Origin of the sequence: Burkholderia sp. 9120 (assembly GCF_000745015.1) — a bacterium.
GTDB lineage: Bacteria > Pseudomonadota > Gammaproteobacteria > Burkholderiales > Burkholderiaceae > Paraburkholderia.
Genome location: NZ_JQNA01000002.1, coordinates 2,124,227 through 2,180,967 on the forward strand (window position 1 = coordinate 2,124,227; position 56,741 = coordinate 2,180,967).

Sequence of the window (56,741 nt, forward strand, 5' to 3'; positions counted from 1 at the left end):
CCAGCGGAAGCGCTGCAGCGTGGGGTGATTACCGCGTCGGCGGGCAATCATGCGCAGGGTGTGGCGCTGTCGGCGGCACGCATGGGCGTGAAGGCGATCATCGTGGTGCCGGTGACCACGCCGCAACTGAAGGTCGACGCAGTGCGCTCGCATGGCGGCCCGACCGTCGAGATCGTGCAGTTCGGCGAGTCGTACAGCGACGCCTATGGCCACGCGGTGAAGTTGCAGGAAGAGCGCGGCTTGACCTTCGTGCATCCGTTCGACGATCCGTATGTGATCGCTGGACAGGGTACCGTCGCGATGGAAATTCTCAGCCAGCACCAGGGCCCGATTCACGCGATCTTCGTGCCGATCGGCGGCGGTGGACTCGCGGCGGGCGTCGCTGCGTATGTCAAATCGGTGCGCCCGGAGATCAAGGTGATCGGCGTGCAGACCGACGATTCGTGCGCCATGGCCGTTTCGCTGAAAGCGGGTGAACGCGTCACGCTGAGCGAAGTGGGTCTGTTCTCGGACGGCACCGCGGTGAAGCTGGTGGGCGAAGAAACCTTCCGCCTGTGCAGCGAATATCTCGACGACGTGCTGCTCGTGAACACCGACGCCCTCTGCGCCGCAATCAAGGATGTGTTCCAGGACACACGCAGCGTGCTCGAACCCGCAGGCTCGCTCGCGGTAGCCGGCGCGAAACAATATGCCGAGCGCGAAGGCATCGAGAATCAGACGCTGATCGCGATCACGTCGGGCGCGAACATGAACTTCGATCGCATGCGCTTCGTCGCCGAGCGCGCCGAAGTCGGTGAAGCACGCGAAGCGGTTTTTGCGGTGACGATCCCGGAAGAGCGCGGCAGCTTCCGGCGCTTCTGCGAACTGGTCGGCACCCGCAGCGTCACCGAATTCAACTACCGGATTGCGGATGCGAATTCCGCGCACATTTTCGTTGGCGTGCAGATCCGCAATCGCAGCGAATCGGCGCAGATCGCGGGCGCATTCGAGGCGCACGGCTTCGCGACTGTGGATTTGACCTTCGATGAACTCTCAAAGCAGCACATCCGCTACATGGTCGGCGGCCGCTCGCCGCTCGCGCACAACGAACGTCTGTTCCGTTTCGAGTTTCCCGAACGGCCGGGCGCGCTGATGAAATTCCTGTCATCGATGGCGCCGAACTGGAATATCAGCCTGTTCCATTACCGAAATCAGGGCGCGGACTACAGCTCGATCCTGGTCGGTATTCAGGTGCCCGACAGCGAGAACCCCACGTTCGACCAGTTTCTCGCCACGCTGGGTTATCCGAACTGGGAAGAGACGCACAACCCGGTGTACCGCTTATTCCTCGCCTGACCTTTTAGGACCGAAACACGCAGATGGCTCTTACGCTTGTCGACAAACTGGTAGTGGCCATTTCTTCGCGCGCGCTGTTCGACTTCGAGGAAGAGAACCGCGTGTACGAGGACGGCGACCTTCAGCAGTATGAAGCGCTGCAGCGCGACCGGCTGACCGTGCCCGCCAAACCCGGCGTGGCGTTTCCGCTGATTCGCAAGCTGCTAGCGTTGAACGCGGGCGGGCATCGCGTGGAAGTAGTGATTTTGTCGCGCAGCGATCCGATCAGCGGATTGCGTGCGTTTCACTCGTGCCGCGAACATGGCCTTGCGATCGAGCGCGGCGTTTTTACTCGCGGGCGGGCGCCGTTCGGCTATCTGAAGCCGTTGAACGCGTCGCTGTTTCTGTCCGCGAATCAGGACGACGTGCGTGACGCGCTGGCCGCCGGATTCCCTGCCGCGCGCGTGTTGCCCGAATCGGCGAAAATGGCGAGCAAGTATCCGGACGAAATCCGCATTGCCTTCGACGGCGACGCGGTGCTGTTTTCCGATGAAGCCGAGCGCGTGTTCCAGAAAGACGGCCTGAAGGCATTCCTCGGTCATGAGATTCACAACAAGGATCTGCCGCTCGCGGACGGTCCGTTGAAGCCGTTGCTCGAAGCACTGCACCGGCTGCAAAAACTCGCGGATGAAGCTGCACCGATGCATATTCGTACGGCATTGGTGACGGCGCGCTCGGCGCCTGCGCATGAGCGCGCGATCCGCACTTTAATGGCGTGGAACATCGAAATCGACGAAGCGATGTTTCTCGGCGGCCTCGACAAGAGCGCATTTTTGCGCGAATTCGAGCCGGACTTTTTCTTCGACGACCAAATTGGCCATTGCGAATCGGCCCGCGTCGTGACGGCGACGGGGCACGTGCTGAGTGGCATCGTGAACGCATCATGACACCCGAACAATCACCGCTGGGCAAGGCTTCCACTTACACCGAACAGTACGACGCTTCGTTGCTGTTTCCGATTGCGCGCAAGAATGCGCGCGAGGCGATCGGCATTGGCGCGCAGTTGCCGTTTTTCGGCACGGACATCTGGAACGCGTATGAGTTGTCGTGGCTGAATGCGCGCGGCAAGCCGCAGATCGCGGTGGCGACGTTCTTCGTGCCGGCGGATTCGCCGAATATCGTCGAGTCGAAGTCGTTCAAGCTGTATCTCGGCTCATTTGCGCAGACGGCGTTTGAGTCGATGGAGGTGGTGCGCGACACGATCAAGCGGGACGTGTCTGCTTCGTGCGGGGCGACTGTGTCGGTGCATCTGACGGCGCCGTATGAGTTCGGCAAGTTGCAGATGGAGGAGTTTGAGGGGTTGTCGCTGGATCGGTTGGATCTGGATACCGATATTTATCAACCGGATGCTTCGTTACTGAGTGCCGCGCTCGATGAAGCGCCGGTTGAGGAGACGGTGTTTTCCAATCTGCTGAAGTCGAATTGTCCGGTGACTGGGCAACCGGATTGGGGCACGGTGCAGATCCATTATGTCGGGCCGCAGATCGATCATGCGGGGTTGTTGCGGTACATCATTTCTTATCGGAATCACACTGGGTTTCATGAGCAGTGTGTTGAGCGGATTTTTATTGATGTGCTGAAGGCTTGCAAGCCGGTCAAGCTCGCGGTGTATGCGCGCTACACGCGGCGCGGTGGGCTGGATATTAATCCGTTTCGCACCAACTATAATTTGCCGATGCCGGATAATATGCGGTTGGCGCGGCAATAAAATTCTGATTTTTTGTTTTGTCTGTTCTGTGGTTTGGGTGTGGTTTTTTGGTTGTTGGCCTTTCCTTGCATTCTTGGTGGTCTATTAGCATTGTCCCGTACAGGGGCAACGCGAATAGACCACTACCAAATCAAGGAAAGGCCAACAACCCAAACCAAAACACAGCGAAACCAAACCCAATCAAGCCGCAGGCTTCTTATAAGCCACGCAATCCACTTCAACCCGACAATCAATCACCATCGAAGAAACCACACAAGCCCGCGCCGGCGGATTATCCCCAAAATACTCGCGAAAAACCTTATTAAACGAAGCAAAATCCCGCGGATCATCCAGCCAAACGCCACAGCGGACCACATCCTCCGCCCCATACCCGGCTTCCTTCAAAATCGCGAACACATTCTGAATCGCCTTGTGCGATTGCTCGACGATCCCGCCGTTGATCACTTCGCCATTCTCCATCGGAGTCTGTCCGGAAACGAACAACCAGCCATCCGCTTCAACCGCGCGAGCAAACGGCATATGTTGACCACCCGTTCCCTTCCCGCCTTCAACGCCATAACGCTTCATCATCACACTCCTTAAAAAGTCCGGCACGCAGCGCAAACACGACCACCTGCCACATCAATCAGAAAATCAGAAAAACCAAAAAATCGGAAAAAACAAACCGCTCAAAACGCGCCCTGCGCATCGCCCTTCGACGCCGCGCCGCGCGCCACGAAATGACCCGCCCGTTCCCCCGTCACTTCGCCATCGCGATACGTCAGCACGCCATTCACCCAAACCGCGTCGATCCCGTCCGCCGCCTGCTGCGGCTTTTCAAACGTCGCCGCGTCGCGCACCTTCGCGGGATCGAACAACACCAGATCCGCGTGATAGCCGATATGCACCTCGCCCCGCTCCGCCAACCCAAACCGGCGCGCGGACAGACCCGTCATCTTGCGCACCGCCTCTTCAAGCGGCAGCAAACCGGCGTCGCGCGCGTAATGCCCGAGCACACGCGGAAACGCTCCCCACAAGCGCGGATGCGGCAGCGGATCGTTCGGCAATCCGTCCGAGCCGACCATCGTCGCGGGATGCGAGAGAATGCGCCGCACGTCGTCCTCGGACATGTTGTGATACACCGCACCCGCCGGCTGCAAGCGCTTGCCCGCCTCCTGCTGCGTAACGCCCCACTCCGCCGCGATTTCCTTGACGAGCTTGCCCGCCATCTCCGGATGCGGTTCCGACCACGTAATCGTGATGTCGATATCGCCCGTTACCTGCTTCACATCCAGCGTCGACGAGCTGCGGTTGTATGGATAACAATCGCAACCGATCGGCTGCAAACGCCGCGCGCCTTCGAGCGACTTCAGCACTTCCTCGCTGCGCCCCCAGTTCGACGGCCCCGCGCACTTCAAATGCGAAATCACCACCGGCACATGCGCGTGACGACCCACCCGGTACGCTTCGTCCATCGCGTCGAGAATCGCGTCGAACTCGGTGCGCATGTGCGTCGTGTACAGCGCGCCGGCGGCGGCGAGCGGTTCGGCCAACGCCATCACCTCTTCGGTCGGCGCCGAAAACGCCGAGCCATATGCGAGCCCTGAACTCAGACCCAGCGCGCCATTCGCCAACGCCTCTTCGAGCTGCGCGCGCATGCCGTCGATTTCCCCGGCCGTCGCCGCGCGATCGAGCCGGTCCATCTGATTGCTGCGCAACGCCGTGTGCCCGATCAACGCGCCGACATTCACCGCCGGGCGCGCCGCGTTCACAGCGTCGACGTAAGCGGCGAACGTCGGATACTGGAACGCGTCGCGCTCGCCGAGCAGATTCATCGGATCCGGCGGGTCGCCCTTCAACGCCACCGGCGACGCGCTGATCCCGCAATTGCCGACGATCACCGTCGTCACGCCCTGCGTGATCTTCGGCAGCATTTGCGGCGAGCGGATCACGTGCGTGTCGTCGTGCGTGTGAACGTCGATGAAACCCGGCGCCAGCGCGCGCCCGTTCGCCTCGACCACGTCTTCGGCCAGCCAGTTCGACAGATTGCCGATCGCGACGATGCGCCCGTCGCGAACCGCGACATCGCGCTCCACCGGCGGCGCGCCGGTGCCGTCATACAGTTGCGCGCCGACGATCAGCGTGTCCGCGGCTTCGGGATGCGAGTGCATGGATCAGTCTCCTAACGGTTGTCGATCGCCGCCGCCGCGATGCGCGTCGAGCGCGTGCTTCATGCGGCGCAGCAATTCGCGGCTCTCGTCGCCCTGACTGACGGCGAGTTCGGTAACGAGCACATCGAGCGCCATCATCATCGCGTAGCGCGACGACGACGGCTTGTAAATGAAATCGGTTTCAAAAGCGACGATCGGGATCACCCAGTCGGCGAGTCTGGCGAGCGGCGAGGCCGGCGCGGTCAACGCGATCACGCTCGCGCCGTAGCTGCGCGCGATTTTGCAGTTCTCGACCATCTCGGGCACACGCCCGGTAGTGGACAGCGCAATCACCACGCACTCGCGCGACACCGTGCTCGCGACCATGCGCTGCAACAAGCCGTCCTGATAGGTCGCAACGGGCCGGCCGAGCCGCACGAGACGAAAGCGCATTTCGTCGGCGAGCGCGGTCGAGCCGCCGCCCATGCCGAACACGTAGATCATCCGTGCGGCACGCAACGCGGCGGCAGCGTCGCTAAACGGCGCCTGCCGCAACAATTGATGGTTATGCGCGAGCGCGTTCTGCAATTCGTCGAAGATGCGGGTGGCGATCGGCTCGGGCGCGTCGCTCGCGCCGCCAGGCTGCAGGAAGCGCTGTCCGACGGCGGCCGCCTGCGCGAGCCGCAGTTTCAGTTCCCGCACGTCGCGGCAGCCCACTGCCTTGGCAAAGCGCGTGACGGTCGCGACGCTCACCTCGGCCTGCTGCGCAAGCGCACCGATGCTGGCGCGCGACGCGCCCGTCAGATCGTCGAGAATCAGCGCGGCGACCTTGCGCTCGGCCGAACGCAGTTCCGGCGCGCATTCGGCGATGCGCGCAACGATATCGAAGGTCAACGGCTCGGCGGTTGAGTTCATTGCAGACTGTGGGATGACGCCCGAAGGCTGACAAAAAGCCTTCGTCGGATTGTGAGGCGAACCGTGGTACTAAATAACATTTCTTCGATCATCGTACTTTCGGTAACATGCTAAAGTCAACTTTGATTCAATTTAACTGGACGATGGAGCAGGGAGACATGAAAGTTACAAACTATCAGGGCGCGACGATTGATCCTTATAGCAAGGGCTTGGGCATGGTTCCGGGCGCCAGCATCCAACTCACGGACACGGCACGCCTCGAGTGGAATCTGTTGAATGAAGACGTGAGCCTGCCGGCTGCCGTGCTGTATGCGGATCGCGTGGAACACAATCTGAAATGGATGCAGGCGTTCGTCGCGGAATATGGCGTCAAGCTCGCGCCGCACGGCAAGACCACCATGGCGCCGCAACTGTTTCGACGTCAGCTCGACACCGGCGCGTGGGGCATCACGCTCGCCACCGCGCACCAGGTGCGCGCGGCGTATCACGGCGGCGTGTCGCGCATTCTGATGGCCAATCAACTGGTGGGCCGCCGCAACATGATGATGGTCGCGGAGTTGCTGAGCGATCCGGATTTCGAATTCTTCTGCCTCGTCGATTCGGTCGAAGGCGTCGAGCAGTTGGGCGAGTTCTTCACGTCGGTTCATAAGCAGTTGCAGGTGCTGCTCGAACTTGGCGTGCCGGGCGGCCGCACCGGCGTGCGCGACGAAGCGCAGCGCAACGCGGTGCTTGACGCGATCGCGCGTTATCCGGACGTGCTGAAGCTCGCCGGCGTCGAGTTGTATGAGGGCGTGCTGAAGGAAGAACAGGAAGTGCGCGAGTTCCTGCAAAGCGCCGTGGCCGTTACGCGCACGCTGGTCGACGAAGGCCGCTTCGCGCGCACACCCGCGGTGTTGTCGGGCGCAGGATCAGCGTGGTACGACGTGGTCGCGGAAGAATTCGTGAAGGCGTCGGAAGACGGCAAGGTCGAGGTCGTGTTGCGTCCCGGCTGTTACCTCACGCATGACGTCGGCGTTTATCGCAAAGCGCAGACCGACATCTTCGCGCGTAATCCGGTCGCGAAGAAAATGGGCGAAGGCTTGCTGCCCGCGCTGCAATTGTGGGCGTATGTGCAGTCGATTCCCGAGCCGGATCGCGCCATCATCGGTCTCGGCAAGCGCGACTCCGCGTTCGACGCGGGCATGCCGGAACCGGCGCGCCACTACCGTCCGGGCAACGAAGCCCCGCGCGATGTCGCGGCGAGCGAAGGCTGGGAGATTTTCGGTTTGATGGATCAGCACGCGTATCTGCGGATTCCCGCCGGCGCCGATCTGAAAGTGGGCGACATGATCGCGTTCGACATTTCGCATCCGTGCCTGACGTTCGACAAGTGGCGTCAGGTGCTGGTGGTCGATCCGGCGTATCGCGTGACTGAAGTGATCGAAACGTTCTTCTGATTGTGTTCTGAACGGCGCGCTTTGCGAGGCATGTGAAGCGCGCCGATGATGTCTTAACGCGACGCTGCGCTGTTCGCCGCTTCTGCTGATTGCGTAGCGCTCGCGTCAACGGCGTTAGCGGCGTTAGCGTTACCTGTTGCGACGACTTCCCCGATCCTCGCCTCGAGCATCTTCAACGCGCCAGACAGCGCGCCCAAAACGTCGTCCGGCAGCGCCGCCATCGTGTCGTGCACGAAGGCCTTGCGGCGCGGCAAACTGGCTTCCGTCGCCGCCTGCCCCGCTTCGGTCAGGCGCACGTTGGTCACGCGGTTGTCGCGCGTGTCCATGCTGCGCGCGATCCAGCCCAACGCTTCGAGCGTTTTCAACTGCCGCGTCAACGCGCCCGGATCCACCCGCAAGCGCTCCACCAGCCGCTTCTGCGACGATTCGCCGGCCTGGTCATGCAGCGCAAGCAGAATGCGCCAGCGCGGCAGCGGATGACCGACCTGCGCCTCGAACGCCGACATGAACGCCCGATAGGTGCGGCCGAATTGCTGCATGACGGCGACGTGATCCTGTTCTTCCATATCTTCAGTAAACCGGTAAGTCTAAAAAAATCAATCCGCGTGAATCACCGGCTCCAGCTTGCGCTGAAGCTTGACCGGCGGCACACGGCGGCTTTGCCACACCGACACCACGGCGATGATCGCCGCCATCGCGAGCCCCAGATGAATCGCGGCGACCAGCGCCTCACGCGCGCTTTCCAGCAGCATGGCGCCGTTGTGGCCCGCGTGCGTCAACTGGCTGAGCAAGGTGGTTTGCGCGTCGCGATTGATCAGAATCTGCGGATCGCCAAGATCGCTGAACCATTGCGACGCGTGATCGTTTTCCAGCGCGCTGCGCACGCCGCTCGCGTACATATGGCTGACCAGCGTGCCGGTGAGCGCCGTGCCAAGCATGCCGCCGATCATCCGCAGCGACTGCAGCAGCGCGGTGGCGATACCGAGGTGTTCGCGGCCGGCCGTCTGCTGCGCGAAGATCGTCAGGTTCGGCATCACGAAACCGAGACCCAGCCCGCCGATCACCATGAACGTCATCAGCAGCCATTGCGGCATGGCGCGCGTCGCGACGACCACGCCGAGACAGGCAAGCGCGAGAAGCGCAAAGCCGATGTACAGCATCAGATTCGGATTGCGCACGCGCGACACGATGCGCCCGTTCGCGATACTGCCGATCGTGATGAACACCACCAGCGGCGTGATGACGAGCCCCGCTTCTTTCGGCGACATGCCGAAACCGCCCTGGAACAGCAACGGCGCGTAGAACAGCAGCGAGAACATCGAGAAACCGCCCAGCACGGCAAGCGTGAAGAGCGCGGCCAGACTGCGGTTGCGGAACATGTCGACGGGCAGGATCGCTGTCGGGCAGCGCTTTTCCCACTGCCACAGCGCGTAGGCCGAGGCGACGCTCAACGCGAGCAGCGCCAGCGCGCTCAACGTGACGCCATGCTTCGGCAGTAACTCGACGAACAATTGCAGCGAGCCAAGCGCCACCGCGATCAGCACGGCGCCGGGCCAATCGAGCCGCATCTTGCCTTTATGCTCGACGTGCCGGAGGTGCGGCAGAAAGCGCCAGACGAAAAACAGCGACAGCAGCCCGACGGGCAGATTCACGTAGAAGACCGAACGCCAGCCGTAGTACTGCGTGAGGAAGCCGCCGAGCGACGGCCCCACCGCGTTAGCGATACCGAATGCCGAGCTCATCAGCACCTGCCAGCGCAAACGCACCACGGAATCGGGAAACAGATCGGGAATGCACGCGAAAGCGGTGCCGACCAGCATGCCGCCGCCAATGCCCTGTAGCCCACGCGCGAGCACGAGGAACATCATGCTGTTGGCGGCACCACACAGTACGGAGGCGCCCGTGAACACCACGATCGAGGCGATCACGAACGGCTTGCGTCCGTAATAATCGCCGAGACGGCCGAAGATCGGCACGGTAATCACCGAGGTCAGCAGATACGACGTGGCGACCCACGCGTAGAGTTCGAACCCTTTGAGTTCCGAGACGATGGTGGGCAGCGCGGTGCCGACCACGGTCTGATCGAGCGCCACGAGCATCGTGACGAAGGAGATGCCGAGCATCGCCAGAAGCGATTCACGGAACGGTAAAACTTGCCCACTCGAGTGGTGGGCCGCGGTATGGACAGCCATTTTTGATAGAGCAACAGTTGACTCGTCAAATGATTGGGAATCATACCACCAGCTCGTGCTCTAAATGGGACGTGTCGCCACGGTTTACCGTAGCGACAATCGACTGAAGAATGAATCCAACATGACGCCAGGGAGGCACATGGAGCCGAGTTCGCTCGCAGCACAATCCTTATCGGATGAAGATCTGAACGCGCTGCGGCGCGCGAAACACGAGCTGGAGAGCCCCGCGCTGGCGATGAAACTGGCCAGCATCGTCGGCTCGCCGCTCGAAAAGCTGATGTCGCGCATGCCGGCCTTCGCCAACGAAAAGGTCACCGATGCAACGGAGCTGGCGTTGCGCAAATGCCTGTCGATCGCGTTGCGCACGCTCGGGCGGCGGGACGCGACGCCGCTGATCGTGCCCGACCGGCCGAGCAACCTGCTGCACAAGTTCGCCGTGGCGACCACCGGCGCGGCCGGCGGCGCGTTCGGGCTGTTCGCGCTGCCGGTCGAGTTGCCGGTCACGACCACGCTGATGTTCCGCTCGATCTGCGACATCGCGCGTAGCGAGGGCGAGGATCTAAGCTCGATCGACACGCAGTTGCAGTGCCTGACGGTGCTCGGCATGGGTGGCACGTCCACCGCCGACGACGACGCCGACTTCGGCTACTTCATCATGCGCGGCGCGCTGGCGCAGGCGGTGTCGAAGGCGTCGTCGGAAATCGCCACCAAGGGATTCACCGCGCACGGCTCGGCGGCCTTGCTGCGCCTGCTCAATACGATTGCCGCGCGCTTTTCGGTGCAGGTCAGCGAACAGATCGCCGCGAAATCGATTCCCGCGATCGGCGCGGTGCTCGGCGCCATGGTCAATACGGTGTTCATCGACCATTTCCAGCAGGTCGCGCACGGGCACTTCACCGTGCGGCGGCTGGAGCGGCAGTACGGTCAGGAAACCATCGAAGCCGCTTATCAAACCATCGACATCGCACTCGACGGCTGATTCGCACCTGCGGCGCGACTCGTCACGCGCCGCACGAAAGCGGCCGAACGGTCGAGCGCACGATTGGCTTCGGGAATGAACGGCGCGAAGATCGGCCAGACGTGCGGCATCTTGTTCCACACCTCGAATTCACAGTCGACGCCCGCCGCGCGCGCGTTATCGGCTACGCGCTGCGAATCGTCGAGCAACACCTCGGTGCTGCCGGCCATCATGAAGAGAGGCGGCAAGCCGTGCAGGTCGGCATAGACCGGCGACGCATGCGGGTGGGTAGCGTGTGTCTCGCCGAGATAGAGTTGCGCGGCCGGCGCGATCGCCTGGCCGCTGAACATCGGGTCGAGGCCGTCGTTGCTGCGAATGCTGGCGCCGGTCGCGGCCAGATCGGTCCATGGCGAGAACAACAGGCCACCTGCCGGCATCGGATCGCCCGCGTCGCGTAACGCCACCAGCGTGGCCAGCGCGAGGCCGCCGCCGGCTGAGTCGCCGGCAATCACGATCGACTCGGGCGCGATGCCATCCGCGAGCAATTGACGATAGGCCGCGGTGGCGTCGTCGAGTGCGGCGGGAAAGCGATGTTCGGGAGCGAGTCGATAGTCGAGCGAAAACACCGCCGCGTTGGCCCGCGTCGCGAGGCCGAATACGATCGAGCGATGTGTTTTCGGTGAACAGAAGTAGTAGCCGCCGCCATGGCAGAAGAGCACGGTGGGGCTGATGTGGGCTGCGTGCGGCTCGCCGGCGGGCTCGAGCCATTCGCCGCGCAAGGGCGTGTCGTCCGCCCCGTACAACTCACGCAGATGCCAGCCGCGCGGCACGCGCGGCGACCAGGCCCGCTTCGCGGTCAGCGCACGCGCTTTTTCGACATTGATGCCCGGTTTGAGGGTTTCCGGACGAAACTGCCTGCGCAGGTACCAGGTTGCGAGTGCACTTTGCCAGCTCATGGGGGACACACTCCTTCTTTTGCGTCCCGCCATGGTACGTGCGTTCGATACGGCGCCGGTGGACGGGGCCTTCTAATCCCAAAAACGCGCGATCCATCCACCGGCCAAGCTTTCCGACTAATTTAATTCGCCGGTAAAACCTGCCCGCGAATCTCGCCCGTCGGGTTCTGCGCGGTATGAACATTGAAGTACCACTGCCCCGCCATCAGATCCGTCACCTGTTGCTCGCTCAGCGCCGCCGATCCTTTGATCGGGCTCGCGAGCGCGTCTTTGTCGATCGGCACCTGCACCTTGGCGTTCTGTCCGACCGGCGCGGGGCCGTGGAAATGCGCGGCGGTAGCCGGGCCGCTCAGGCCTTCGTAGGTGACTGTCCACTGCAGGGATTTGGTCGACGTGTCGAACGTGGCGTTCAGCATGCCGTGTCCGTGACTCACACGCGGAGGCACTTCGCTTGAAGGCTCGAGATCCGCCTTCAGCGCTACCGTATCGGCGAAGGCAGCGCCCGACGCCAATGCCCACAACACCACAGCCAGATTCAATTTTCGCAGCGTAATCATGGTCTTCTCCGGACTTGATGCACCGCCGCACCGACGGTTCGGCTGCGTGCGGAGCCACCACATACTAGTGCAATTTCCCTGCAGGCGTTTGCGTTAGACGGCGTGTACTCGCGGTAGACCGCTTTCTGTTGCATGCGGTCGATACAGCCATGCGGTTCACGCTGCCCGCTTCAACCTGGCGCGCGGTGTGGACTTCGTAGTTGTGCGTAGCTATCGCTGCACGCCGACTTTTTTGTGAAGTGAATTTCGATCTGGAGCCTGACTGATATGCTCCGGCGACATGTCTGATTGAGCGACCAACGGCCGCAATTGACGCGTCGACTACGCCGATTCATTCGCCGAACCCGCCGCCGACAGAACAGCTATCAACGCTTTCTTCGATTTCTTCAAACAGTTAATTGCGCTTTTTGTAGTGAATGAATCGCGTCATCCCGGCTATGCTTCCGGTTGCGAGAAGTGACTCCTTCATCGAGGGATGTCTCCAAATCTTTAACGCGGCTTCGGCCGCGTTTTTTTTCGTCTATTTTTCCCGCTCGTTTCCGGATTCTGCTGGATTCGCGCGGGCAATTGCATGGGCCGACGAGGCGATCGCCGCTGCACCGCGCGGCAAATCTCAAGCGAGCAACGCCGCCTGCTGCTCGATACCGTCGAGCATGGCACTGCATTTGTCGATCAGCGTGAGTCCATGGAGACGCACTCGCTCGGCTGATTCAACGCCAATAACGAGACGGTACGCGTCGAGCGCATTCAGCAACGGCGGGTATTGCAGCACGCTCGCCGCCCCCGCCACCCGGTGCACCCATTCGCGCACACGCTCAGTTTCGACGCGTTCGAGCAGCGGCAACAACGACGCCATATCTTCGCGCACCGAGGAAACGAACGAATCAAGCAGTGCCTTGACGGTCGACTCGCTTCCCCAGAGTTGCGTCATGTAACTCAGATCGACTGGGATAAACGGCTCGGCGGCGCGCGCCGTGACAACACCGACGCCGGCGGCGGCCGCCGTGCCGACCGCCTCTGCGGGCGCAGCTTGTCGCGTACTGTCCGTGCCGAACCAGCGGCTCAGATAATCGCGCAGTGTGGCGAGCCGGGTCGGCTTTACCAGGCTGTCGTCCATCCCGGCTTCGCGACACAAATTCAGGTCTTCAGGCGCGGTGTTTGCCGTGATACCCAGAATCGGCAATCGATAAGCACCGCCCGCCTCCTGCTCACGAACGCGCCGCGTGAGTTCATAGCCGGACAGGTTCGGCATGTGGCAATCGGTGATCAGGCAGCCGTAGGTCGTGTGCTCAAGCGCGGCCAGGGCCTCAGCGCCGTCGTTCGCGACGTCGCAGGCGAAACCGAGCAGAGCCAGCTGATGGCGGATCAACTCCTGGTTGACGGGATGGTCTTCAGCGACCAGGATCAGCCGGCCACTCGCGATGGCGCGTTCGCGATCGGGAATCGCCGCGCCGCCCTCAGGCGTACGCGGCATGCCGCCCAAACGCGGCACCACCGACGGCAACCCGGTCACCGCTGCAGCACACGCGGCGCCCAGCCCGCGCCACGAAATGGGATTGATGCTGACGCGCACGTTGTTGTCGATGATGCGATAGCCCGTCGGCTTCGGCTTCTCAGTCAGACTGACGATGCGGGAACGCGGCATGACGTCTTCGGGAAACGTCACGTCCTCGCTCGCGAACAGCAGATCCACGCCGGCCAGCACCGCGCGGTCGCGCAGTTCCGGCGCATCCGGAGCAAAGCGACGCAGTTCGAGTCCCAGCGCCTCGCCGAAATGCATCAAGGCCTGACCGACCCGCGCGTCGCTGGTGGCGACGACACCGCGCTTGCCGCGCAACGCGCTGACCGAATAACGCTGTGCCTCGACCGGCATCCTGAGCCGCACGGTCATCCGCGTGCCGCGGCCGGGCTCGCTGTGCAGTGCGAGCGAGCCGCCCATCAGATCGATCAACTTGCGGCAGATCGTCAAACCGAGGCCCGTGCCGCCAAAGCGGCGCGTGGTCGACGATTCGGCTTGCACGAAAGGTTCGAAGAGCCGCGCCTGGACCTCAGGCGCAATGCCGATGCCGGTGTCCTCGACCGTCACCTCGAGCGTTTGGGCGCCGCCGGTTTGCTCGACAACCGACACCCCCACGTCGACCTCGCCGGACGGCGTGAACTTGATCGCGTTGCCGAGCAGGTTGAACAGAATCTGCCGGAAGCGCACGCTGTCGCCCCGCAAGGTCGCGGCGACTTCCGCGGCGATATCGACTCGCACCTTCAAACCTTTTTCGTGCGCGCGACCCGCCAACAGGCCAACCGCGTTGTCGACCAGTTCACGTATGTCGATGGGCTCGGCTTCGATCGTCAGTCGACCCGCTTCGATTTTCGAGTAATCGAGCAGGTCGTCGAGAATCTGCAGCAGCGCGCCCGCCGACTCGTGAATCATGCTCAGCATCTCGCCTTGATCGGCGTTGAGCGGCGTGCGTTCCAGCACCTCGACGAGACCGAGCACGCCGTTCATCGGTGTGCGGATTTCGTGGCTCATCATCGCGAAGAAATCGTCTTTGGCGCGCGAAGCCGCTTCGGCGACGTCGCGCGCCCGCGCCAGTTCGTCGGAGCGCGCGTGCTCCACGCTGGCGTCCACCCAGTACCCGCTCCACACAACGCTGCCGGCACCTTCCCGTCGCGGGACCAACTCGGCGCGTACCCACTTGAGATCGCCTTCGCTTTTGAAGCGAAACTCCATATGCACCGGCGTTTCGCAGCGCGCCGAGTGCTCCAGCTGGGCGATCACGAGCGGCCGGTCCTGCTCGCAAACGCGCTTGAAATCGACCTGATCGCGTTTGATCACGGCGCTACCGCCCAGCAGCAACCGCGTGTCGCCGCCGATATATGGAAACGAGTACACGCCGTCGGCCGTACGGCGCAGTTGAAACACCACGGCCGGCAACGAGCGCGTTACATCGAAAAGACGGCGCTCGGTTTCGCGAGCGAGCATTTCGGCCCGCCGGATATCGGTGATGTCGACCATGGTGCCGAGGACGCAAACCGGTTTACCGTCGCTGCCGCGGCAGGTGCTGGTCCAGAACAGGCCGTGCCGCACGTCGCCGGCGCTACGCACGAACTGCAGCTCCGCCTGCGCCGTTTCGCGACCGTTGAGCATCTCGCGAGTCATCTCGTCGAGGATGTGGCTGTTGGCCTCGCCCCAACTCTGCACGTCCTTCGTGGTGCGGCCAACCACCGCTTCGCGGCGCATGCCGCAGGCTTCCTCATAGGCCTGATTGACGGCGATATACCGGCCGTCGAGGTCCTTCGCAACCAGCGGATAGGGCACCATCTTCATCATGGTTTCCTGGAAGCTCAGTTGCAGCGCAAGATCGCGCTCCGTTTTCTTGCGCAGCCTGACCTCCCGCTGCAACAACAGACAGGCACGCAGCGTGACAAGCAAAACAATGCCGATGCCGATCAGCAACGGCAGCAGACGCAGCGCGGTCACGCTCCAGATGCCCGCGCCCGTGGCACTACCAGTGACCCATTTCTGCCTGATGCGTTGCTTTTCCGCCGGCGGCATGGCCAGCAACGCGCGATTGATCAGCCCGGCAAGCGGACTCAGGTCCGCGCGCACGGCGAAGTTGAGCGCGTCGGATTCACCGACCGTGCCGAGAATCTTGAGCACGCCGACATAGCGGCGCTTCAGCACGACGTCGACGGCGGCCACGTTGCCTACCAGGACGTCCGCCTCGCCTGCCGCGACCATGGCCAGCGCGTCGTCGAGACTGGGCGCGATCGCGATATGGTTCGGGGGAATGTGGTCGAGCGCATGCGGCACCGACCCGGCGACATGCGACGAAACGACAATGCGGCGCGACGCGAAGTCGCCGAGCGCACGCGCGGCCGGCTCGTCTTCGCGCCCGACAATGACCAGCGGATAGCTCTCGTACGCGCGGGTGTGCTGCGCGCTTTTGAGGCGCGGATCATTGCTGGAAGCGGTGGCCAGCATGGCCAGCTCGCCGCGTTGAAAGGCGGCGATAATGGCAGGCCAATCCGCGGTGGAAGCGCGGCTGAACGTCACGCCGAGCGTGCGGCTCAGATACGCCAGATGGTCTGCAGCGACGCCGGCCGGATGCCCGGCGTCGTCGACATAGCTGAAGGGTGGCCAGGTGCTATCGAAACCCACCGGCAGCGGCGGCAATGACCGAAGCCACGCTTGCTCCTGCGAGGTGAGCACCAGACGCGGCGCACCGGTCACCGGCCCGGCGTCGAAGTTGCCGGGTAGCCAGCGCACGCGCAGCGCCGCATCGTCAGCCGGGTCGAGCGATGCAAGCGCCCGATCGAGTTGATCGCGCAGCGCAGTCCGACCGCGCGGAACGCCGAAGCGCAGATCCGCAATTTTGCTGCCCTCCTCGAACGCGATGCTCAGGCTACGGAACTCGTGAGTGGCCAATGCGTATTGCACGGCCGGGGTAAAACCAAGGTAAGCGTCGGCATCGCCCCGAACAATCGCGGCAAGTGCGGCGTGAGTGGTTGCAAACGCGTTGATCTCAGCACGCGGAAAGCGCTCGCGCACTGAACGCTCCAGTGCAAAACCTTTCTCGATGGCGATGCGCGCCGCGCCAAGCTGCGATGCGGTCCCGTAGCCCTCACCGTCCCGGCGAACCACGGCTGATATGGAGGAGTGGAAATACGGCACGGTAAATCGCAGGCAACGCTCGCGTTCAGGCGTGCGCGCAAGGCTCATCAACAGATCGACCTGGCCCGCGCACGCAGCGGCGAGCAGTTGCGGCATGTCGGGAAAAGCCTTGGCTTCGATGACGACGTCCGGCCCAACCAGCGCACGCAAATAGTCGACGCTCATGCCAGTGAGCCGGCCTCCTTCTAGCGCCTCGAACGGTCGCCAGTTGCTGGCAAGCACACCGACGGTCAGTCTGGTGGGAGTGGGGTTTGCGGCTTGAGGGCGTGATGCCTCGCCGGACGGCTGGGCGACAGCCGCAGCGTGCGCGATGCCGCAGAAGAAAAGGACTAGCAGGGCCAACCCCAGGCGCCGGAGTCCACGCCTCAACGCACTACCTTGCCGAACACGGACGAGCAACGCCATCCGAGAATCGAGGTTGCCGCTCACGCGGATTCGCTCTGGCGACCGGCGAGCGCGTCAGCCGGCGGGTCTGATTTGCGGTGCAGAAATGAAAACAGGATGCCGGCCACAACGCCGCCGGACATAGGCGCGGCCCAGAACAACCAGAGCTGATCCAGCGCCCAATCGCCAACGAACAACGCCTGGGCGGTAGAACGGGCGGGATTGACCGAACCGTTGGTGACCGGAATCGACACCAGATAAACGAGCATCAGGCACGCGCCCACAACCAGCGGCGCGATTGACACCAAGTGGTGGCGAGCCGCGACCATGAGGCTCGACATGACAAAGGCGAACGAGAGCACGAACTCGACGACCAGCGCCGAGTGCAATGGATAGTCGGCGGGGGAATGTTCGCCAAAACCGTTGGCGGCGAACTCGCTAGCGCCCAGCGCGAAACCGGGGCGACCACTCGCGACGTAAACAAGCAGCGCCGCCGCCGCGGTCGCCCCCAGAAGCTGGGCAGCGATATAGGGCACCAGGTCCCTGACCGGAAAACGCTGCGCGGCCGTGAAGCCCACGGTGACAGCCGGATTGAAATGCGCGCCGGATATGCCGCCGAATAGGTAGCCGGCTGTAGCGAGCGCGAGTCCAAATGCCGACGACACCTCGAGCACGCCATACCCTTGCTGAACCGCGCCAGTGCTCAACACAACGCTACCGCAGCCGATGAACACCAGCCATGCCGTCCCGACGCCCTCTACAAACAACCGCTTACCTAGCGCGACCATGCCGTCTCCCAATTCTTCCGGACAAGGCAGACGGCAATACACGATTACAGTAAGACGTCGGCCTGAATTCTTCGCGACACTTCCATTCAGCATGACGAAATAATTACGTTCGTCACGTGAATGGAAAACAGCCCCGCACTGAACTCAGAACTATGAAATGGCAACGCCGTCAATCCAATCAGCAGAGTCCTAAATTTGGACACCGTGATAACCGTCAGAGGACCGGCCTCAGAATCTCGGCCGGACCTCAGGTCAAGCCAATCTGTCGCGCGTAATCGATCAGGTCGGATTCCGTCTCAAGGCCTAGCTTGCGCATCGCGCTGCGCTTCTGCGTGCTGATGGTCTTGCCGCTGCGCTGCAAACGGACCGCGATTTCGTGAACGGCGAGGCCCTGCACATACAATTGAAAAACCTCCCACTCGCGTGCGCTCAAAATGCCGGCGCGAAGCTGCACGGGTGTATCCGCTACCTCCATCGCGGTGCGCGCCTGCTCCGACAGATAGACGTGGCCGGCCATGCCGGCTTCGATCGCGTCGATCAACGCAGTGGCGACGTCGCGCTTGTCGACGATTGCGCCCACGCCGATATGCAACAGCCCGGACAGCATGTGCGCATGGCAAATCATCGTCAGCACGACGATGCAAGGATGAGGCTGGCCTCGCAACACGCGGCGCAGAAACGAAACCGCATTACTGCCGCCGTCGATGCCGGGCATGCTGATGTCCGACACGACCACGTCGCACGCGCAGGAGTCGAGTAGTTCGGCCAGGCCATAGGTGTCGGCTGCTTCGCCGACGATTTCGATATGTGACGCGGCCGACAACAGCCGCCGGACGCCGACGCGAACACAGTCGTGATCGTCGGCCATGATGACGCGGATTTTTCTTGTCATTTCTTGTTGTGTTATCGACTGGCTCGCCCTGCACGCGTTGCGCTTCCCCAGGTCGTGCCAATGTCTCTTATGACAGTCGCACCGGTCGCGGCACGACACCTTGCCGGCCCGTTACCGGCTCTGCGCACGCTCCTCCGCCACCACGCCATGCTCGACGGCGAAGCGGAACAATTCCGCGTCGCTCTGCAAGGCCAGCTTGCGCATGGCCGTGCATTTCTGCGCGCTGATCGTCTTGACGCTGCGGCCGAGGCGCGCGGCGATCTCGGTGACGCCGAGCCCGGACGCGTATTGGGTGAACACCTCGAGTTCGCGGCGCGACAACATGGTGCGCACGAAATCGAGCCGCTGTGTGACCGTGGCGTCGGCGATCAGCGCGCGCACCGCCGGCCCGACGTAGCATTCCCGTGCGAGCGCGGTGACGACCGCCACGTGAATCAGATCGATCCGGTCGCGCTTGCTGACCAGTCCGTCGACACCGAGCGAGATCACCTTCTGCAGCGCGTTCGCCTCGGTTTCCATGGTGAGTACGACGAGCCGCACGCCGGGATAGCGCAGCTTGAACTGCCTGACGACCTCGAGCCCGTTGCCGTCGAAACCGCCCGGCATATAAAGGTCCATCAGCACCAGGTCGCATGGATTGCGCTCGACCTCCATGAAAAGCTCGGTGGCGTCGGCCGCGCGACCGACGACTTGCATATTCGGATAGCCCCCGATCAGATTTTCGATCGCCAGTAAAACCAGCGGATGATCGTCCGCAATGATGGCTCTAACGGGTGTGCCTGTTTCAGCGACGTCGTTCATTGATTAATTCCCCTTTCTATCTTGACTGCTCGCCGTTGTGTTCGGCGCAACCGGCCGAGCTTCGATCATTAAACGTTCTCCCGAAAATAACCATAAGATCGCTCCGAAACACCCCCAATCAAAGCCAGTTTCTTCGCCCAATTGCTTAGATATGCGATTCAAAATTAATAATCCCGTGTGCACGCAAGTAAGAGAAGAGGCCAGGATCGTTGGTCACGCCCAGCTTGGCCATCGCTTCGCGCTTTTGGCGGCTCACCGTACGACGATGGCAACCGAGCGCGGCGGCGATGTCGGCGATCGACTGTCCGCCGGCGAAGCGCTTGACGACTTCCGCTTGCCGCCACGACAAACGCGGCGCGGGCGGCCGCTGAGACTCACTGTCGTGCGGATGCGCGAGTGCGTCGACGATGGAGCGACCGACGTAGACGTCGCCGCCCGCGCTCGCGTGGATGGCCCGCCAGAGTTCGTCCATCGACTCCGTTTTGCCGAGCGCGCTAACCGTGCCGTCCGCGACAATGGCGCGCAGGATCGCCGTGTTCATCAGCGTCGTCATGACGACAATGCGCACTTGAGGCCAATCGCGGCGGATGCGGCGGATCAGGCCGAGCCCGTCTTCGGCGCCGCCGCGAGGTTCCTGCATCGAGAGATCGGTGACGAGCACATCGCACGGCGTGCTCTGCAACAGGTCGACTAGTAAAGTCGGCGTTGCCGCTTCGCCGGCGATGGTGACGCTGGCTCGCATTTCCAGCGCGGCCCGAATGCCAAGCAGAACGAATGGATGATCGTCCGCCAGAATGATTCTAAGGTTCACCAGGATTTCTCGTGTTTGTTGTAGGGATAATTGGCTAATGCGCAGGAATAAACCGACGTACTCTGCGCATGCTTTAACGGCAACCCGGCGACGCCTATAAGTACGCCAAGGCGGCCATAAAATCACCGCTACCACGCTGCGAAAATCGGAGCTTTCCGAATCCTGTAAAAAACTGATAGTTCAATGCGGGTCTATCCAAAAGGCAAAATGCCGCAAATACCCGGAATGGATATTTGCGGCATTTTTATAGCCAATGGTCCACTGAATCGCTGCGTTCAATTTGAAGCGCTTCGCGACGCGCTCGCCTCAGGTCGGGTCGTACACAGGCGCCGCGCTTATCTTGCCGCTGCGCACCGCGCGCGGAAAGACCGGCCACGCAATCAGCGCGCAGACACTGGCCACGGCCCAGACCATCGGCCACGAACCCATCGACAGCAATAACGGAATGGCGAGCGGCGTCAGGAATAGCGTAAGAAAGACGCAGGTATTGCCGATCGCCAACGCCGTGCCCGCGCGGCTCGTGCCCGCCTGCGTGGCCAACTCCGTGAACGCGACGCCGTGCCACGCCGAGGCGCTCACCCCGCCCAACACGATCATTACCGCGAACACGCTGGAAAGTGCCGCGTGATGCAGGCCGGCGAGCCCCGTCAGCAGAGCGAGCGACGCGAACAGTACCGCTGTGAGCAAACTGCAGGCGCGCATGTACGCCCGGCGATTGCCGCGCCGGTCGGTCCAGCCGCCGCTCCAGACCCGCGCGATCGCCGCGCCGGTTTGCACCGCGGCCATCGTCACGCTGATCGCCAGCACGCCGGCACGGCTGAAGTCGTGGAGGAACACCGTCCCGAACGTGATGACCGCGAGTTGCGGCACGCACAATGCCGCCGCGCCGAGCGCCACGCGCCAGATGCTGACATTGCGCAACGGCGAGCCTTTCGCCGGAGTCACACCTGTCGCACCTGCGGCACCCGCCCCGCCCGCCGCGCCATGAGCCGTGCGCGCGCCGTCCGTGTCGACATGCGACGGTTCGTGCAGCCAGTGCCAGGTAAATCCGGCCGTGATTGCGCAGGCCACCGCCAGCACGGCATAGGCGCTAGCGAAACCAAAGTGCGAAGCAAGCACCGGCAGCACCAGCGCGCCGAGGCCGCCGCCCGCGGGCACCGCGGTCTGGCGAATGCTCATGGCGAGTCCGCGCTCGCCTTCGCGGAACCAGGCCATCACCGCGCGCCCGCTCGATCCGTTGACGCTGCCGCCCAGCAAACCAACCAGCAGCAGGCCGAGCGCGAGCATCGTCACGCTCGGTACATGCGCACCCGTCGGCGCCACGAACACCGCCATACCCGCCAGCGCCGCCGCGGTCGACAACAGGCCGAGCAGCAGCACGCGCCGGTCGCCCCAGCGGTCGGTCAACAGGCCCCACGGCAACTCGCTGACGGCGATCCCGAGACCAAGCATGCCGAGCACCAGCCCGAGGCCGCCGTTGCCGAGGTGATAGTCCGAGCGTAGAAAGACCGCGGTCGTCGGAATCCCCGAAAACGCCGCCGAAAAACTCGCGTTCGCGGCAAAGCCGACGCCCAGCACCTTCCACCGATGACTCGCCGTGCGTCCGCCCGAATCGAGCGCCGCTGCCACTGTTCCGTTTTTCATCACACCCTCCGCAAAGTAGAAATCTGGAGGTATCCTACGGCGGGGCCTTCCATCGAAAAAGCCGGAAATTCAGATTACATCCATCGGATAAACCGAATCATGAGCCAACGTGGATTCGACCTGACGCAGTTGCGAACCTTCGTCGCCGTCGCGGAATCGGGCAGCGTGTCGGCCGGCGCCGAGCGCGTATTCCTGTCGCAGTCGTCGGTGAGCGAGCAGTTGAAGAAACTCGAGGAGCGCGCCGGCCTGCCGCTCTTCGTGCGCAGCAAGCAGGGCGTGACCGCCACGCCGGCCGGCAGCCGCCTGCTCGACCACGCGCGCCGCATCATCGCGATGAGCGAAGCGGCGTTCGAGGATCTGCAAGGCCGCTCGCTCGACGGCGAACTGCGCATCGCGATCACGGACTATTACCGTCCGCACGACATCGCGCGCATTCTCAAGACCTTCTCGGAGCAGCATCCGCGTCTGAAGCTGCATGTGAACGTGCAGCCGAGCGCGGTGATCGACAGCAGCGCCGGTAACGATGCGTCGTTCGACATCGGCGTGTCGTTGCGGCTCGTCACGGACACGGCGCGCGCCGCCGGTCGCCGCACCGCCGTACCGAGCGCCGTGGTGCGGCGCGAAAAACTGCTGTGGGTCTGCGCCGCCGATGCCGGTCCGCGACCGGCCACGCCGTATTCGCTGGTGCTGCTGCCGTCGAGTTGCCAGTTGCAGCGCTTCGTCGTCAAGTTGCTCGACGAGCACAAGGTGCCGTATCTGGTGTCGCACTCGGCGTCCGGCGTGGCCGGCCTGCAGTTGGCGCTGAAAGCGGGGCTCGGCATTTCCTGCCTGAACGAATCGTCGACGGGTGGCGGTGTGGTGCCCTGCCCGCCTGGCGTGAACCTGCCCGCCTTGCCGGCAGTCGAGTTTCATCTGCTGCCGGGACGAATCGGCGAAAGCGAACGCGTCAGCAACGCTCGCACGGCATTGATGCGACTGTTCAGTTGAGCCACATGACAGGCCGCTCATGCGACACCCGCGCACGCGACCTGGTTGAAAGCCATCATCGAACAATCGCATTCACGCGAGACGCCCTTCAATAGAAATATTGAAAGCACGCTACTCGCCGCCTATGATGATCTGGTATCCAGTCGAAGGCGCTTTCCGCCATTGATGCACTGGATCGAACTCCGCACTCCGCTGTTCGCCGCGGAATGTTTCAGCGTTATGTCCGGCAGCCCGAAAACCGCGACCCAGCGGTGCATTCACGCGACTCATTGAGTTAAGTCAAGCAATTGCTTCGCCGTAGCTTGTCGACGTATTGCCGTCCAGAATAAGTCCGTTACGATTCGCCATTGATGCCGTCGATATAAAAAGACCGGCAGAGCTGTCACGCATCGCCCATTCGCTCATTAAGCCAATGCAGGGGTGAATGCGCGAGAAAACCATCCAGAAAAAAAGAACGTTTCCCCAACGAGGCCTGGCGTGCATCGCAGAACTTTCGGATCTTCCGTCCTGTTCGTGTTTTACGTCATGTGGAGCGGCGCGGCGCTCGCCGCGACTGACGCACCCGGCGTCATGCCTTCGGCCATGGACGAGCGCGTGCGCGCTTGCACCTCGTGTCATGGCGTGCAAGGCCAGGGGCTGAACAACGACTACTTCCCACGCATTGCCGGCAAACCGGCCGACTATCTGTTCAATCAATTGACCGCGTTCCGTGACGGCGGCCGGACCTATCCGCCGATGGGCTACCTGCTCGCGTTTTTACCCGACGACTATCTGCGCAAAATCAGCCAGTACTTCGCCGATCTGCAACCGCCCTATCCCGACGCGGATCACAGCGCCGTCTCGCCGGCGGTGCTCGCCGCCGGACAGCGGCTCGTCACGCAAGGCGACCCCACACGCAAGATTCCCGCCTGCATTGCCTGCCATGGCGCGAGCATGACCGGCACGCAGCCGGGCATTCCCGGCCTGCTCGGTCTGCACGCGAGCTATATCGCCGGACAGATGGGCACGTGGCGCTCGGGCACGCGTCACGCGCTCGCGCCGGACTGCATGCACTCGATCGCCGTCAAGCTGAGCGACAAGGACATCACCGCTGTATCCAGTTGGCTCGCGCGTCAGCCGCGTCCGGCCGATCCACGGCCCGCGCCGGCAACGACCGCGCGGCTGCCGCTCGCCTGTGGGAGCCAACCGCAATGAAGCCGACACTTCGCGCGCGTTTATCCCTCACGCTGATGACCGGCCTGATCCTCGCCAGCGTCGCCGTGCTGCTCAACGTACCGCAGACGCTCTTGATCGCGGAAGCACGCGCCGCCAGCCCGACGCCCCCCGCACCCACGACCGCCACGCCCACGCCCACGGCAGCCACCGCAACCGACCAGACCGCCGCCCAGACCGACCTCGTCAAACGCGGCGAATACCTGGCGCGCGCCGGCGACTGCGTTGCCTGCCACACGGCGCCGCGCGGCAAGCTGTTCGCCGGCGGCCTCGCGATGGAAACGCCGTTCGGCACGCTGTACTCGCCGAACATCACACCGGACGCGCAATACGGCATCGGCACCTGGAGCCAGGAAGCGTTCTTCAAGATGATGCGCACCGGCCGCACGCCGGATGGCACGCTGATCTACCCGGCCATGCCGATCGCCCAATACACCAAGGTCACGCGCGACGACTCGAACGCGATCTTCGCGTATCTGAAGACCGTTGCGCCGGTGCGCGAAGCGAATCATCCGCACACGCTGCGCTTCCCGTTCAATCAGCGCAAGTTGCTGTACGGCTGGCGCACGCTGTATTTCCGTGAAGGCGAGTACCAGGCCGATCCGACCAAATCGGTCGAGTGGAATCGCGGCGCGTATCTGGTCGAAGGGCTCGGGCACTGCACGATGTGCCACAGCAAGATCAACATGCTCGGCGGCTCGTCGCAAAGCGAGCAGTTCGCGGGCGGGCTGATTCCGGTGCAGAACTGGTACGCGCCGTCGCTGACCTCCGACAAAGACGGCGGCCTCGGCGACTGGAGCATCAAGGACATCGTCGATCTGCTGCAGGCGGGCATTTCCGATCGCGGCGCGGTGTACGGCCCAATGGCCGAAGTCACCTATCACAGCCTGCAATACATGACCGAAGACGACGTCAAGGCCATGGCCGTCTATCTGAAGACCCTGCCCGACAAGAGCGGCCGCAAATCGGGCCCGTCCGCGCCGACCAGCACCAACGTGTTCCAGCTTGGCGCGAAGATCTACGCGGACAAATGCGCGCTGTGCCACGGCGCCAAGGGCGAAGGCCAGTTGCAGCATTACCCGCCGCTGGCCGGCAACCAGTCGATCGAAATGGACTCGGCCGTCAATCCGATCCGGATCGTGCTGAACGGCGGTTTCCCGCCGGGCACCATGCGCAATCCGGAGCCGTACGGCATGCCGCCGTTCGGCCAGGAACTGAACGACACCGACGCCGCCGCCGTCGTCACGTATATCCGCACCGCGTGGGGCAATCACGGCCAGCCGGTGACGTCCCGCGAAGTCAACGAGTTGCGCAAGGCACCGCTGCACTGAACAGCCGCACTGGAGAATCTTTTGATGGAAGCGAACGATACCCGCAGCGGCGCCCCGCCGACGGATGACGAAGTGGAACGCGTCGTCGCGGCCGGCCCGCACGGCGCGATCGCGGTAGCCGGAGTCGCCACGCTGATCGTCATGGCGATCTGGTTCGCCTTTTACTTTTTCGTCTTTCTGCCGCGTGGCGTTGTGCATTGATCATGTCGACCGATACCAATCATTCATCCGGCGGCGGTCACGCCGTCGCGCTGCGCGCCGAACGGCGCTGGGCAATTTTCGCGGTCGCGCTGATCGTGCTGATGCTCGCCGTCATCGTCTACTCGGGGCTGCATTGGGCGATGATGCCGCCGTCGCGTGTCGAAACGATCGACCCGTCGCGCCTGCAACTCTCGGGCGAATTCGTCGAGGACAACCTCGGCAGCGCGGTCGAACCGGACGGCTCGGTGGTGGTGCGCTTCATTGCGCAGCAGTACTCGTTCACGCCGCAGTGCCTGCTGGTGCCCACCGATACCCCTATCACGATCCGCACCACCAGCGCCGACGTCGTGCATGGCCTGCTGGTGACCGACACCAACATCAACACGATGGTCGTGCCCGGCTACGTCTCGACGATGAACACACGTTTCGACACGCCAGGCGATCACACCATGCCGTGTCACGAATTCTGCGGCTTCGGCCATCAAACCATGTGGGCGCACGTCAAAGTGGTCGACAAGGCCACCTTCTTCGCGCAAGCCCGACAATCCCGGAGGCTGAGCTGTGTTTCACGCTAAGCGACTCGTACTCGCCCATTTCTGGCTTGCCTTCATTGCGTTTCTGATCGCGCTGTTTCTCGGCGCGTGGCAGATGCTGGCGCGCAGTCCGTTCATGCCATGGGTCGGCGACCCGGAGCTCTACTATCGCTCGGTGACCGCGCACGGCACGGTAATGGCCTACGTGCTGCCCACGCTGGTGTCGATGGGTTTCGGCTACGCGATCGTCGAACTCGCGCTCGGCCAGCGCCTTGCCGGCCTCAAGTGGGCATGGGCCGCGCTCATCCTGCTGGCGGTCGGCGCGGTCATGGCCGTGGTGCCGGTCGCACTCGGCCAGGCGTCGGTGCTCTACACCTTCTATCCGCCGATGATCGGCAGTCCCTTCTACTATCTCGGCGTGGTGCTGGTGGTGGTCGGCTCGTGGATCTGGGTCGCGCTGATGCACGTCAATCTGCGCATCTGGAAGCGCGCGAATCCCGGCAAGCCGATCCCGCTTGCCATGTTCGCCAACGTGGCCGGCGCGTATCTGTGGGCGTGGACCGCGATCGGCGCGGCGCTCGAAATCCTGTTCCAGATTCTGCCGGTCGCCTTCGGCCTCACCAATACGATCGACGCCGGCCTGTCGCGCATCCTGTTCTCATGGACGCTGCACGCAATCGTCTACTTCTGGCTGATTCCGGCGTATATCGCGTACTACACGCTGGTGCCGCGCGCGATCGGCGGACGGCTCTACAGCGATTCGATGGCGCGCGTGTCGTTCATCATGTTCCTCGTGTTCGCGATGCCGATCGGTATTCACCATCTGTTCGCCGATCCGCAGGTTGGCTCCGGCTTCAAGTTCCTGCACGCGGTGTTCACCGGCATGGTGTCCGTGCCGACGCTGCTGACCGTGTTCACGATTTGCGCGTCGGTGGAAATCGCCGGCCGGTTGCGCGGCGGCAAGGGCGCATTCGGCTGGCTCACCGCGCTGCCGTGGCAAAACCCGATGATGCTGGTGATCGCGTTTTCGTTCGTGATGCTGGGGCTGGGCGGCGCAGGCGGGCTGATCAACATGAGCTACCAGTTGAACTCGACGGTGCATAACACGCAGTGGGTCACCGGGCACTTCCACCTGATCTTCGGCGGCGCGATCGTTATCATGTACTTCGCGATCGCGTACGAGTTGTGGCCGCAACTGACCGGCCGCGCGATCGCGTCGGCGAAACTGGTGCGCACGCAACTGTGGCTGTGGTTCATCGGCATGATGGTGGTGACGCTGCCGTGGCATTACGTCGGCCTGCTCGGCGCGCCGCGCCGCATGGCCTATTACGACTACAACGCGCCGGGCATGCAGCAGCAGGCGTTCTGGGTCGGTATGTCGGCGGTGGGCGGATTGGTCCTGGTGGTGTCGGGCGTGATGTTCATCTACATCCTCGCGAAGTCGCAATTCGGCCCCGTCGTACCGCAGCAGACGTTCCGCTTCGCGAGCGCGGTGCAGCCGGTGGAACGCGTGCCGGCCGCGCTCAATAGCTTCGGCCTGTGGGTAGCGTTGATGATCGGCCTCACGGTCGTCAACTACAGCGTGCCGATCGTACAGTTGCTCAGATTGCCGCAGACGTCCGTGCCGGCAGTGATCGTCGGAGCGCAGCGATGAATCAGGAACGCGTCTTCAGCTTGCGCAACCCGTGGTTCACGCTGAGCGTGGGCGGCACGATCGCGATCGCGGTCGTGGGCATACTGATCGGCTTTATCTGGCTGCCGTCGGCGAACAATGCATTCGGCGACCGCAGCTTATGGGCAACGATCTGCAGCGCCGCAGGCGCGCCGTCCACCTGGTACGGCGGCGCGAATCTCGCCGGCCCGGCGCCGAGCGACGTGGTGGTGTTGCCGCCGTTGCGGCGCGCGAACGCCGACGCGACGTCGATCGGCCGGGGCGCGACCATCGCCACGCAGAATTGCTCGATGTGCCATGGCGTGCAGGGCACGCCGCCGGTGACCGCGCCCGCGTTAGCCGGCCAGTACGCCGATGTGGTCTACAAAGAGTTGCGCGACTTTCAGAGCGGCATGCGCCAGAACGCCGTGATGCAGGCGATTATCGCCACGCGCAGCGATCAGGATCTGCACGATCTGGCGGTCTACTATGCGTCGCTTTCAAGAGGGCCCGCGGCGGAGAATCCGTCGTCCGGTGCGGAACCGGATGCTAACGCGGTGAAGCTGGCCATGCAGGGCGATCCGCAGCGCAATATCGCACCGTGCGCGGCATGCCATGGGCAACTGGATCGCAAAGGCGCCGCGCCGTGGCTAGGTGGACAGTCGTCCGTATATCTCGCGGCGCAGTTGCATGGCTTTGCTGCCGGCGCGCGACACAACGACATCAACGAGCAGATGCGCAATGTCGCGCGGCAGATGACACCCGCGGAGATCGACAGCATGGCGAAGTACTACGCCACGATGCCGTAACCAGGCATCAAGCCGTTGCGAACGAGCGCTTGTCAGCGGCTCCCGCAGCGGCCGAACCGCCACGCCGCACCGCAGAACCAGACCGCGACGACGCCGAGCCGCTGCCGGTCTGAAACACCGCCACCGCCGACGTCAATCGCCGCGCCTGATCCTCCAGCGAACTCGCCGCCGCAGCAGCCTGCTCGACCAGCGCGGCGTTCTGCTGGGTCACCTCGTCCATCTGCGCGACCGCGAGATTGACCTGATCGATTCCGGTGCTCTGTTCGAGCGCAGCCGATGCGATCTCACTCATGATCGAACTCACGCGGGAAATCGCGTTGACGATTTCGGTCATCGTCGAACCCGAGCGTTCGACCAGTTGCGAGCCGGCCTGTACCCGCGCCGTCGACGCATCGATCAAGCCCTTGATCTCCTTGGCCGCCGCCGCGCTGCGCTGCGCTAGCGAGCGCACTTCGCTCGCCACCACGGCGAAACCACGGCCCTGCTCACCCGCACGCGCCGCTTCGACCGCCGCGTTCAGCGCCAGAATATTGGTCTGGAAAGCGATCCCTTCGATCACGCCGACAATGTCGGCAATCCGCCGCGAGTCGTCGACGATGCCGTGCATCGTGCCCACCACCTGCTCGGTGAGATCGCCACCCTGCGCGGCCAGGCTCGACGCGCCCTGCGCGAGCGAGCTCGCCTGCTTCGCGTTATCCGCGGTTTGCTTGACGGTGGAAGTGAGCTGCTCGATGCTCGCCGCCGTTTCTTCCAGCGACGCCGCCTGTTCCTCGGTGCGTTGCGACAGATCGGTGTTGCCCGAGGCGATTTCGCTCACACCGGTGTCAATCGATTCCGTGCCCTGGCGCACCGTGTTCACGGTCGCGATCAGCGAGTCCTGCATCTTGCGCAACGCGGCCGCGAGGCGGCCCATTTCGTTGTTGCTGCTGACGTCGATCCGGCTCGTCAGATCGCCGTCGGCAATGCGCTGAAACTGCGCGATGGTGGCGTCGACCGGACTGACGATCGCGCGCACCAGCACCGCGCGGCCAATCAACGAACCCAGCAGCGACAACACCATGCCGACCGCCACCGCGATCGAGATCGCGTAGAACAGGTCCTGCGCGTCCTGATAGCGTTGCGCGCCGTGATCGAGTTGCAGTTGTTCGAGCGTCAGCATCGACTTTTCGAACGCGCTATAGAGCGACGGCAGTTTGTGCGCCTGCAATTGCTGGAACGCGGTCTTGTCGCCCGACTTGAGCGCGGCGAGCGCCGGCTCGACGCCTTCGCGCAGGAAGGTGTCGCGCTTGTCCATCATGTCTTTGATCAGGCGCTGTTCGTCGGCATCCGTGCTCGCGCGGCTCACATAGTGGGCAAGACGGTCGTTGGATGCTTTCTGGTACTGATCGAAACGCTTGAGCACGGCGTTCGCGCCGTCCTGGTCGTTGAGGTCGTTGAGCGACGCGTAAGTCGCCAATGCGAGACGCAGACGCAGCAGTTGTCCGGCGCTGCCTTCGAGATCGGCGACGGCGGGCGTGTCCACGGTGTACATCTGCTGCAGCGATGCGTTGCTCGAACGCAGCGACAGCAGACCGGCGGCGGCGCCGGCCAGCAACAGCACGCCGAAAAACAGGATCATCAGGGTAAGGCAGGTACGAATCGACAGATTTTTCAGCATCGGGCTAGTCTCCATTGGGCTGCCTGACCGAATGTTCAGTAAATCGCCTCGGCCACGCGTGCTGCGCCCAAGCCCGTCCGGCCAGGTCCGCAACTATTTATCTAAATTTAAGCGAATGCCACACAAAGGGACAACGGCCGGTTTACAAAAAACTTTATGGTGAATAGCGCAAGCGTTTGCGATGCATCAACCTATTGGCGGCAGCGGAGCGCTATTCGCGCAAGGCGTTTGCGGGACTACCCGGCTAGCCGCCGCAGCGGAGTTGACGGACAGTGACGAGGCGCGTGTCTTCGGAGCATGACCATGTCGGAAATAAGCTCGGCTTTACTGGTCTTTCTTTTATTGCTCGGCACGACCGGTATCGGTGTGTGGGTGCGCCCGCTGCTGCCCGAGGAACATAAAGCGCACGAAACCGTGCAACTGATCCAGTTGGTGATCGGCATGCTGGTGACGTTCGCCGCGCTGGTACTCGGCTTGATGACGGCGTCCGCGAAGGCGAGCTTCGATACCACGTCGAACGATCTGCGCACCTATGCGGCCGATCTGATCGAGTTCGACACGACCCTGCGCGAATACGGCGCCGACACCAGCCGCGCCCGGGATCTGTTGCGCCAGTACACGGCGGCGGCCATCGCGTCGACCTGGCCCGGCGAGCCGGCGCCGAGCGGCGACTATCCGAAGGACGTCGGCACGCAGGACAACTCGCAAAAACTGGAGAACGTGCGGCTCGGCGACATGCTGACCGCGGTGGGACGGGAATTGCGGCAACTGCGCGCGCACGATCCGCCGCAACAACGCACGCTTGAAGATGGTTTGTCGCAATACAGGCGGGTCGTCGACGCGCGCTGGAAAATCATCGAAGAAGCGCACAGTTCGATTTCGCAGCCGTTTTTCACCACGCTGACATTCTGGCTCGGCGTGATTTTTCTGAGCTTCGGCCTGATCGCGCCGCGCAATGCGCTGGCGCTCGTCACGATTTGCCTGGGAGCGGTGTCGATTGCGTCGGCGGTGTATGTGATTGTCGATCTGGATACGCCGTTCACCGGGCCGATCGTGGTGTCCAGTCAGCCGATGCGCGATGCGCTGGGGCATCTGAGTCAGTGAACGGCGCAGAGTTTGCTGGCGAAGATTTCGCGGCCGGGGAGTGGCGGAGTGGCGGCCTTGCGTTCTCGCCGGCTGGCTGAACGCAAGGCCGCGTTACTTCATTTGACGTAAGCGCTAGTTGCTAGCGCTAACTTTGACGCAGCCTCAGGCGGCAACCATCTTTTCACGCGCCCATGCGACCGCCGCGCGCGCTGGCGCAACGCCCGTCGCGCTGACACGGCCGGCGAGTTCAAACACGCGCGGGCCGATCTGCGCGACTTCGGCGAGTACCGACGCTTCTTCCGCGTCGCCCAGATATTCGCGCACGCAACTGATAATGCCGCCCGCGTTCACGAGAAAGTCCGGTGCGTAGAAAATGCCGCGTTGATGCAGCACGTCGCCTTCCGCGAGCGACATCAACTGATTATTCGCGCCGCCCGCGATCACCTTGAAGCGGCAATGCGCGGCGACCTCGGCGGTGATCGAGCCGCCGAGCGCGCACGGTGCGAACACATCCGCTTCCACGCCGGCGATCTGCGCGATCTCCACCACGCGTGCGCCGAACGACTGCGCGGCGCGCGCGGTCCGGGTGGCGTCGATGTCCGACACGATCAACTGCGCGCCCGCCTGATGCAGACGCTCGCACAGATCCCAGCCCACCGAGCCGAGCCCTTGCACCGCGACCGAGACGCCGTCGAGCGACTTGCGGCCCAGTGCCGAATCGACCGCCGCCTGCAAGCCGATGAACACGCCGTACGCGGTGCGCGGCGACGGATTGCCGCCGTACACGTCGCCCGAACGCGGAATGCCGCTCACGTAGCGGGTTTCGCTTTGGACCGCGCGCATGTCGTCGGCAGTGGTGCCGACGTCTTCGGCGGTCAGGTAGATGCCGTCGAGCGATTGCACGAGACGGCCAAAGGCCTTGAACATCGCGGTGCGGTCGAGCGCGTCGGGCTTGCGCAGAATCACGGCCTTGCCGCCGCCGAACGGCAGATCGGCCAGCGCGTTCTTGAACGCCATGCCTTGCGACAGACGCAGCGCGTCGTTATACGCCTCGTGGTCCGACGCGTACTGCCAGTAGCGGCAACCGCCGAACGCGGGGCCGCGCGCGGTGCTGTACACGGCGATCACGGCTTGCAGGCCGGTGGGGGCGTCGGTCGCGAGCACGATACGTTCGTGCGCGGGTTCGCCGTGAATGCCGAAAAGCGTGCCGGCGGCAGTGGTCGTCAGTCGGTCCATCTGGGTCCTTCCTTGTGGGCAGGTAATTTGAACGGAGCGCGCAGCGGTGGCTGCACGCGATGCCGTATGCCGGCCGGATCGCGGCCGCATACGGAGTCAACGCGAGGCGCGGGAGAAGCGCCTCGGTCGCAAGAGTTTAGGCGGACAATTTGAGGGTTTCGTTTTGTTTATCTGGCGATCTGGCGGCCGTGGCAGAATGATTGCCTATTTTTTGTTTATTTCGCAGACGGTTCGTCTAGCGGCACATGCTGCAATGCGCCAACCACCAGGATCTCCATGCCACTCGACGCCATCGACCAGCGCATCCTGCGCGAACTGCGCCAGGACGGGCGCCTGTCCAACGCCAAACTCGCCGAGCGGGTCGGCCTGTCGGCGACGCCCTGCTGGAACCGCGTGCGCGCACTCGAAGAAGCGGGCGTGATCGAAGGGTATGCGGCCTTGCTGAATCAGAAGGCGCTCGGCATGCCGGATACGGTGATCATCGAAGTGACGCTCGACAAACACGACGAGCGCACGCTGGAGCGTTTCGGCGACGCGCTCATCGATCTGCCGGAAGTGGTCGAAGCGTTTCTGGTGTCCGGCGAGTACGACTATCTGATCAAGGTCGCGGTGGCGGGTACGGAAGGCTATGAGGCGTTTTTGCGGCGCAAGCTGTACCGCTTGCCGGGGTTTCAGAACAGCCGGTCCATTTTCGCGCTGCGGTGTTTGAAGCGAGGGGTGTCGGTAGAGGTTTGAGGCGGTCGGGTAAATCGCTGCGGGTCACGGGCAGCGAGACAGAGGTGTCTTTCGATATCACCTCTTGTCCCGCTGCCCGCTCGGTGCATCACTGCTGGGCGTGCTTCGCTGCGTCTTCGATCACTGCCGCGACTTCCTTGGGACGCGATTCGTAGACGGAGTGGCTCGCGCCGGCCAGCACCGTGGTGTGGCTATGCGCACGCTGGTAATAGAAACGTTCGAGGTCCGGGTTGATGATCTTGTCGTCGGCCGCGACGATGCCCCAGCTCGGCTTGGTGGTCCAGGCGGCGACGCTCATCGGCTGCGAGAAGACTTTGGCTGCCGTCAGGATCTGCGATTGCGCTTCGAACTGGGCTTGTTTCAGCGGCAGGTCGGCGGCGAAATCCTTCGGGAAGTCGGCCGGATTCAGGTACGTGTAGCCGTCGTCCGTCTTCTTGATGGCGCCCGGCTGCTTCGACGTATAGCTCGGGTATTGCTTGCCCAGATCCGATTCGTCCTCGCCGACCGCCGGCGCATGGGCGGCGACGTACACCAGCCCGGTCACCTTCGGATCGACGCCGGCCTCGGTGATGATCGAGCCGCCGTAGCTGTGCGCCACGAGAATGGTCGGGCCGTCCTGCAGGTCGATGACGCGTTTGGTCGCGGCGACGTCGTCGTCGAGCGAGGTCAGCGGTTCCTGCACCATCGTGACGTGGTAGCCGTCTTTGGTGAGAATGTCATAGACCGGCTTCCAACCCGAGCCATCCACCCACGCGCCATGCACGAGGACGATGTTTTTGATCGGCGCGGCGGCCGGTTTGGCATCTTGCGCCATAGCGACCGACGAAGCGAACAGGCAGGCGGACAAAGACAGAATCGAAGCGGCGAAAGGCAAAATCTTCACGGCGAACTCCATTGAAAAGAATGGGTACAAACTGGATTTGAAAAGAAGCTGACTTGATTCGTCACCACGCGAAGTCTTGCGACGCGCTGGTCTATCAAGCCACCTTCTTCTGTGCATCGTGCTGGCGATCCTGCGCATGACAGTGGGCGCAGGATCGGCGCACCACGCCACTTAACTACCGAAGAACACGTTGCAGAAGCTGACCGGGCCGACGCAATTCGAGTGCATCGTCATCGACGTGTGGGACATCGATCCTGAAGCCGTGCTGCCGTTTTGCGCGACACCGCCGACAGCCTGCATGGCCAGTTGCCGATCGCCTTGCGATGCGATCTTTGCTTCGGCTGCCTGAATGTCGGCCGGGTAGTCGAGATCGTTGCCGCGGTTCGGGCTGTAGCCAGCCTGTTCGACACGAACCAGATCGGCACGGACTTCCGCACGGGTGAGCGGCGCATTCGATTGAGCGAAGCTGAGAACCGGTGCACCCAGGGTGGCGACGGCGAGAGCGATACCTACGAGCATCTTGGACATGATTAAGATTCCTTTATTAATTGAAAATAGCTTGATGGCTTCTGGCGATCGCGAGGTGGGTAGACCTCTTTTCCGCGACTTGCCTTTCGGCCTGCGCCTCACATCAATTCGTGCGACAGACGAATAGTCGGTGTATCGACGGTTTGCCTCCAGCCACTTGCGACCGGTTGACGCCATGCGTCGCGAAATGCAGCAGGGAGGGCGCGGAATGCGCTGGTGTTGAGCGGTGGGGAAGGCTGGGAGAGGGAGTTCGCGGTACGCGAGGCGGAGTCGCTGCGCACGGCGGTGACAAGCTGCACGGGCGTGATCAAGTTAGATCACCGAGCCCAACGCACGGCGGCGTTGCCGACGGCACAAAAGAAAAAGGCCGGATAAGCCTCACCTAATCGATCGATTACGTAAGGCTTATCCGGCCTGTATTCAACAGCCGGTGAGCCGGCTGCGTTTAGAACGGAATATCGTCGTCCATCTCATCAAAACCACCACCTGCCGGCGCGCTCGGACGGCTAGCACCACCACCGCCGCCACCGCTGCCGCCACGCGAAGCGCCGCCACCCGACACAGCGCGGCCGCCACCACCGCCGCCGCCGCTGCGTTCCGACGGCTCGCCACGGCTATAACCACCGCCACCGCCTTCGTCACCGCCGCCCATTGAGCCGCCGCGGCCGCCCAGCATTTGCATCTGCTCGGCGACGATTTCCGTCGAATAACGGTCGGTGCCGTCTTGCGCTTGCCACTTACGGGTCCGGATGCGCCCTTCCAGGTACACCGACGAGCCCTTCTTCAGATATTCGGACACGATTTCCGCGAGGCGGCCGAAGAACGACACGCGGTGCCATTCGGTCGCTTCCTTCATTTCGCCGGACGCCTTGTCCTTGTACCGATCCGTCGTTGCAAGGCGGATGTTCGCCACTGCGTCGCCGCTCGGAAGATAACGGACTTCCGGATCGGCTCCGAGATTGCCGACGAGAATGACCTTGTTCACGGATGCCATGAGTTTCTCCTGTTGATTCCGTTGCGGGCGGCGCGGTACGACACGGTTCGCGTCTCATGGCCGGCAGGCCCGAGACCAGAACTGCGCCTCTGCCCGCCGCCGGGTGAGTTCTGGGTGTTCAGTTACGCCTTGCGCGGCGGCTGTTTCATATTGGCGGCGATTATAAGCCAGCAAAACACGAGCCCCGAGCAGGTAAAGAATACTGCGCTCGCCCCATCCACCTTGAGCAGCCAGCCGCCGACCACCCCGCCCAGCGCGAGGCCGATCGACTGCGTGGTGTTATATACGCCGGCCGCCGCGCCCTTGCGGGTGCCCGGCGCCAGTTTCGACACCAGCGAAGGCTGTGACGCCTCAAGGATATTGAAGCCGAGAAAGTACACAAAAAGGATCCCTGCCACACTCAGAATCGTATGCGGAGCGACGCCCAATAACAACTGTCCGATCAGGATAAGACCGATCGCCGACAGCAGCACGATTTTCATTTTCCCGCGCTTTTCGGCGGCGATGATCGCCGGCACCATCATCACGAACGACAGCCCCATGACGGGCAAATAAACTTTCCAGTGCGACGCGACCGGCAAGCCGCCGGCTTCGAGAATGCGCGGCACGACGAGGAACAGCGCGGTTTGCGTGGCGTGCAGCACGAGCACGCCGAAGTTCAAACGCAGCAGTTCGACGTTATGCAGCACTTCGGCGAACGGCGCGCGCACATGCACCGGCTTCGGCGCGTCGGGCACGACCCACAACACGAGGCCGATCGCCAGAATCGAGAAGATGCCGACCAGCGTGAACAACCCGCTCATGCCCACCCACTGGAACACGATCGGCGCACCGATAATCGCCACCGCGAACGACACGCCGATACTGGCGCCGACCATCGCCATCGCCTTGGTGCGGTGCTCTTCGGACGTGAGGTCGGCGATAAACGCGATCACCGCCGACGACACCGCGCCCATCCCCTGAATCACGCGGCCGACAATGATCCACGTCATGTCGTGCGCGCCCGCCGCGACGAAGCTGCCGAGCGCGAAGATCAGCAGGCCGATCGCGATCACCGGCTTGCGACCGATCTTGTCGGAAACCCAGCCGTAAAAGATGTAGAGCATGGACTGCGTGACGCCGTACGCGCCGAGCGCGATGCCCACCAGCAGCACGTTGTCGCCGCCCGGAATGGTCTTCGCGTAGATCGAGAACACCGGCATGATCATGAACAGACCGAGCATGCGCAGCGCGAAGATGGCGGCCAGCGACACGGTCGCGCGCAGTTCAGGCGCGCTCATGCGTGAGGATGTTGCGGACGGATTGGACATCGGGAGCGTTCTTTGAATGAGCGGGGCGGCACACCGCCGAAGAGCGGCCACCAGCGGGCGGCTTGCCGTCGGACGGCGGGAAGCATGCGGCGCGGCGTTCGAGCCGACGGCCTTGCAGCACTCCCACTGACGCCTCGCGGTGCCTTGTACTCACGAGGAACGGCCCCAGTTAGACCTCTTCCCCGCGGCGCTGAACCGCTGCCTTACAGCTTGCCTCAGTGCTTCTTCAGCCTGTCAGGAAGCCGTAACGGCGGTCTTGAAAAGTCGTTATAGTAGCAGGTTTAGCCCCTTCCTCTTTCCGCCAGTTCATGGAATAAATCCGTGGAACAAATCCGCATTCGTGGGGCTCGCACCCACAACCTGAAGAACGTCAACCTCGATCTTCCACGTCACAAGCTCGTCGTCATCACGGGCCTTTCGGGCTCGGGCAAATCGTCGCTGGCGTTCGACACGCTTTATGCGGAAGGACAGCGGCGCTACGTCGAAAGTCTTTCGGCCTATGCGCGCCAGTTCCTGCAGTTGATGGAAAAACCGGACGTCGATCTGATCGAAGGCCTCTCGCCGGCAATCTCGATCGAGCAGAAAGCGACCTCGCACAATCCGCGCTCCACGGTCGGCACCGTGACCGAAATTCACGACTATCTGCGGCTATTGTTCGCCCGGGTCGGCACGCCGTATTGTCCGGACCACGAAATCCCGCTGGAGGCGCAAAGCGTCTCGCAGATGGTCGACGCGGCACTCGCCTTGCCGGAAGAAACGAAGCTGATGATCCTCGCGCCGGTCGTGGCCGACCGCAAGGGCGAGCACGTCGAACTGTTCGAGGAAATGCAGGCGCAGGGCTTTATCCGTTTCCGCGTGCGCTCGGGCGGCGGCACCGCGAATGAAGGCGTCGCGAAGATCTATGAAGTCGACGCGCTGCCGAAACTGAAAAAGAACGACAAGCACACTATCGACGTCGTGGTCGACCGTCTGAAGGTGCGGCCGGATATGAAGCAGCGCCTCGCCGAATCGTTCGAAACGGCACTGCGCCTCGCCGACGGCCGCGCGATCGCGCTCGAAATGGACACCGACAAAGAGAAGCTGTTCAGTTCGAAGTTCGCCTGCCCGATCTGCTCGTATTCGCTGCAGGAACTGGAACCGCGGCTTTTCTCGTTCAACAATCCGATGGGCGCGTGCCCGGAATGCGACGGCTTGGGCCAGATCACCTTCTTCGATCCGAAGCGGGTGGTCGCGCATCCGTCGCTGTCGCTCGCGGCCGGCGCGGTGAAGGGTTGGGACCGGCGCAACCAGTTCTACTTCCAGATGCTGCAGAGTCTCGCGGCGTTCTACGAGTTCGATATCGACATGGCGGTCGAAGATCTGCCGGAGAAGGTCCGCAAGATCTTGCTGTTCGGTTCGGGCAAGCAGGAGATTCCGTTCTCGTATATCAACGAACGCGGGCGCACGTCGGTGCGCGAGCACGTGTTCGAAGGGATCATTCCGAATCTGGAACGGCGTTACCGCGAGACCGATTCGGTCGCGGTGCGCGAAGAACTCGCCAAGTATCAGAACAACCAGTCCTGCCCCGCTTGCGCCGGCACGCGGCTGCGCCGCGAAGCGCGCTTCGTGCGGATCGGCTCGGACAGCGACGCGCGCGGCATCTTCGAAATCAGCGGTTGGCCGTTGCGCGACGCGCTCGGCTATTTCCAGACGCTGCGTCTCGAAGGCTCGAAGCGCGAGATCGCCGACAAGGTGGTCAAGGAAATCGTCGCGCGGCTGATGTTCCTGAATAACGTCGGGCTCGATTACCTGTCGCTCGAACGCAGCGCGGAAACGCTGTCGGGCGGCGAGGCGCAGCGCATTCGCCTCGCCTCGCAGATCGGCTCGGGCCTGACCGGCGTGATGTACGTGCTGGACGAGCCGTCCATCGGCCTGCATCAGCGCGACAACGACCGGCTGATCGCCACGCTCAAGCATCTGCGCGATCTGGGCAACTCGGTGATCGTCGTCGAGCATGACGAAGACATGATCCGCATGGCCGATTACGTGGTCGACATGGGACCGGGCGCGGGCGAACACGGCGGCATGGTGATCGCCGAAGGCACGCCGAAACAGGTGCAGGCGAACCCGGCGTCGATGACCGGGCAGTACATGTCCGGCGCGCTCAACATCGAGTATCCGGACGAACGCAAGGCGCCGGACGAACGGCGTCTGCGCATCGTCGAGGCGTACGGCAACAATCTGAAGCACGTGTCGCTCGATCTGCCGGTCGGCCTGCTGACCTGCGTAACCGGCGTGTCCGGCTCGGGCAAGTCGACGCTGATCAACGACACGCTGTATCACGCGGTCTCGCATCACCTGTACGGGTCGTCCACGGAACCGGCGCCGTATGAGTCGATCGAGGGCCTCGAGCACTTCGACAAGGTCATCAATGTCGACCAGTCGCCGATCGGCCGCACGCCGCGCTCGAACCCGGCCACCTACACGGGCCTCTTCACACCGATCCGCGAACTGTTCTCGGGCGTGCCTGCGGCAAAAGAACGCGGCTACGATCCGGGCCGTTTCTCGTTCAACGTCAAGGGCGGCCGCTGCGAATCCTGCCAGGGCGACGGCGTGCTGAAGGTCGAGATGCACTTTTTGCCGGACGTGTACGTGCCTTGCGACGTCTGCCACGGCAAGCGCTACAACCGCGAAACGCTGGACGTGCAATACAAAGGCAAGAACATCAGCGAAGTGCTCGATATGACGGTGGAGAACGCGTACGAGTTCTTCAAGCCGGTGCCGGTCGTCGCGCGCAAGCTGAAAACCTTGCTGGACGTGGGTCTGGGCTATATCCGCCTGGGCCAGTCGGCGACCACGCTGTCGGGCGGCGAGGCGCAGCGGGTGAAACTATCGTTGGAACTGAGCAAGCGCGACACGGGTCGCACTCTATACATTCTCGACGAGCCGACCACCGGCCTGCACTTTCACGATATCGCGCTGCTGCTGGAAGTGATCCATCGGTTAAGCGACCAGGGTAATACTGTCGTGATCATCGAGCATAATCTCGATGTAATAAAAACCGCCGACTGGGTCATCGACCTCGGTCCGGAAGGCGGTGCGGGTGGCGGTCAGATCATTGCCCAAGGCACGCCGGAGCAGGTGGCGAAGTCGAAAGCAAGTTTTACCGGAAAGTATCTGGCGCCCTTGCTGAAACGGGCTGCCAGCAAAAAGTAACGCTGCACTTCACGGGTTGGAGACGGAATAAGCCATGGCCAAGCGGAATCAGGCGCGCGACGACGGGCAAGTGCAGGACCTACGCCCACGCCCGGTCAGGCTGACTAGCGACATGAGTCTGCCGAAACTTTCGGCGGTCGAAATCGGCAGTTATGCGCTGATGCTGTTCGGCATGTGGGCGGTGATCGAACTCAGGCTGCTCGGCGCGCTGCTCGCCGGGCTGCTGGTGTTCCAGCTCGTGCATACCATCGCGCCGCGCATCGAGCGTCACATGTCGAGCAAGCGGGCACGCTGGCTCGCGGTGGTGTTTTTGTCGGTGGTGATCGTGGGCGCGTTGACCGGGCTCACGCTCGGCATCATCGCGCATTTCGAGAACGACGTGCCGAGCGTGCAGAACCTGCTCGACCAGGCCATGCAGCTCGTCGACGAGGCGCGCGGCCGCATTCCGCAGTTCATCGCCAACTATCTGCCGGTCGACACCGAGCAGATGAAGAGCCGGGCCACCGAACTGATGACCACGCACGCCAACATGCTGTCTCAAAGCGGCAAGACGGCGGCGCGCGCGTTCACGCATATTCTGATCGGCATGATCATCGGCGCGATCATCGCGGTCGGCGCGCAGAAGCATATGAACCGGCTGCCGTTGTCCACGGCGTTCGTCACGCGCGTCACGCGGTTCGCCGACGCGTTCCGCCGCATCGTGTTCGCACAGGTGAAGATCTCCGCAATCAATGCGACCTTCACCGGCATCTTCCTGCTGGTGATCCTGCCGATCTTCCACGACACGTTGCCGCTGTCGAAAACGCTGGTGCTGGTCACGTTCATCGTCGGCTTGCTGCCGGTGATCGGCAATCTGATCTCGAATACGATCATCGTCGCGGTGGCGCTCTCGGTGAGCTTTCCGGCGGCGGTCATGTCGCTCGTGTTCCTGATCCTGATTCACAAGCTCGAGTACTTCCTGAACGCGCGGATTGTCGGCGGCCAGATCGAGGCGCGCGCGTGGGAACTGCTGATCGCGATGCTGGTGATGGAAGCCGCGTTCGGGATTCCCGGCGTGGTCGCCGCACCGATTTTCTACGCGTATATCAAGCGGGAACTGATTTACTTGCGGCTGGTTTGATGCCAGCTCGCGGGCAGCTGGGCCGCCTTGCGAGACGCAGGATGCAGGAGAGAGCGGCACTTCGGTGCCGCTTTTTTTGGGCGAAGCATCGACGGGAACCTTGCTGCCCATTGCAAGTTTCCCGTAAGATGCGAACAATTCCTATTTACGCCCAGTCTTCGTCGTGATATTCCGCCCGCCGTTTCTCCTCGCCCTGCCGGCTTGCGCATGAGACGCCAGTTCGTTCGCCTTCATCGCTGGTTCGGCGTTGCCACCGCATTGTTTCTATTCCTGGCCGGCCTCACCGGCGCGATCATCGCGTGGGACCATGAACTCGATGCGGCGCTGAATCCATCGTTCTTCAAGGCTCATACCGACGCGCCGGCGCTGTCGGGACTGGAACTGGCGCGGCGTGTGGAAGCCGCGGACCCGCGTTTGCAGGTCACGTATCTGCCGCTCGTCGCCGAGCCCGGCCATACGCTGCAAATGATGGTGCTGCCGCGCATCGATCCCGCGACTAAACAGCCCTACCCGCTCGACTTCACCCAGATCGCCGTCGACCCCGCCACCGGCGAAATCCAGGGCCGCCGCGAATGGGGCGTCGTCTCGCTCGCGCGGATCAACCTGATCCCGTTCATCTACAAATTCCACTACACGCTGCAACTGCCGTTCACCGGCAGCGTCGACACCGGTACGTGGCTGATGGGCATCGTCGGCATCATCTGGCTGTTCGATAGCGTGATTGCGCTGTGGCTGTCGTTTCCGAGTTTCAAGGCATGGCGCAAGTCGTTCGCGTTTCGCCTGAAGCGCGGCGGCTATGCGCTCACCTTCGACCTGCACCGCTCCGGCGGCGTCTGGATCTGGGGGCTGCTGGTGATCGTCGCGCTGACCTCGGTGTCGATGAATCTGTCCGGGCCGGTGGTGCGGCCGGTGGTGTCGATGTTCTCGAAGCTCACACCGAATCCGATCGACAACCCGGAAATTCTGCGCCCGCCGCAACCCGGCGACCCGGTGTTGAGCCGCGAGCGCATCGTGCAACTGGCTGACGAGGCCGGCAAAGCGCAGAACCTGAAGGCGCCGCCGGGCGGCGTGTACTACGCGGAATTCCTGCACGCATACGGCGTGGGCTTTTATACGCCGGGTAACGACCACGGCGATATCGGCCTGGGCAACCCGTGGATGTATTGGGACGCCGCCACCGGCAAGCCGCTCGGCAAGCTGATTCCAGGCAAGGGCACGGCCGGCGATATCTTCACGCAGGTGCAATTCCCGCTACATTCCGGACGCATTCTCGGCCTGGGTGGACGGATTCTGATTAGCGCGGTCGGTATCGCCGTCGCCGTGCTGAGCGCGACGGGACTGCTGATCTGGCTGAAGAAGCTGAATGCACGGCGGCGTTCGTCGCAGAACACACGGAACGCGGATGTCGCGCGGGATACGGGCCGCTCGGCCGCGCAGTCCTGAAACAAAAAATGCGCCGGAATCATCCGGCGCATTTTGTTTGCTGCCTGAGCTAACGGCAGCGTTGCAGAGGAGAGGCACGCTGGGTCCTCGCCTTGCCAGCACATCAACCGCTTCTAGCGAAACACCACCGTCTTGCTGCCGTTCAACACGACGCGATGCTCGACGTGCCACTTCACCGCACGCGCAAGCGTCACGCATTCGACGTCGCGGCCGATCGCCGTGAGTTGCTCCGGCGTCATGCTGTGGTCCACACGCTCCACTTCCTGCTCGATGATCGGACCTTCGTCGAGATCCGTCGTCACGTAGTGGGCGGTCGCGCCGATCAGCTTCACGCCGCGGTCGAACGCCTGGTAATACGGCTTCGCCCCCTTGAAGCTCGGCAGGAACGAGTGATGAATGTTGATCGCGCGGCCGGCCAGCGCCTCGCACATTTTCGGCGACAGAATCTGCATGTAGCGCGCGAGCACCACCAGGTCGGCCTGATGCTCGTCGATCACTTCGAGCACGCGCGCTTCCTGCGCGGCCTTCGCGTCGGGCGTCGCGCCCATCAGCGGGAAGTGATGGAACGGCACGTCGTAGCTGGCGGCGAGCTGATAAAACTCTTTGTGGTTCGAGATGATGGCGGCGATCTCGATACCCAATTGACCGGTGCGATAGCGGAACAGCAGATCGTTCAGGCAATGGCCGATCTTCGACACCATGATCACCACGCGCGGCTTCACCGACGCGTCGTGCAACTCCCAACGCATGCCGAACTGCTCAGCGAGCGTCAGGAACGACGCGCGCAGCGCTTCCAGACCCGGATCGCCGCCCACCTGCTGGAAATGCACGCGCATGAAGAACTCGCCGGTGCGGCTGTCGCCGAACTGCGCGGAGTCGAGAATATTGCTGCCACGCTCGAACAGAAAGCCCGATACCGCATGGACGATGCCGGGCCGGTCGGCGCACGATAGTTTGAGAATAAAGCTGTGATCGGTCGACATGACCTGGATGACTCCCTTCTTCAATGCGTGGTTTATTCAGTGTGTGCGACGCGAGCGTCTATCTTATGCAAGCACCGGCGGCGTGAACAGGACTTCGATACCGGCGCACGCTTCTTCGTCGATCCAGCGGCGGCGCAGCAGGCAGTCCAGCGTAGCGAGGCTTGCGTCTACCGTCATGGCGTCTTCTTCGATCCAGCGCGCGACTTCGTCGATGCGTGCGAGGCGATGCTCGCCCACTTCGCCGTCCTGATTGCGCGGCGTGAAATCGGCGGGTAACGCGAGGTCGTAGATAAAAATCTGTTCGGCCTGCGTGCCTTCCGGCAACGATTGCAGCACATGCGCGGTACGGCCCGCCACGGCGCGCGCGGCGATTTCCTCGGGAATGCCGGCTTCTTCCCAGCACTCCTTGATGATCGTCGCCTCGACGCCGAAGCCCCAGCCGATCCCGCCCGCGACGACATTGTCGAGCATGCCCGGATCGGTCGCCTTGGTGTCGCTGCGACGCGCGATCCACAACTGCGGCGCGCCACCATCCGCATATTCTACGACGCCGTTCAGATGCACCGCGTAGGTCTGCGTGCCGAAGAAACGCGACGCCGCGCGCTCGATATACGCGAGCGGCGGCGCGTCGAACGCGTTGCGGATCGCGTAGGTCTCGTTGCGCCAGCCAGGAATGCGGCCTTCAGCGGCGAGTGCGTCGATCACGGAGCCGAGCGCCGCGCTGCGCAGATCGACCGTGTTGAACACGGACGTGAGCGTCACGCGCGCACTGTCGATCTCGAACACATCGGGCCAGCGCGTGAGCAAGGGCACATCGCTCGAACGAATCCAGCCGACCTGTTCGGCGTCGATCCAGAACGGCAAATGTGCGTGCTGGTCAAAGCGGCGCGCGGCGACGAGGGAAGGCAAGGTCATGCAAAACTCCAGACTAACTGTGTTCAGTCACGCGTCGAGCGCGTGTTCAATCGCGTGTTCAATCGCGCAGCGCGACGCGAATCCCGATCGCAATGAAGGTCGCGCCCGCCAGGCGGTCGAGCCACACGCCCACACGCGGCCGGCGCTTCAACCAGCCGCCGATCATCCCCGCGCACACACCGAACAGCGAAAACACCACCACGGTCTGCAACATGAACAGCACGCCGAGTTCGAGCATCTGCAGCGTGACGCTTTGCGTGCCGTTCGGCTTCACAAACTGCGGCAGGAACACGACGAAGAACAACGTCACTTTCGGATTCAGCAGATTGCCGAGCACGCTTTGGCGAAACACGGCAGACAACGGCTGCGGCGCGCGTTCGTGTGCGGTCGCGAGGCCCTGGCTTCGCAGCGCCTTGATGCCGATCCAGACCAGATAGGCGGCGCCGGCCAGCTTGATCACCTCGAACGCAACCGGCGACGAACGCAGCAACGCGGCGACGCCCAGCGCGGCCAGCGTGGTGTGGAACGTGATGCCGGCCGCGAAGCCGAGTGCGGCGACGAGCCCCGCCGCGCGGCCTTGGGAAATGCCGCGTGCGAGCACTTGCAGATTGTCCGGACCGGGCGCCATGGTGATCGCGATCGACGTGGCGAGAAACAGCAGGAAGTTGGGCATCGTTCTGACCTTCGTGATGGTGTTCAGGAAAGAAGCTGGTTCAACGCGTGGTTCAACGCACAGCGCGAAGCACGGTTCGCGGCAAACTCACTACAACGGCTCAGTGACCGTCGAATCCCGTCACCGTATAAAGCGGCAAGCCGCCGTCACGCAGCAGCTTCGAGCCGCCGAGTTCAGGCAGATCGATGATCGCCGCGCCTTCCACCACGACCGCGCCGAGCCGCTCGAGCAGCATCTTGCCGGCCAGCATCGTGCCGCCGGTGGCGATCAGATCGTCGACGATCACGACGCGGTCGCCCGGCTTGCAGGCGTCTTCGTGAATCTCGACGGTCGCGCTGCCGTACTCGAGTTCGTACGATTGCGAAACCCGCTTGTACGGCAGCTTGCCCGCCTTGCGGATCGGAATGAAGCCGAGGTTCAGCTCATACGCGAGAATCGGCCCGATGATGAAACCGCGTGCATCGAGCCCGGCAATGTAGTCCAGCTTCGCGTCGATATAGCGCTGCACGAACAGATCGATCAGCACGCGCAACGACTTGCGCTCCTGCAGCAACGGCGTGATGTCGCGGAACTGCACACCCGGTTGCGGCCAGTCGGGCACCGTGCGAATGTGGCTTTTGATGTAGTCGGCCGCATCGAGCGGCGCGCTCGGGAGCGCGTTGGACATGGTGTCTCCGGATGGACCCTGTCAGGTCCGATGAAAAGCGAAATCGGGGTGGTCGGGCGGGACCGTCAGTGCAATCCAGGCAGGTCCGCCGCACGCGCCTATGCCGCGGCGGCGCCCGCGCGGCGGTGCTTCGACAACCGTTCCTCGGCGCTCGCCAACTGCTCGGGCAAACCGCGCAACACCACGATGTCGCTCGCGCGCAGCTTGGTGGACGGGTCCGGCTCGACGCCGCGAATGCCGTGCCGCCGAATCGCCGTGACTTCGACGCCTAGTTCGAACAGACCCAATTCGGCCAGCGTGCGGCCCACGGCGTCGGCATTTTCGTCGACCGGCACCGATTGTAGCCGCACCTGTTCGTGGCCGTCGTCGTCTTCCACGTCGTCGGCGCCGTGGAAATAACCGCGCAGCAGCGCGTAGCGTTCGTCGCGCATTTCCTCGACCCGCCGCACCACGCGCCGCATCGGCACACCCATCACCACCAGCGTGTGCGACGCCAGCATCAGACTACCTTCGACGATTTCCGGAATCACCTCGGTCGCGCCGGCGGCCAGCAGCTTTTCCAGATCGGCGTCGTCGACGGTGCGTACGATCACCGGCAGCGTCGGCTCCAGTTCGTGAATGTTGTGCAGCACGCGCAAAGCGGACGGCGTATTCGCGTAGGTAATCGCAATCGCGGCCGCGCGATGGATACCGGCGGCGAGCAGCGATTCGCGCCGCCCCGCGTCGCCGAACACAACCGATTCACCGGCCGCGGCGGCAGCCGCCACGCGATCGGGATCGAGATCGAGCGCGACGTACGAAAGTCCTTCATGTTCAAGCATGCGCGCCAGATTCTGCCCGGCCCGGCCGTATCCGCAGATGATCACGTGACCGCTCTGCTTCAAACTCTGCGTGGCGATGCGCGTCATTTGCAACGACTGCATCATCCATTCAGTGGAAGACAGACGCAGCACGATCCGATCCGCGTTCTGGATCAGGAACGGCGCGGCGAGCATGGACAGCAGCATCGCCGCGAGAATCGCCTGCAGCAACGTGGCGTCGACGAGATGCTTGTCGAGAATCAGATTCAGCAGCACGAAGCCGAACTCGCCGGCTTGCGCGAGGCCGATACCGGTGCGCATCGCCACACCCGGCGACGCGCCGAAGAGGCGCGACAGCCCCGTCACCATCACCGCTTTCAGCACGATCGGCCCGACCAGAAAGCCGAGCACGATAAACGGATGCTCCCAGATCACACGCGGATTCAGCAGCATGCCGGTGGTGACGAAGAACAGCCCCAGCAGCACGTCACGAAACGGCTTGATGTCCTCTTCCACCTGATGCCGGTAGGGCGTCTCGGCAATCAACATACCGGCGATAAACGCGCCGAGCGCGAGCGACAAACCGAATTTGTCCGTGATGAACGCCGAGCCGAGTGTGACCAGCAGCAGATTGAGAATGAACAGTTCCTGCGACCGGCGCCGCGCGACCACGTTGAACCAGCGCGTCATGAAGCGCTGTCCGACGATCAGCAACAGCGCCAACGCCACGACGATCTTGATCGACGCGAGGCCGAGCGCGCTCACCAGGTCTTTCGAATCGCCGCCGAGCGCCGCGATCACGATCAACAGCGGCACCACCGCCAGATCCTGGAACAGCAGCACGCCGAAGATATTGCGGCCATGTTCGGTTTCGATTTCGAGCCGCTCCGCCAGCATCTTGCTGACGATCGCCGTCGACGACATGGCCAGCGCGCCGCCCAGCGCCACGCTCGCCTGCCACGTGATATGCACCCAGCGCTCCAGCACGAAGCCGAGCGTGACCGCCACCACGATCGTGCCGATCACCTGCAACAGGCCGAGGCCGAACACGAGCCGGCGCATGGCACGCAGCTTGGCGAGCGAAAACTCCAGCCCGATCGAAAACATCAGGAACACCACGCCGAATTCGGCGAGGTTCTGCGCGCCGGCCGAGTCGGGGATCAAACCGAACGCATGCGGCCCGACGACGATCCCCACCGACAAATAGCCGAGCATCGGCGGAAGATTCAGAAAGCGAAAGATCACCACGCCCGCCACCGATGCCAGCAGCAGGAACAGCGTCATTTCGAGGGGGGAAATCATCGGCAAAAACGCATCGGTAAAGCGTCCTCGTTCGTCAGCGGAACCGCGCACGCAAAACGCCGTGCGACAAGGTTGAGGGGCCGTAAAAAACAGCAATAAAGGCAGCGGCTTGGCACAGCAGGCCCGGCGCGGCGAACAAGCGCCTTTGCTATACTCCGCGAATGATAGCGAAAATCAATGGCGACCGGGCACTCACGCTCGCTCGTGACGTGCTCGACATCGAAGCGGACGCCGTGCGCGCGCTTCGCGATCAACTCGACGAAGGCTTCGTCGGGGCGGTCGATTTCATCCTGGGCTGCCGTGGGCGCGTAGTCGTTTCCGGCATCGGCAAATCCGGCCACGTGGCGCGCAAGCTCGCGGCCACGCTCGCCAGTACCGGCACACCGGCGTTCTTCGTGCATCCCGCGGAAGCCAGTCACGGCGACCTCGGCATGGTCACGGCCGACGACGTGTTTATCGCGCTGTCCAATTCCGGCGAAACCGAAGAACTCGTGGCGATCCTGCCGCTCATCAAGCGGCTCGGCGCGAAGCTGATCGCAATGACCGGACGTCCGTCGTCGAGTCTCGCACAACTGGCCGACGTGCACCTGAATTCCGCGGTGGCAAAAGAAGCCTGTCCGATGAATCTTGCGCCCACCGCCAGCACCACCGCCGCGCTCGCGCTCGGCGACGCGCTCGCGGTCGTAGTGCTCGACGCGCGCGGTTTCGGCCGCGACGACTTCGCGCGCTCGCATCCGGGCGGCGCGCTCGGCCGCCGCCTGCTCACTTATGTCCGCGACGTGATGCGCACCGGCGACCAGGTGCCGAAGGTCACGCCCGAGGCCACCGTGCGCGACGCGCTGTTCCAGTTGACCGCCAAGCGCATGGGCATGACCGCGATCGTCGATCACGAAGACCGTGTTGCCGGCATCTTCACCGACGGTGACTTGCGCCGCGTGCTCGAACGCGACGGCGATTTCCGCGGCCTGTCGATCGCCTCGGTCATGACAGCCGGTCCGCGCACCATCGGCCCGGACCACCTCGCGGTGGAAGCCGTGGAACTGATGGAGCGCCACCGCATCAATCAGATGCTGGTCGTCGACGAAGCAGGCAAGCTGATCGGCGCACTCAACATGCACGACCTGTTCTCGAAGAAGGTGATCTGATGGCCATCGCCCCTGTGACCGCTACCGAACGCGCAAGCCGCGTGAAGCTGATGATTTTCGACGTCGACGGTGTACTCACCGACGGCGGCCTGCTGTTCACAGCGGAAGGCGACACGATGAAAGGCTTCCACTCGATGGACGGCCACGGCATGAAGCTGCTGCGCCAAGCGGGCATCGACACGGCGATCATCACCGGGCGCAAGTCGGGCATCGTCGCGGTGCGGGCGAAAGAAATGAACGTCACGCACGTCTATCAAGGCGTGCAGGACAAACCGGCGGCCTTCGCGGACCTGCTCCAGCAGACCGGCCTGACGGCGGAAGAATGCGGCTACATGGGCGACGACTGGGTCGATCTCGCGGTCATGCTGAAGGTCGGCTTCGCGGCAGCGCCCGCCAACTCGCATCCTGAAGTGATCGCGCGCGCGCATTGGGTGAGCGAGGCACGCGGCGGCCACGGGGCGGCGCGTGAAGTCGTCGACACGCTGCTGCGCGCCCAGCACAAATATGAAGCGCTGCTCGCGGCAGCCTGTAGCGGCGAACAGCGAGGCCTCGTCGGATGAACCAGTTTCGCCTGACTTCGCTGATCCCGCTGGTGGCCATGGCCGCGCTCGCCGGTATCACCTGGTGGCTGCTGCAGGCCACCCTGCCGCGGCAGAACGAAGGCGTGGTGCGTCCCAAAGAACACACGCCCGACTACTTCGCGGACAACTTCTCGGTCTCCGAACTCGATCAGTCGGGCTCGACGCAATACCGTCTGACCGCTGAATCGCTGATTCATTACGAAGACGACGAACTGAGCGACCTCGTCAAGCCGGCCATGCGCGCGTTCCAGCCCGGCAAGCCGATCGTCACCGCGACCGGCGACACCGGCACGGTGAATGGCGACGCCTCGATCGTCGATCTGTACGGCAATGCGCGTATTCTGCGGGCGCCCGGCTACGGCGATCCGCAGATGCAGGCCGATTCGGCGCATTTTAAGGTGCTGGTCAACGACGATGTGATCGAGACTGAAAAGCCGGTTAAACTTCAGCGCGGCATGTCAGTGATGACTGCCAGCGGCATGAATTACAACAACGTCACCCGGGTGATGAAGCTGTTCGGCAACGTGAAAGGCGCGATCGCGCCGTCCGAAGCCGGTGGCAGCTCGCCCAAGCAACCCGGGTAATCTATTCCAGGCGTGACTGCATGAACGAATCGTTCCCCCGTTTTGATACCGGCCGCTCGCGCGCTTTGTCCGCGTGGCGCGCCGGACTCGCTGCGCTGCTCGTCGCGTTGCCGCTCGCCGGCTTCGCGCCGCTTGCGCACGCGGACCGCGCCGACAAGGACAAGCCGCTGAACGTCGAAGCGGACAACATGACTTACGACGACCTCAAGCAGGTCAACATCTTCACCGGCCACGTGGTCGCCACCAAAGGCACGATCGTGATCAAGGCCGATCGCGTCGAAGTGACGCAAGACCCGCAGGGCTATCAGTACGCTACCGGCACGTCGAGCGGCGGCAATCTGTCGTATTTCCGCCAGAAGCGTGAAGGCCTCGACGAGTACATCGAAGGCACGGCGATCCGCATCGACTACGACGGCAAGCAGGACCTGACCACGCTCACCACGAATGCAACCGTGAAGCGCCTGCAAGGCCTCGCCACCGTGATGGACCAGGTGCACGGCAGCGTCATTACCTATGACGGCCAGAACGACTTCTACACCGCGAAGGCGGGCAAAGACGTCGCCGGCCCGGGTAATCCGAGCGGCCGCGTGCGCGCCATGCTGTCGCCGCGCAATGGCGGCGCCGCGCCGCTGAACGGCGCATCGGCCACGCTCGCGCCGTCCACCTCGATCCAGGGAGCGCCGAATCAGTGAGCACCTCCGCGTCCCTCCCCAATCGCAAGCCGGCCGGCACCAGCAGCTCGCTGGTGGTACGTAATCTGAAGAAGCGCTACGGTTCGCGCACGGTCGTCAAAGACGTGTCGCTCGACGTGAAAAGCGGCGAAGTGGTCGGTCTGCTTGGGCCTAACGGCGCCGGCAAGACGACCTCGTTCTACATGATCGTCGGCCTCGTGCCGCTCGACGCCGGTGAAATCGATCTGGACGGCAAGTCGATCAGCCTGCTGCCGATCCACAAACGCGCTTCGCTGGGCTTATCGTATCTGCCGCAGGAAGCTTCCGTGTTCCGCAAGCTCACCGTCGAAGAAAACATTCGCGCGGTGCTGGAGTTGCAGCACGAAGACAACGGCAAGCGGCTCAGCAAAGACACCATCACGAGCCGCACCGAAGCGTTGCTCGACGAGTTGCAGATCGCGCATTTGCGCCAGAATCCGGCGCTGTCGCTGTCGGGTGGCGAACGTCGCCGGGTTGAAATCGCGCGCGCGCTGGCCACCAATCCGAGCTTTATTCTGCTCGACGAACCGTTCGCGGGCGTCGACCCGATCGCGGTGCTGGAAATCCAGAAGATCGTTAAGTTTCTGAAGCAGCGCAATATCGGCGTGCTGATCACCGACCACAACGTGCGCGAAACGCTCGGCATCTGCGATCACGCGTACATCATCAGCGACGGCAGCGTGCTGGCTTCCGGCGCGCCGAGCGACATCATCGAAAACGAAAGCGTGCGGCGCGTCTATCTGGGCGAGCACTTCCGCATGTAAGCACACAAGGGACACGCCGGCTATGCCAACGCGCATACGCCAGTCCCTTTGCGGCAACCGCACATCCGCATCCTGACCCGGGCCGTTCGCGCCCGGCGCCGCCGAAAACGGGCGCACGCGTAATTGCGAATGTCGCAATGTATCGCGGTCGTGGCAAACTCTCTACAATGAATCTCAACTTGCCATGAAAGCCAGCCTCCAACTCCGCCTATCGCAGCATCTTGCGCTGACGCCACAACTGCAGCAGTCCATCCGGCTGCTTCAGTTGTCTACGCTCGAACTGCAGCAGGAAGTCGCAATGGCGATCTCGCAGAATCCGCTCCTCGAAAACGAGGACGACTGGATCGCGAGCCCGTTGCGCGTGGCGGCGGACGGCTCGCTGATCGCGCAAGCGCCCAATTCATCCGCACCGCCGGACCAGATGGGCGGCAACACGTCGTCATCGTCCAGCAGCAGCGAGCGCGCCGAGAATGGCGAGCCGCAAGGCGTGGACGAATACAACGGCCTCTCGGGCGACAGCAACGGCGACGCGTCGCAATGGAATCTCGACGACTACGGCCGCTCCGGCAACGCGTCGGACGACGACGATCTGCCGCCGCTGCAAATTCACGAATCCAGTACCTCGCTGCGCGATCATCTGATGGCGCAATTGCGCGTGACCCAGGCGGGTCAACGCGACCGCGCGCTGATCACGTTCCTGATCGAATCGCTCGACGACGACGGCTATCTCGCCGCCACGCTCGACGAAGTGCTCGCCGATCTGCCCGACGAACTCGAAGTCGACACCGACGAACTGAATGCCGCGCTAGCGCTGCTGCATAGCTTCGACCCGGCAGGTGTGGGCGCGCGCTCGGCATCCGAATGTCTGAAGCTGCAATTGCTCCGGCTCGACACGTCGCCTACGCGTACGCTCGCGCTCGACATCGTGGCTCACCATCTGGAACTGCTCGCGGCTCGCGATTTCACACGTCTGCGCAAACACCTGAAGGCCAACGACGACGACCTGCGCGACGCGCACGTGCTGATCCGCTCGCTCGAGCCGTTTCCCGGCGCCGCCTACGGCAAAGCCGAAGCGGACTACGTGGTGCCCGACATCATGGTGCGTAAAACGGCGCAGGGCTGGCAGGCCGAACTGAATCCGGAAGTCGTGCCGAAGCTGCGTATCAATCATCTGTACGCCAATATTCTGCGCAATAACCGGGGCGATCCGGGTAGCGGTTCGTTGCGCCAGCAACTGCAGGAAGCGCGCTGGTTGATCAAAAATATCCAGCAGCGTTTCGAGACCATCCTGCGGGTTGCGCAAGCTATTGTGGAACGTCAAAAGAGCTTTTTTGTCCACGGCGAAATTGCTATGCGCCCCTTGGTCTTGCGGGAAATTGCTGATACGCTAGGCCTACACGAGTCAACTGTCTCGCGTGTGACAACCGGTAAATACATGCTGACCCCATTCGGGACGCTTGAATTTAAGTACTTCTTCGGATCACACGTTTCGACTGACACGGGCGGCGCGGCGTCTTCAACGGCGATCCGTGCGCTCATCAAGCAACTGATAGGAGCGGAAAACCCGAAATCTCCTCTTTCAGACAGCCGCATAGCCGAACTGCTGGCGGAACAGGGCTTCGTGGTCGCGCGCCGCACTGTGGCGAAGTATCGCGAAGCACTCAAGATTCCGGCAGTCAACCTGCGCAAGTCTCTGTAGCCCGTCGCCTTCCGTGGCGGGCATTTACCGGCCGCTCCGCAGTTGGCGGACAGGCCGGCCGATGCGACCTGCCAGAAGTCAGTCACCGGGGGGCGACTCAGGCAAGCCGACAGATCGACCGGACCTACGTCATCGTGCGGAACAAGCGGCCATTAGCTTGGAGAAGCACTATGAATCTGCAGATCAGTGGACACCACCTCGAAGTAACGCCTGCGTTGCGCGAATACGTGATCACCAAACTGGATAGGGTGCTAAGACATTTCGATCAGGTAATCGACGGCAGTGTGGTCCTCTCGGTCGACAACCACAAGGAAAAGGAAAAGCGTCAAAAGGTTGAAATTAACCTGCATCTAAAAGGCAAGGACATCTTTGTCGAGAGCTGTGACAGCGACCTCTACGCTGCGATCGATCTGATGATCGACAAGCTTGACCGACAGGTGTTACGCCACAAGGATCGTCTGCAAGGCCATGCGCATGAGGCGATCAAGTATCAGCCGGCGCCGCAGATAGACGTGCCGCCGCAATAGGGCAAATTAGAAGCGCCGCTTCATATTCCCTACCCTAGCCAAACCGCCCGAAATCGGGCGGTTTTTCGTTGTGCGAGCGCTTTTTCCGCGAGAATCGTGTGGCGTCGAACGATCCTTCAAAAACCCGTCGCGCATCGATGGCGCGCCGCACCATCTGTTGCTACCCTGTTCTATAATGTTCCGGTTACCATCGGGGTCAAGCCAGCGCTAACGGAAGTCGGCAGGAGTCTTGTGCTTTCGGACTCCAACGCACGTCGTCGCGAACATCAAACGAATGGAACGTCACTCAAACGCCCCAGCGAGGAGAATTCAGGCCACGTTTTCGCCTGTCAACATGAATCGTTTAGCCAAATTTCTTCCCCTCGAGAACGTCGTCGTCGGACTATCGGTCACCAGCAAGAAACGTGTATTCGAGCAAGCGGGCCTGATCTTCGAGAACCAGAACGGCATCGCCCGTAGCACGGTCACTGACAATCTGTTTGCGCGTGAGCGCCTCGGATCGACGGGGCTCGGTGAAGGCGTCGCGATTCCGCATGGCCGGATCAAAGGCTTGAAGCAGCCGCTCGCCGCGTTCGTCCGTCTTGCCGAACCCATCCCCTTCGAATCGCCCGACGGTCAGCCGGTTTCGCTGCTGATCTTCCTGCTCGTGCCCGAACAGGCCACCCAGCAGCACCTCGAAATTCTTTCGGAAATCGCCCAGTTGCTGTCCGATCGCGAAGCCCGCGAGCGCCTGCACACGGAAGAAGACCGCGAATCATTGCATCGCCTGCTCACTCAGTGGCAACCTTGATGTAGCGGCGGTTATCCGCACGCCGCTGATCCGCATGCGCGGTGGCCATCCGCGCGCGGGTAAGGTCTTGCAACGGGAGCGGACCGCGTTTACGCGGCCGCCTGGTTGCCGGGCTAGCGGCCCACACTGGAGTCACTGACTCATGGATACGTCCAGCATCAACGCCCAGAGCATTTTCGACGACAACGCCGCCATGCTGAAACTGAGCTGGCTGACGGGGCATGAAGGCTGGGAGCGCGGCTTTTCTTCGGAATCGGTCGCCAATGCCACGTCGAGCGCCGACCTTGTCGGCCACTTGAACCTGATCCACCCGAACCGGATCCAGGTGCTCGGCGACGCCGAAATCGACTATTACAAGCGCCAAACCGACGAAGACCGCTCGCGCCACATGGGCGAGCTGATCGCGTTGGAGCCACCGTTTCTGGTGGTGGCGGGCGGCGTGGCCGCGCCGCCGGAACTGGTGCTGCGCTGCACGCGCTCGTCCACGCCGCTGTTCACCACGCCGATGTCCGCCGCCGCGGTGATCGACAGCCTGCGTTTGTACATGTCGCGCATTCTCGCGCCGCGCGCCACGCTGCACGGCGTGTTTCTCGACATTCTCGGCATGGGCGTGCTCCTCACCGGCGACTCGGGCCTCGGCAAGAGCGAACTCGGGCTGGAGTTGATCAGCCGCGGCCATGGCCTCGTTGCGGACGACGCCGTGGATTTCGTGCGCCTCGGCCCGGACTTCGTCGAAGGGCGTTGCCCGCCGCTGCTGCAGAACCTGCTCGAAGTACGCGGCCTCGGTCTGCTCGACATCAAGACGATCTTCGGTGAAACCGCTGTGCGGCGGAAAATGAAGCTGAAGCTGATCGTGCAACTGGTACGCCGTCCTGACGGTGAATTCCAGCGCCTGCCGCTGGAAAGCCAAACCGTCGACGTGCTCGGCCTGCCGATCAGCAAGGTCACGATTCAGGTGGCCGCCGGCCGAAATCTCGCTGTGCTGGTCGAGGCGGCGGTGCGCAACACGATCCTGCAACTGCGCGGCATCGACACGCTGCGCGACTTCATGGACCGGCAGCGCCTCGCAATGCAAGACCCCGACAGCCAGTTTCCCGGCAAACTGATCTGAGTTCGCGACACCATGACGCACCCGCTGCCTACGGCTGGCTGCGGGTACGAGCATGGGGACCAGATGCTATGATGAAATGTACGGTTTTGACGACTCCATGCGCATAATCCTGATCACCGGTATATCCGGCTCCGGCAAGTCAGTTGCCTTGAACGCGCTTGAAGACGCGGGCTATTACTGCGTCGACAATTTGCCGCCGCGTTTCCTGCCGCAGCTGGCGTCCTACCTCGCCGAAGACGGGCACGACCGCCTCGCGGTCGCAATCGACGCACGTTCAAGCGCCTCGCTCGACGACATGCCCGCCATGATCCGCGACCTGTCGCGCGCGCATGACGTGCGCGTCCTCTTCCTGAACGCGAGCA

At 63.0% G+C, this 56,741-nt stretch carries 53 protein-coding genes (2 of these 53 running past the window's edge); 29 read left to right on the forward strand and 24 right to left on the reverse strand.

Translation table 11 applies throughout. The annotated features are described in order from the left end of the window. The 3 genes in view from ilvA to queF are tightly spaced (at most 23 nt apart) and all read left to right on the forward strand, a layout consistent with a single transcriptional unit that may run on beyond the window. Positions 1-1,335: the 3' portion of a threonine ammonia-lyase, biosynthetic gene (ilvA, locus tag FA94_RS17595; protein ID WP_081935985.1), read on the forward strand. Its footprint begins 297 nt before the window's first position; the window shows 1,335 of its 1,632 coding nt (coding positions 298-1,632); its start codon lies beyond the left edge, outside the window; its stop codon occupies positions 1,333-1,335. Positions 1,336-1,358: 23 nt separating this feature from the next. Further along, positions 1,359-2,261 carry a 5'-nucleotidase gene (locus FA94_RS17600; protein ID WP_035553475.1) on the forward strand — a complete coding sequence of 301 codons (903 nt, stop codon included), beginning with the start codon at positions 1,359-1,361 and terminating at the stop codon, positions 2,259-2,261. Beyond that, positions 2,258-3,082: an NADPH-dependent 7-cyano-7-deazaguanine reductase QueF gene (gene queF / locus FA94_RS17605; protein ID WP_035553478.1), complete on the forward strand. Its 825-nt coding sequence runs from the start codon at positions 2,258-2,260 to the stop codon at positions 3,080-3,082. Before FA94_RS17600 ends, queF begins: the two co-directional genes overlap by 4 nt. Before the next feature lie 180 nt (positions 3,083-3,262). Here the strand turns inward: queF and FA94_RS17610 are convergent, their stop codons facing one another. The 3 genes from FA94_RS17610 to FA94_RS17620 all read right to left on the reverse strand — a co-directional run bounded on the left by FA94_RS17610 (position 3,263) and on the right by FA94_RS17620 (position 6,126). Continuing rightward, positions 3,263-3,649, reverse strand: coding sequence for a RidA family protein (locus tag FA94_RS17610; protein WP_035562439.1), 387 nt, complete (start codon positions 3,647-3,649; stop codon positions 3,263-3,265). 101 nt (positions 3,650-3,750) lie between these two features. Continuing rightward, positions 3,751-5,232 carry an N-acyl-D-amino-acid deacylase family protein gene (locus FA94_RS17615; RefSeq protein WP_035553479.1) on the reverse strand — a complete coding sequence of 494 codons (1,482 nt, stop codon included), beginning with the start codon at positions 5,230-5,232 and terminating at the stop codon, positions 3,751-3,753. Between the two features lie 3 nt (positions 5,233-5,235). Continuing rightward, entirely contained in the window at positions 5,236-6,126 is an 891-nt protein-coding gene (locus tag FA94_RS17620; RefSeq protein WP_035553481.1) for a MurR/RpiR family transcriptional regulator, read from the reverse strand. A gap of 158 nt (positions 6,127-6,284) precedes the next feature. On the opposite strand from FA94_RS17620, the gene FA94_RS17625 reads away from it, so the two are divergent. Then, a complete protein-coding gene (locus tag FA94_RS17625; RefSeq protein WP_035553484.1) occupies positions 6,285-7,562 on the forward strand; it encodes an amino acid deaminase in 1,278 nt (425 codons plus the stop codon). 53 nt (positions 7,563-7,615) lie between these two features. Here FA94_RS17625 and FA94_RS17630 read toward each other — a convergent pair whose 3' ends face one another. Together FA94_RS17630 and FA94_RS17635 are read right to left on the reverse strand one after the other, a co-directional pair. Beyond that, a complete protein-coding gene (locus tag FA94_RS17630; RefSeq protein ID WP_035553487.1) occupies positions 7,616-8,128 on the reverse strand; it encodes a MarR family winged helix-turn-helix transcriptional regulator in 513 nt (170 codons plus the stop codon). Between the two features lie 30 nt (positions 8,129-8,158). Further along, the gene (locus FA94_RS17635; protein ID WP_035553488.1) at positions 8,159-9,754 is read right to left on the reverse strand and encodes an MDR family MFS transporter; all 1,596 of its coding nucleotides are present in this window, start codon (positions 9,752-9,754) and stop codon (positions 8,159-8,161) included. Between the two features lie 139 nt (positions 9,755-9,893). Between FA94_RS17635 and FA94_RS17640 the strand changes: the two genes are divergently transcribed. Then, positions 9,894-10,733 (forward strand): EcsC family protein, encoded by an 840-nt coding sequence (locus tag FA94_RS17640; protein ID WP_035553491.1) that lies wholly within the window; start codon positions 9,894-9,896, stop codon positions 10,731-10,733. On the opposite strand, the gene FA94_RS17645 is transcribed toward FA94_RS17640, so the two are convergent. From FA94_RS17645 to FA94_RS17680, 8 genes are all read right to left on the reverse strand, one after another. Next, on the reverse strand, positions 10,703-11,668 hold the full coding sequence (locus FA94_RS17645; RefSeq protein ID WP_035553493.1) for an alpha/beta hydrolase: 966 nt from the start codon (positions 11,666-11,668) through the stop codon (positions 10,703-10,705). The two genes, FA94_RS17640 and FA94_RS17645, sit on opposite strands and share 31 nt — an antisense overlap. A 122-nt stretch (positions 11,669-11,790) precedes the next feature. Further along, positions 11,791-12,225: a CHRD domain-containing protein gene (locus FA94_RS17650; protein ID WP_035553494.1), complete on the reverse strand. Its 435-nt coding sequence runs from the start codon at positions 12,223-12,225 to the stop codon at positions 11,791-11,793. Between the two features lie 613 nt (positions 12,226-12,838). Then, positions 12,839-17,302 carry an ATP-binding protein gene (locus FA94_RS17655; RefSeq protein WP_081935987.1) on the reverse strand — a complete coding sequence of 1,488 codons (4,464 nt, stop codon included), beginning with the start codon at positions 17,300-17,302 and terminating at the stop codon, positions 12,839-12,841. Positions 17,303-17,322: 20 nt separating this feature from the next. Continuing rightward, positions 17,323-18,069, reverse strand: a complete 747-nt coding sequence (gene aqpZ / locus FA94_RS17660; protein WP_035553499.1) for an aquaporin Z — start codon at positions 18,067-18,069, stop codon at positions 17,323-17,325. A gap of 247 nt (positions 18,070-18,316) precedes the next feature. Beyond that, positions 18,317-18,961: a LuxR C-terminal-related transcriptional regulator gene (locus tag FA94_RS17665; RefSeq protein WP_035553500.1), complete on the reverse strand. Its 645-nt coding sequence runs from the start codon at positions 18,959-18,961 to the stop codon at positions 18,317-18,319. A 111-nt stretch (positions 18,962-19,072) separates the two neighbouring features. Continuing rightward, positions 19,073-19,762 (reverse strand): response regulator, encoded by a 690-nt coding sequence (locus FA94_RS17670; RefSeq protein ID WP_035553501.1) that lies wholly within the window; start codon positions 19,760-19,762, stop codon positions 19,073-19,075. Between the two features lie 145 nt (positions 19,763-19,907). Then, positions 19,908-20,573, reverse strand: a complete 666-nt coding sequence (locus FA94_RS17675) for a response regulator (protein ID WP_081935989.1) — start codon at positions 20,571-20,573, stop codon at positions 19,908-19,910. 306 nt (positions 20,574-20,879) lie between these two features. Continuing rightward, a complete protein-coding gene (locus FA94_RS17680) occupies positions 20,880-22,217 on the reverse strand; it encodes an MFS transporter (RefSeq protein ID WP_035553503.1) in 1,338 nt (445 codons plus the stop codon). A 99-nt stretch (positions 22,218-22,316) separates the two neighbouring features. Here FA94_RS17680 and FA94_RS17685 point away from each other — a divergent pair, with 99 nt between their 5' ends. The 8 genes from FA94_RS17685 (at position 22,317) to FA94_RS17710 (ending at position 28,941) form a co-directional block, all read left to right on the forward strand. Next, positions 22,317-23,204 carry a LysR family transcriptional regulator gene (locus tag FA94_RS17685; protein WP_035553504.1) on the forward strand — a complete coding sequence of 296 codons (888 nt, stop codon included), beginning with the start codon at positions 22,317-22,319 and terminating at the stop codon, positions 23,202-23,204. 45 nt (positions 23,205-23,249) lie between these two features. Further along, positions 23,250-23,477: a hypothetical protein gene (locus FA94_RS38695; protein WP_156126664.1), complete on the forward strand. Its 228-nt coding sequence runs from the start codon at positions 23,250-23,252 to the stop codon at positions 23,475-23,477. 204 nt (positions 23,478-23,681) lie between these two features. After that, positions 23,682-24,398, forward strand: coding sequence for a c-type cytochrome (locus tag FA94_RS17690; protein ID WP_035553505.1), 717 nt, complete (start codon positions 23,682-23,684; stop codon positions 24,396-24,398). After that, positions 24,395-25,747, forward strand: coding sequence for a c-type cytochrome (locus tag FA94_RS17695; RefSeq protein ID WP_035553506.1), 1,353 nt, complete (start codon positions 24,395-24,397; stop codon positions 25,745-25,747). Before FA94_RS17690 ends, FA94_RS17695 begins: the two co-directional genes overlap by 4 nt. Positions 25,748-25,771: 24 nt before the next feature. Beyond that, positions 25,772-25,948 (forward strand): hypothetical protein, encoded by a 177-nt coding sequence (locus FA94_RS39185; protein WP_176059172.1) that lies wholly within the window; start codon positions 25,772-25,774, stop codon positions 25,946-25,948. Between the two features lie 2 nt (positions 25,949-25,950). Beyond that, positions 25,951-26,523, forward strand: a complete 573-nt coding sequence (locus FA94_RS17700; protein WP_035553507.1) for a cupredoxin domain-containing protein — start codon at positions 25,951-25,953, stop codon at positions 26,521-26,523. Next, on the forward strand, positions 26,510-28,135 hold the full coding sequence (locus FA94_RS17705) for a b(o/a)3-type cytochrome-c oxidase subunit 1 (protein ID WP_035553508.1): 1,626 nt from the start codon (positions 26,510-26,512) through the stop codon (positions 28,133-28,135). Before FA94_RS17700 ends, FA94_RS17705 begins: the two co-directional genes overlap by 14 nt. Further along, on the forward strand, positions 28,132-28,941 hold the full coding sequence (locus FA94_RS17710; protein WP_035553511.1) for a c-type cytochrome: 810 nt from the start codon (positions 28,132-28,134) through the stop codon (positions 28,939-28,941). Before FA94_RS17705 ends, FA94_RS17710 begins: the two co-directional genes overlap by 4 nt. A gap of 7 nt (positions 28,942-28,948) precedes the next feature. Here FA94_RS17710 and FA94_RS17715 read toward each other — a convergent pair whose 3' ends face one another. After that, positions 28,949-30,598 (reverse strand): methyl-accepting chemotaxis protein, encoded by a 1,650-nt coding sequence (locus FA94_RS17715; protein WP_035553512.1) that lies wholly within the window; start codon positions 30,596-30,598, stop codon positions 28,949-28,951. Between the two features lie 303 nt (positions 30,599-30,901). On the opposite strand from FA94_RS17715, the gene FA94_RS17720 reads away from it, so the two are divergent. Next, positions 30,902-31,702, forward strand: coding sequence for a bestrophin-like domain (locus FA94_RS17720; protein WP_035553514.1), 801 nt, complete (start codon positions 30,902-30,904; stop codon positions 31,700-31,702). Positions 31,703-31,846: 144 nt separating this feature from the next. Here the strand turns inward: FA94_RS17720 and FA94_RS17725 are convergent, their stop codons facing one another. After that, complete coding sequence (locus tag FA94_RS17725) at positions 31,847-32,920, reverse strand: Leu/Phe/Val dehydrogenase (RefSeq protein ID WP_035553517.1); 1,074 nt, start codon at positions 32,918-32,920, stop codon at positions 31,847-31,849. Between the two features lie 276 nt (positions 32,921-33,196). Between FA94_RS17725 and FA94_RS17730 the strand changes: the two genes are divergently transcribed. After that, on the forward strand, positions 33,197-33,655 hold the full coding sequence (locus FA94_RS17730; RefSeq protein WP_035553518.1) for an Lrp/AsnC family transcriptional regulator: 459 nt from the start codon (positions 33,197-33,199) through the stop codon (positions 33,653-33,655). A gap of 88 nt (positions 33,656-33,743) precedes the next feature. Here FA94_RS17730 and FA94_RS17735 read toward each other — a convergent pair whose 3' ends face one another. Both FA94_RS17735 and FA94_RS17740 read right to left on the reverse strand, forming a co-directional pair. Continuing rightward, a complete protein-coding gene (locus FA94_RS17735) occupies positions 33,744-34,469 on the reverse strand; it encodes an alpha/beta hydrolase (protein ID WP_408305722.1) in 726 nt (241 codons plus the stop codon). A 240-nt stretch (positions 34,470-34,709) separates the two neighbouring features. After that, positions 34,710-35,066 (reverse strand): DUF4148 domain-containing protein, encoded by a 357-nt coding sequence (locus FA94_RS17740; protein ID WP_035553524.1) that lies wholly within the window; start codon positions 35,064-35,066, stop codon positions 34,710-34,712. Between FA94_RS17740 and FA94_RS39765 the strand changes: the two genes are divergently transcribed. Continuing rightward, on the forward strand, positions 35,065-35,193 hold the full coding sequence (locus FA94_RS39765) for a hypothetical protein (RefSeq protein ID WP_286166017.1): 129 nt from the start codon (positions 35,065-35,067) through the stop codon (positions 35,191-35,193). The genes FA94_RS17740 and FA94_RS39765 overlap by 2 nt on opposite strands. 318 nt (positions 35,194-35,511) lie before the next feature. On the opposite strand, the gene FA94_RS17745 is transcribed toward FA94_RS39765, so the two are convergent. Beyond that, positions 35,512-36,060: a single-stranded DNA-binding protein gene (locus tag FA94_RS17745; RefSeq protein ID WP_035553525.1), complete on the reverse strand. Its 549-nt coding sequence runs from the start codon at positions 36,058-36,060 to the stop codon at positions 35,512-35,514. A gap of 122 nt (positions 36,061-36,182) precedes the next feature. Continuing rightward, positions 36,183-37,370: an MFS transporter gene (locus FA94_RS17750; protein WP_176059166.1), complete on the reverse strand. Its 1,188-nt coding sequence runs from the start codon at positions 37,368-37,370 to the stop codon at positions 36,183-36,185. A gap of 321 nt (positions 37,371-37,691) precedes the next feature. On the opposite strand from FA94_RS17750, the gene uvrA reads away from it, so the two are divergent. From uvrA to FA94_RS17765, 3 genes are all read left to right on the forward strand, one after another. Then, positions 37,692-40,565, forward strand: a complete 2,874-nt coding sequence (gene uvrA, locus FA94_RS17755; protein ID WP_035553528.1) for an excinuclease ABC subunit UvrA — start codon at positions 37,692-37,694, stop codon at positions 40,563-40,565. A 34-nt stretch (positions 40,566-40,599) separates the two neighbouring features. Beyond that, on the forward strand, positions 40,600-41,685 hold the full coding sequence (locus FA94_RS17760) for an AI-2E family transporter (protein WP_035553533.1): 1,086 nt from the start codon (positions 40,600-40,602) through the stop codon (positions 41,683-41,685). Positions 41,686-41,892: 207 nt separating this feature from the next. Continuing rightward, a complete protein-coding gene (locus FA94_RS17765; RefSeq protein ID WP_035553535.1) occupies positions 41,893-43,128 on the forward strand; it encodes a PepSY-associated TM helix domain-containing protein in 1,236 nt (411 codons plus the stop codon). Between the two features lie 113 nt (positions 43,129-43,241). Here the strand turns inward: FA94_RS17765 and purU are convergent, their stop codons facing one another. From purU to FA94_RS17790, 5 genes are all read right to left on the reverse strand, one after another. Continuing rightward, positions 43,242-44,111 carry a formyltetrahydrofolate deformylase gene (purU, locus tag FA94_RS17770; RefSeq protein WP_035553537.1) on the reverse strand — a complete coding sequence of 290 codons (870 nt, stop codon included), beginning with the start codon at positions 44,109-44,111 and terminating at the stop codon, positions 43,242-43,244. Positions 44,112-44,174: 63 nt separating this feature from the next. After that, positions 44,175-45,026 carry an NUDIX hydrolase gene (locus FA94_RS17775; RefSeq protein WP_035553539.1) on the reverse strand — a complete coding sequence of 284 codons (852 nt, stop codon included), beginning with the start codon at positions 45,024-45,026 and terminating at the stop codon, positions 44,175-44,177. 58 nt (positions 45,027-45,084) lie between these two features. After that, a complete protein-coding gene (locus tag FA94_RS17780) occupies positions 45,085-45,699 on the reverse strand; it encodes a LysE family translocator (protein ID WP_035553542.1) in 615 nt (204 codons plus the stop codon). Positions 45,700-45,799: 100 nt separating this feature from the next. Then, on the reverse strand, positions 45,800-46,366 hold the full coding sequence (locus FA94_RS17785) for an adenine phosphoribosyltransferase (RefSeq protein ID WP_035553545.1): 567 nt from the start codon (positions 46,364-46,366) through the stop codon (positions 45,800-45,802). A 98-nt stretch (positions 46,367-46,464) separates the two neighbouring features. Continuing rightward, the gene (locus FA94_RS17790) at positions 46,465-48,468 is read right to left on the reverse strand and encodes a monovalent cation:proton antiporter family protein (RefSeq protein WP_035553547.1); all 2,004 of its coding nucleotides are present in this window, start codon (positions 48,466-48,468) and stop codon (positions 46,465-46,467) included. A 161-nt stretch (positions 48,469-48,629) separates the two neighbouring features. Between FA94_RS17790 and kdsD the strand changes: the two genes are divergently transcribed. The 10 genes from kdsD to rapZ all read left to right on the forward strand — a co-directional run. Continuing rightward, the gene (gene kdsD / locus FA94_RS17795; RefSeq protein ID WP_035553549.1) at positions 48,630-49,613 is read left to right on the forward strand and encodes an arabinose 5-phosphate isomerase KdsD; all 984 of its coding nucleotides are present in this window, start codon (positions 48,630-48,632) and stop codon (positions 49,611-49,613) included. Then, complete coding sequence (locus tag FA94_RS17800; RefSeq protein WP_035553550.1) at positions 49,613-50,173, forward strand: KdsC family phosphatase; 561 nt, start codon at positions 49,613-49,615, stop codon at positions 50,171-50,173. Before kdsD ends, FA94_RS17800 begins: the two co-directional genes overlap by 1 nt. Then, positions 50,170-50,778 (forward strand): LPS export ABC transporter periplasmic protein LptC, encoded by a 609-nt coding sequence (gene lptC / locus FA94_RS17805; protein ID WP_035553553.1) that lies wholly within the window; start codon positions 50,170-50,172, stop codon positions 50,776-50,778. Before FA94_RS17800 ends, lptC begins: the two co-directional genes overlap by 4 nt. Before the next feature lie 20 nt (positions 50,779-50,798). Further along, positions 50,799-51,470 carry a lipopolysaccharide transport periplasmic protein LptA gene (gene lptA / locus FA94_RS17810; protein ID WP_035553555.1) on the forward strand — a complete coding sequence of 224 codons (672 nt, stop codon included), beginning with the start codon at positions 50,799-50,801 and terminating at the stop codon, positions 51,468-51,470. Continuing rightward, the gene (gene lptB / locus FA94_RS17815; protein WP_035553558.1) at positions 51,467-52,252 is read left to right on the forward strand and encodes an LPS export ABC transporter ATP-binding protein; all 786 of its coding nucleotides are present in this window, start codon (positions 51,467-51,469) and stop codon (positions 52,250-52,252) included. Before lptA ends, lptB begins: the two co-directional genes overlap by 4 nt. 184 nt (positions 52,253-52,436) lie before the next feature. Next, on the forward strand, positions 52,437-53,951 hold the full coding sequence (locus FA94_RS17820; protein ID WP_035553560.1) for an RNA polymerase factor sigma-54: 1,515 nt from the start codon (positions 52,437-52,439) through the stop codon (positions 53,949-53,951). A gap of 170 nt (positions 53,952-54,121) precedes the next feature. Continuing rightward, a complete protein-coding gene (hpf, locus tag FA94_RS17825) occupies positions 54,122-54,478 on the forward strand; it encodes a ribosome hibernation-promoting factor, HPF/YfiA family (protein ID WP_035553562.1) in 357 nt (118 codons plus the stop codon). Between the two features lie 274 nt (positions 54,479-54,752). Beyond that, positions 54,753-55,268, forward strand: coding sequence for a PTS sugar transporter subunit IIA (locus FA94_RS17830; protein ID WP_081935991.1), 516 nt, complete (start codon positions 54,753-54,755; stop codon positions 55,266-55,268). Between the two features lie 142 nt (positions 55,269-55,410). Continuing rightward, positions 55,411-56,379 carry an HPr(Ser) kinase/phosphatase gene (gene hprK / locus FA94_RS17835; RefSeq protein WP_035553565.1) on the forward strand — a complete coding sequence of 323 codons (969 nt, stop codon included), beginning with the start codon at positions 55,411-55,413 and terminating at the stop codon, positions 56,377-56,379. A 97-nt stretch (positions 56,380-56,476) separates the two neighbouring features. Next, positions 56,477-56,741, forward strand: the 5' portion of a protein-coding gene (gene rapZ, locus FA94_RS17840; RefSeq protein WP_035562446.1) for an RNase adapter RapZ. 629 nt of this gene lie beyond the right edge of the window; the window shows 265 of its 894 coding nt (coding positions 1-265); it begins with the start codon at positions 56,477-56,479; its stop codon lies off the right edge, out of view.

What these genes read in the sequence shown, in the direction of transcription:
- FA94_RS17600 (WP_035553475.1), top strand. Translation starts at nt 1,359, where the DNA reads ATGGCTCTTACGCTTGTCGACAAACTGGTAGTGGCCATTTCTTCGCGC.
- queF (WP_035553478.1), top strand. Translation starts at nt 2,258, where the DNA reads ATGACACCCGAACAATCACCGCTGGGCAAGGCTTCCACTTACACCGAA.
- FA94_RS17610 (WP_035562439.1), bottom strand. Translation starts at nt 3,649, where the DNA reads ATGAAGCGTTATGGCGTTGAAGGCGGGAAGGGAACGGGTGGTCAACAT.
- FA94_RS17615 (WP_035553479.1), bottom strand. Translation starts at nt 5,232, where the DNA reads ATGCACTCGCATCCCGAAGCCGCGGACACGCTGATCGTCGGCGCGCAA.
- FA94_RS17620 (WP_035553481.1), bottom strand. Translation starts at nt 6,126, where the DNA reads ATGAACTCAACCGCCGAGCCGTTGACCTTCGATATCGTTGCGCGCATC.
- FA94_RS17625 (WP_035553484.1), top strand. Translation starts at nt 6,285, where the DNA reads ATGAAAGTTACAAACTATCAGGGCGCGACGATTGATCCTTATAGCAAG.
- FA94_RS17630 (WP_035553487.1), bottom strand. Translation starts at nt 8,128, where the DNA reads ATGGAAGAACAGGATCACGTCGCCGTCATGCAGCAATTCGGCCGCACC.
- FA94_RS17635 (WP_035553488.1), bottom strand. Translation starts at nt 9,754, where the DNA reads ATGGCTGTCCATACCGCGGCCCACCACTCGAGTGGGCAAGTTTTACCG.
- FA94_RS17640 (WP_035553491.1), top strand. Translation starts at nt 9,894, where the DNA reads ATGGAGCCGAGTTCGCTCGCAGCACAATCCTTATCGGATGAAGATCTG.
- FA94_RS17645 (WP_035553493.1), bottom strand. Translation starts at nt 11,668, where the DNA reads ATGAGCTGGCAAAGTGCACTCGCAACCTGGTACCTGCGCAGGCAGTTT.
- FA94_RS17650 (WP_035553494.1), bottom strand. Translation starts at nt 12,225, where the DNA reads ATGATTACGCTGCGAAAATTGAATCTGGCTGTGGTGTTGTGGGCATTG.
- FA94_RS17655 (WP_081935987.1), bottom strand. Translation starts at nt 17,302, where the DNA reads ATGGCGTTGCTCGTCCGTGTTCGGCAAGGTAGTGCGTTGAGGCGTGGA.
- aqpZ (WP_035553499.1), bottom strand. Translation starts at nt 18,069, where the DNA reads ATGGTCGCGCTAGGTAAGCGGTTGTTTGTAGAGGGCGTCGGGACGGCA.
- FA94_RS17665 (WP_035553500.1), bottom strand. Translation starts at nt 18,961, where the DNA reads ATGACAAGAAAAATCCGCGTCATCATGGCCGACGATCACGACTGTGTT.
- FA94_RS17670 (WP_035553501.1), bottom strand. Translation starts at nt 19,762, where the DNA reads ATGAACGACGTCGCTGAAACAGGCACACCCGTTAGAGCCATCATTGCG.
- FA94_RS17680 (WP_035553503.1), bottom strand. Translation starts at nt 22,217, where the DNA reads ATGAAAAACGGAACAGTGGCAGCGGCGCTCGATTCGGGCGGACGCACG.
- FA94_RS17685 (WP_035553504.1), top strand. Translation starts at nt 22,317, where the DNA reads ATGAGCCAACGTGGATTCGACCTGACGCAGTTGCGAACCTTCGTCGCC.
- FA94_RS17695 (WP_035553506.1), top strand. Translation starts at nt 24,395, where the DNA reads ATGAAGCCGACACTTCGCGCGCGTTTATCCCTCACGCTGATGACCGGC.
- FA94_RS39185 (WP_176059172.1), top strand. Translation starts at nt 25,772, where the DNA reads ATGGAAGCGAACGATACCCGCAGCGGCGCCCCGCCGACGGATGACGAA.
- FA94_RS17700 (WP_035553507.1), top strand. Translation starts at nt 25,951, where the DNA reads ATGTCGACCGATACCAATCATTCATCCGGCGGCGGTCACGCCGTCGCG.
- FA94_RS17710 (WP_035553511.1), top strand. Translation starts at nt 28,132, where the DNA reads ATGAATCAGGAACGCGTCTTCAGCTTGCGCAACCCGTGGTTCACGCTG.
- FA94_RS17715 (WP_035553512.1), bottom strand. Translation starts at nt 30,598, where the DNA reads ATGCTGAAAAATCTGTCGATTCGTACCTGCCTTACCCTGATGATCCTG.
- FA94_RS17720 (WP_035553514.1), top strand. Translation starts at nt 30,902, where the DNA reads ATGTCGGAAATAAGCTCGGCTTTACTGGTCTTTCTTTTATTGCTCGGC.
- FA94_RS17725 (WP_035553517.1), bottom strand. Translation starts at nt 32,920, where the DNA reads ATGGACCGACTGACGACCACTGCCGCCGGCACGCTTTTCGGCATTCAC.
- FA94_RS17730 (WP_035553518.1), top strand. Translation starts at nt 33,197, where the DNA reads ATGCCACTCGACGCCATCGACCAGCGCATCCTGCGCGAACTGCGCCAG.
- FA94_RS17735 (WP_408305722.1), bottom strand. Translation starts at nt 34,469, where the DNA reads ATGGCGCAAGATGCCAAACCGGCCGCCGCGCCGATCAAAAACATCGTC.
- FA94_RS39765 (WP_286166017.1), top strand. Translation starts at nt 35,065, where the DNA reads ATGATTAAGATTCCTTTATTAATTGAAAATAGCTTGATGGCTTCTGGC.
- FA94_RS17740 (WP_035553524.1), bottom strand. Translation starts at nt 35,066, where the DNA reads ATGTCCAAGATGCTCGTAGGTATCGCTCTCGCCGTCGCCACCCTGGGT.
- FA94_RS17745 (WP_035553525.1), bottom strand. Translation starts at nt 36,060, where the DNA reads ATGGCATCCGTGAACAAGGTCATTCTCGTCGGCAATCTCGGAGCCGAT.
- FA94_RS17750 (WP_176059166.1), bottom strand. Translation starts at nt 37,370, where the DNA reads ATGTCCAATCCGTCCGCAACATCCTCACGCATGAGCGCGCCTGAACTG.
- FA94_RS17760 (WP_035553533.1), top strand. Translation starts at nt 40,600, where the DNA reads ATGGCCAAGCGGAATCAGGCGCGCGACGACGGGCAAGTGCAGGACCTA.
- FA94_RS17765 (WP_035553535.1), top strand. Translation starts at nt 41,893, where the DNA reads ATGAGACGCCAGTTCGTTCGCCTTCATCGCTGGTTCGGCGTTGCCACC.
- purU (WP_035553537.1), bottom strand. Translation starts at nt 44,111, where the DNA reads ATGTCGACCGATCACAGCTTTATTCTCAAACTATCGTGCGCCGACCGG.
- FA94_RS17775 (WP_035553539.1), bottom strand. Translation starts at nt 45,026, where the DNA reads ATGACCTTGCCTTCCCTCGTCGCCGCGCGCCGCTTTGACCAGCACGCA.
- FA94_RS17780 (WP_035553542.1), bottom strand. Translation starts at nt 45,699, where the DNA reads ATGCCCAACTTCCTGCTGTTTCTCGCCACGTCGATCGCGATCACCATG.
- FA94_RS17785 (WP_035553545.1), bottom strand. Translation starts at nt 46,366, where the DNA reads ATGTCCAACGCGCTCCCGAGCGCGCCGCTCGATGCGGCCGACTACATC.
- FA94_RS17790 (WP_035553547.1), bottom strand. Translation starts at nt 48,468, where the DNA reads ATGATTTCCCCCCTCGAAATGACGCTGTTCCTGCTGCTGGCATCGGTG.
- kdsD (WP_035553549.1), top strand. Translation starts at nt 48,630, where the DNA reads ATGATAGCGAAAATCAATGGCGACCGGGCACTCACGCTCGCTCGTGAC.
- FA94_RS17800 (WP_035553550.1), top strand. Translation starts at nt 49,613, where the DNA reads ATGGCCATCGCCCCTGTGACCGCTACCGAACGCGCAAGCCGCGTGAAG.
- lptC (WP_035553553.1), top strand. Translation starts at nt 50,170, where the DNA reads ATGAACCAGTTTCGCCTGACTTCGCTGATCCCGCTGGTGGCCATGGCC.
- lptA (WP_035553555.1), top strand. Translation starts at nt 50,799, where the DNA reads ATGAACGAATCGTTCCCCCGTTTTGATACCGGCCGCTCGCGCGCTTTG.
- FA94_RS17820 (WP_035553560.1), top strand. Translation starts at nt 52,437, where the DNA reads ATGAAAGCCAGCCTCCAACTCCGCCTATCGCAGCATCTTGCGCTGACG.
- hpf (WP_035553562.1), top strand. Translation starts at nt 54,122, where the DNA reads ATGAATCTGCAGATCAGTGGACACCACCTCGAAGTAACGCCTGCGTTG.
- FA94_RS17830 (WP_081935991.1), top strand. Translation starts at nt 54,753, where the DNA reads ATGGAACGTCACTCAAACGCCCCAGCGAGGAGAATTCAGGCCACGTTT.
- hprK (WP_035553565.1), top strand. Translation starts at nt 55,411, where the DNA reads ATGGATACGTCCAGCATCAACGCCCAGAGCATTTTCGACGACAACGCC.